Here is a 56,419-nt window from a genome sequence, read left to right as displayed (position 1 = left end):
CGTTCCTCGCGGGCGGCGATGCGGCCGACGAACAGCGCCGAGGCGGCGAAGCTGAGCGCGTCCACCAGCAGCGCGAAGGGCGCGGTGATCAACTGGATGAGGAAGCCGGCCATCGTCGGGCCGGCGATCTGGCTGGTGGCCCGTACGCCCTCCAGCTTGGCGTTGCCCTCGACGAGGTGGTCCGTTCCGACCAGGTGGGGCAGGTAGCTCTGATAGGCCACGTCGAAGAAGACCGTGAACACGCCGGTGGCCAGCGCGACCAGGCAGAGCTGGGCGAGGGTGAGACCGCCCAGGGCCCAGGCGACCGGCACCGACGCCAGCAGGGCGGCCCGAGCGATGTCACTCACGATCAGGACTCGGCGGCGGCGCATTCGGTCGACAAGCGCACCGGCCGGCAGCCCGACCAGGAGGAAGGCCAGAGTCTCGCAGGCGCTGAGCAGGCCGACCTCGAAGTTCGAGGCCCGCAGCACGATCACCGCCACCAGAGGCAACGCCAGCATGCTGACCTGAGTGCCGACCTGGCTGACCGCGTCGGCGACGAAGAGGTTCCGAAATCCCTGATCCCGCAGCAGGCTCATCGACAGCGATGATATCGATGCCGTTGACGGCGGGCCATATCGTGGTGGTATTCGAGGTGCGACAGGTTGGATGACGATGATCGCAATCATCTTTCAGGCGCTCAGCTTCGTCGGCGTTCTTATCGCTCTCTACTTCGCGGCCATGCAAACGCGAAAGCTGCAGAAGCAGGTGAGCATATCCAACCTGTACAGCCGGTACGAAGCACTTCATCACGCGAACGAGCGTTACGACGCCGGCCTTGCCATGCTGTTCCAGCGGCCGGACCTCAGGTCCTACGTCTTTCGCCGTAAGCCCGTTGACCTGGTCGGGGACGACCTCGATCGGGCTCTCATCGTGGCCGACCAGATGGCCGGGGCGGTCGATCACGCTTTACGCGTGGGCGACCGCTTTCCGGACGAGGGACGAGGCGATTGGTCCGCAGTCGCCGAGGAAATGGCGAGAACGCCGCTCTTTCAAGCAATTGTCAGCGAGAAGCCAACAGATTTCCCGGACCTGAGCAGATTCTTCCCGGATGCGCAGCCGGACGAAGAAACAAGCGACGCGACAGGCTAGACCGGAGCGGGCTTCATCGCGGCTGACGCGTACACGCTGGAGACCCGGAAGCCGCCCAGCCACGCTGTCAACCGGGCGGCCTCGGCGTTGAGCGCCTTGCGCTCGGCGGCCGAGATCTTCTCCAGCAGGCGCACCTCGACCACCCCGGCCGCGTCCTGCACCCAGCAGCCGACCACCCGGCCGTTGATCCAGGCGGTGGTGCCGGCGTTGCCGGTGCGGTCGAAGAGCGGGTCGCGGTGCGGGCCGAGGTAGAAGTCGCGGCCCTGCCAGCCCATCACCGTCGGGTCGAGCACCGGCAGCAGGGCCGCCCACGGGCCGGGGTCGGCGACCTCGTCGACATCGGACGGGAGCAGCCAGCCGGTGGCGCCGCTGTCCAGGGTGACCGGCACCGCGGCTAGGGCGGCGAGGGCCGCGCGGACGACTTTCTTGGTCGAGCCCAGCCACCACACCAGGTCGTCCTCGGTGCCGGGGCCGAACGAGTACAGCCAGCGGCGGACGATCTCGCGGTAGCCGGCCTCGGCGTCCACCCACGGCGGTACCTCGCCCAGCCAGTCGCTCATCCGGGTCCAGCGGGGGCGGGAGACGTGCCAGCCACCGGTGTTGGTGCCGCGCACGATGTCGGCGGTCAGGCCCAGGTGGGTGAGCACCCGGGAGGCGCCCCAGACCGAACCGGGTGACACCGCGACCTTGACGTCGAGCATCGGGACCGCGCGGCGGATCTCGGCCGCCGTGCGGCCGTCCGGCTTATCTGACAAATGCGACAAAACCTCAGCGCGGGTAAGGTCCAGAAAATCCGGTGCCAGGCCCGCGAGAGCACCGTCCTTCGCCATCCGGGCCCGCTCGGTGCCGGCCACCCGGGCCGACGCGCTGGGCCACGCGGCCGGCAGCAGGTCGCGCGGGAAGACGAACAGGGTGCGCCGCATGGCCAGCTGCTTCACCAGCGTGCGGTCGTCGTAGAGAGCCCGGTCGACATCCCCCGGCTTGACCCCGGAAACCCGGGCCCAGCAGGACAGATAGACCGTCGGCGGCTCGGTGGCGTGCAGGACGGTCATCGCCCGGGTGGCGTCCTCCGGCGACGAAACCCAATAGGCCGGAGCCAGCGCGTGCCGGATGGCCAGGCGGGCACGCCGTTCGTCGTCGGTCACCCTGCGCATCGCCCCATGCTGCCACAACCACTTGCTAAAGAAGTCTTTCTAAAGCATTCTCTAGGAATGCGAGACGAGGTCAGGCTGGGCGATGCGAGATCCCTCCGGGCGTACGCCCACCCCCTGCGCATGCGACTGATCGGCCTGTTGCGCGGTGAGGGGCCGATGACCGCCACCCAGGCCGCCGCCCGGCTCGGCAACACCGTGCCCAACTGCTCGTTCCACCTGCGACAACTGGCCAAGTACGGGCTGGCCGAGCGGGCACCCGGCGCCGACCAGCGGGAGCGTCCCTGGCAGGCCACCGCGCGCTATACCTCATGGGACGACGACTCCGACGACCCGGCCGTCCGGGCCGCGACCGACTCGCTCAACAGCGTGCTGCTTGGGCAGTACGTCGAGCGCGCCCAGGCCTACCTGGCCGCCCGCCCCGACGAGCCGGTCGAGTGGCGCACGGCCGGCGGCTTCAGTGACGCGCTGGTACACGTCACGGCGGACGAACTGCGGGAGCTCACCCAGCGGATCGACGACCTGCTCGCGCCGTACGCGGTGGCCCGCCGCGGCACCCGCCCGGTGCACCTGATACATCTGGCGCTCCCGCATGACTGACACCCTGCTGCGCCGCCCCACCTTCCGGCGGTACTGGGCCGCGCAGACCGTCTCGCTGTTCGGCGACCAGGTCACCCTGCTGGCCATGCCGCTGCTGGCCGTCCTCGCGGTCGGCGCCGGGCCGGCCGAGATGGGCTACCTGACCGCCGCCGCGCTGCTGCCCAACCTGCTCTTCTCGATGCCGGCCGGTGCCTGGGTCGACCGGCATTCCCGCAAACGCCGCCTGATGATCGGGGCCGACCTGGGCCGGGCCGCGCTGCTGCTGGCGATCCCGCTGCTGTGGTGGGCCGACCACCTGACCCTGACCGTCCTCTACGCGGTGGCGTTCGCGGCCGGCACGCTGTCGATGCTCTTCGAGGTGGCGCACAGCAGCCTCTTCGCCGACCTGGTCGAGCGCACCGACTACGTCACGGCGAACAGCCTGCTCAACGGCAGCCGGGCAATGTCCTACGTGGCCGGCCCGAGCGCCGGCGGCCTGCTCGTGCAGGTCTTCACCGCTCCGTTCGCGCTGCTGGCCGACGTGCTGACGTTCCTGGCCTCGGCAGTGTTCCTGCGCCGGGTGGACGTCGCCGAGCGGCCGGGCGAGCCCGAGGCCAAGCACGGGAACGGCATGCGGTTCGTGCTCACCCATCCGGTGCTGCGGGCGATCCTGCTCGGCACCACCACGCTCAACCTGTTCAACTACATCTTCGCGGCACTGTTCGTGCTCTACGTGACCACCGGCCTGCACATCAGGCCCGGCACGCTCGGCGTCATCATCGGCCTGGGCGCGGTCGGCGGCCTGCTCGGCGCCACCGTCGCCGGGCCGATCAGCCGGCGCATCGGCATCGGGCCCGCGCTGATCCTCGGCCTGGTCGTCTTCCCGGCACCGCTGATCCTGGTGCCGCTCGCGCACGGCCCGCAGCCGGTGGTGCTGGCGATGCTGGTCACCGCCGAGTTCGTCGCGGCGCTCGGCGTCATGCTTCTCGACATCACCGCCGGCTCGGTGCAGACCGCGGCCACGCCGCCGAACCGGCTGGCCGTCGTGGCCGGCTTCAACCGCACGATCAACTACGGCATCCGGCCCATCGGCGCGGTGCTGGGCGGCACGCTCGGTGCGTTTTTAGGCGTACGCCCGGCGCTCTGGATCGCCACCGTCGGCGCCCTGCTCGGGGTTCTCTGGGTGGTGTTCTCCCCGGTGCGGAAGCTGCGCGAGATCCAATAACGCGCACGCTGTCACATCGCGGTAACGCATCGCATCGATCCTCTGCGCCGGCGTCTTCGGCCTGCTGATCGCCAAGCCGTTCGCGAAGATCATCCACCTGTTCCCGCCGCTGGTGACCGGCACGGTGATCACCATCATCGGCCTGTCGCTGATCGACGCGGGCGCCGGCCTGATCGCCGGCAACAATCCCGACGACCCCGGTTACGGCAACCTGTCGCACATCGCGCTGGCCGGGGCGATCATCCTGCTCATCGTACTGATCAACCGGTTCGCCAAGGGTTTCCTGGTCTCCCTCGCCGTACTCATCGGGTTGATCTTCGGGGTGGTCGTTGCCGCCCTGATGGGCCTGGTCGATTTCGCCGGCGTGGGCGACGCGGGTTGGTTCGGCCTGGCCCGGCCGTTCTACTTCGGCGCGCCGAAGTTCCAGGCCGCCGCCATCATCTCGATGTGCGTGGTGATGCTGGTGATCTACGTCGAGTCAACCGCCGACATGATCGCCGTCGGCGGCCTGGTCGACCGCGAGCCCACCGAGAACGACATCGCCCGCGGCCTGGCCGCGGATGGCCTGTCCGGCATCCTGGCCGGCACGTTCAACTCGTTCCTGGACACCGCGTTCGCCCAGAACGTAGGCCTGGTGCAGGTGACCAAGGTCCGCAGCCGCTTCGTGGTCACCGCGGCCGGCATCATCCTGGTACTGCTGGGCCTGATTCCCAAGCTGGGCGCGATCATCGCGGCCATCCCCGGCCCGGTGATCGGCGGCGCGGCCCTGGTTATGTTCGCCACGGTGACCGCGGTTGGCATCCGCAGCCTGCGCAAGGTCGACTTCGACGGCAACCACAACCTGCTGATCGTCGCCATCTCCCTGGGCGCCGGCATGGTCCCGGTGGTGGCGCCGGCGTTCTACGACCGCATGCCCGACGAGCTGCAGATCATCCTGGGCAGCTCGATCACCACCACGGTGATAATCGTCTTCCTGCTGAACCTCCTCTTCAACGTCTGGACCCCACGCGACCCAGGCCAGGCCCCACCAGACCAGGCCGCGACCCCCGACGGCCTCCCCGCCACCTCCCCCTGACCCTTCCGCCGGCTTGGCTCGTTCGCGTGCGCTCCTTTTTCAGTACGCCGTCGGACCGGTCCCCTGGCACTCGGTTTCGCTGGGCGACACCCACCCTCCGCGCGCCCGCGCCGGGCGGGCCCGACCCAAGACGCCAGCCCATCGCGCCGCGCACCGCGGCACTTGCAGCAACCCGGCGCCCGGGCGGATGCGGCAAAGGGTGCGGAGTTCCCGTCAGCTGCAAACGCCAACTCCGCAAGATCGACCCCGACGGGGGTAACGCAGCGGCCCGCAGGGCCAAGGGTGTGAAGGTCCTGTCAGTTGCACACGCCAACTCCGCAAGATCGACCCCGACGGGGTTAGCGCAGCGGCCCGCAGGGCCAAGGGTGTGAAGGTCCTGTCAGCTGCGCACGCCAAACCCGCAAGATCGACCCCGGCGGGGTGACGCTCAGGCCCGCCGGGCCAAGGGCGGCGCTGGTTGTCCCGTACCGTTTCGGGCGTGATCGAGTCGTTTCAGACGAGCACTGAGCCTGCCGTTCTTGATGATCTTCGGGCTCGGGTGCGGGCTACCCGGTGGCCGGACGCGCCCGAGGACGCGGGCTGGTCGCAGGGTGTTGACGTGGACTACCTGCGGGAGCTGGCGGCCTACTGGGCCGACGGCTTCGACTGGGCGGCCCAGGAGGCGGCGCTCAACCGGCTGCCTCGCTACCGGACGACGCTCGGCGGGCTCGGCATTCACTTCGTGCACGCCCGCGGCAAAGGGCCGGCGCTTCCGCTGATCCTCAGTCACGGCTGGCCGGACTCGTTCTGGCGGTACACCAAGGTCATTTCGCTGCTGACCGACCCGGGGGCGCACGGCGGGGACCCGGCGGACGCCTTTGACGTGGTCGTGCCGGACATGCCGGGGTACGGCTACTCCGATCGGCCAACCGGCACCGCGCCGGACTCGATCGCGGTCGCCGGGCTGTGGGCCGGGCTGATGGCCGACCTCGGCTACCAGCGCTTCGCCGCGGCCGGTGGGGACATCGGCAGCGGGGTCAGCCGCTACCTCGCCCTCGACCACCCCGAGCGGGTCGTCGCCGTGCACCGGATGGACGCCGGACTGCCGGTCTACTTCGGCGACCGGGCCGACCTCACACCCGAGGAACGGGAGTTCCTCGACGTCGCCGCGCGGTGGGGGGCGGACGAGGGTGCCTACGCCGCCATGCACCGCACCAAGCCGCAGACCGCCGCCGTCGGCCTCAACGACTCGCCGGCCGGACTGCTCGCCTGGATCGTGGAGAAGATGCGCGCGTGGAGCGACCGCGACGCCTTCAGCCGCGACGAGATCCTCACCAACGTCACCATCTACTGGCTGACCGGCACGATCGGTTCGGCGATGCGGATGTACCGGGTGAACGGCGCCATTCCGCCCGCCCAGCACGCCCGCCGGGTCGAGGTGCCGTCCGGCTTCTCGCTGTTCCCCGCCGATCTGGTGCGGCCGCCCCGGGCCTGGCTCGACCGGATGGCCAACACCGTGCGGGTGACGGAACATCCCCGCGGCGGGCACTTCGCGCCCTTCGAACAACCCGGCGCGTACGCCGAGGAGCTGCGCGAATTCTTTCGCCCGTACCGTTATTAGCTTCCGCCGGCCACCGGCCGATGGTAGACACCCGGGGTGCCAACTCTGGAGTTCTCCGACCTGATCCGGTTGATCGACGAGCGGTCGGGGGCTTTCCGCGCCGCGCTCGCCGCCGCGCCCAGCCTCGACGCGCCGGTGCCGACCTGCCCCGGGTGGACGCTGTTCGATCTGGCGCGACACCTGGGCGAGGGCCAGCGCACCTGGGCCGCGATCGTCGCCGCCGGGCCGGCCTCGGCCAAAACCACTCCGGAGCGTGTCCCGGCCGCGCCCCCGGGCCGCCAAGCCCTGCTGGCCTGGTTGTTCGAGTCCACCCAGCAACTGCTGAGCGCGGTGCGGGCGGCCGGCCCGGATCGCGGCTGCTGGACCTGGTGGGCGGAGTCGCAGTCCCCGTCGACCAGCGGCGCCGTCGCCCGGCACCGGCTGCAGGAGGTCGCGGTGCACACCTACGACGCCCAGCTCGGCTCGGAGCCGCTGCCGACCGAGGTGGCGCTCGACGGCGTCGACGAGTTCCTGGCGACCTGCTGCGCGGGGCCGTACGCGTGGCCGCACAAGCCCGCCGTCGTCGACTACCACGCCACCGAGGGCCGCTCCTGGCGCCTGTGGCTCGCCGCCGACGGCGTGCGGGTGGCGAGCCCGGACGCCGGCCCGGCCGACGCTTCTCTCCGGGGCACGGCCAGTGACCTGGTTCTGGCCCTCTACCTGCGGATCCCGGTCGACTCCCTGGAGGTCTCGGGCGACGGCCAGATCTTCGACCAGCTCATCGACTGGGACCCGGAGGAGTAGCCCGCAGCAACTCCCATCCGAGCCGCAGCCACGGCTCGGTCCCCTGCCGGAGCACCTCGGCGCAGCTTTCCGCGGCGACCTGGGCGAGTTCGGCGTCCTGGGGGCTCATCCAGCCCTCGCGGCACGACTCCTCGTACTCGTCCCAGTCCTCGATCTCGACCCGCCCGTCCCGCTCGTGCAGCATCGGGTCCAGTTCCAGATCGATGTAGCGCCAGCCGTCGTCGGTGGCCTCGGGCGGCAGGCAGATGTCGATCTCGAGCCGCCGGTCGGCCGGATCGTCGACCCACCACGCCGCCCACGGACGGCCCGGCACCAGCCACACCAGCACGGGCACCGGCAGGGTGCCCGTGTCATGCGGCGCACCCCACGGCGACCCGACCGGCCCCGACAGCCAGACACCCTCCTCATCGGAGGAGACCGGCTGGAAATCGAACCAGTAGACGCCGCCGGGCCGCTTGATTTTCCACAGTCGGGTCACCCCAGCACCCTAGAACGCCCGCCCGGTGGGACCGCCGGGCGGGCGTCGGTCGATCAGAGGAACTCGGTTCCCTCGTCGGCCTTGCGGAGCAGCAGCGGGGGCGGGGTGAAGCGGTCGCCGTAGCGGGCGGCCAGTTCGCGGGCCCGGGACACGAAGGCCGGCAGGCCGCCCGGGTAACCGTTGATGTACTGCAGGACGCCGCCGGTCCAGCCGGGGTAACCGATGCCCAGGATCGAGCCGATGTTGGCCTCGGCCACCGAGGTGAGCACGCCCTCGTCCAGGCATTTCACGCTCTCGAGGGCCTCGCTGAACAGCAACCGTTCCTTGAGGTCCTCGAACGGCACCTGGACGTCCGGGCGGGCGAACGCCGCCAGGCCGGGCCAGAGGCGGGTGCGCTTTCCCTCGGCGTACTCGTAGAAGCCGGCGCCGGAGGAACGGCCCGGACGACCGAATTCGTCGATCATGCGGTCGACGACCGCATCCGCCGGATGCGGCACCCAGCTCTCGCCCGCGGCCGCGCGGGTCTCCTCGCGGATCTTGCGGGGCAGGGTCAGGGTCAGCTCGTCCATCAACGCCAGCACCGGCGCGGGATATCCGGCCTGGCTGCTGGCCTGTTCGATGCTGGCCGGTGGCACGCCCTCGCCGAGCATCGCGATGCCCTCGTTGGTGAACGTGCCGATCACCCGGCTGGTGAAGAAGCCGCGGCTGTCGTTGACCACGATCGGGGTCTTGCGCAGGCGCTGCACCACGTCGAGGGCCCGGCGCCGGGTCTCGTCGCTGGTCTTCTCGCCGGGGATCACCTCGACCAGCGGCATCTTGTCGACCGGCGAGAAGAAGTGCAGGCCGATGAAGTCGGCCTGCCGGTTCACCCCCTCGGCCAGCAGGGTGATCGGCAGCGTCGAGGTGTTGGAGCAGAGCAGCGCGTGCGGCGCCACCACGCCCTCGATCTCGGCGAAGACCTTGTGCTTGAGGCCGACGTCCTCGAAGACCGCCTCGATCACCAGATCGGCGCCGGCCAGATCGGCGATCTCCGCGGTCGGCGTGATCCGGTCGAGCAGATCGGCCTTCCCCCGGCCCTTGGCGACAAGCTTTTCGGCGTACGCCTTGCCGCGTTGCGCCCCCTCCAGGGTCACGTCGCGCAAGACAACATCAAGACCAGAGCGGGCGCAGACGTACGCGATGGCAGCCCCCATCATTCCGGCGCCCAGCACCGCAACCTTGGTGATCGGCGGGACCGCCCCCACGTCGCGTCGGTTGACCTCGTTGAGGTCGTAGAAGAAAGCCTTGATCATGTTCTTGACGGTCTGGCCGGTGGCCAGGTCGACGAAGTACCGGCTCTCGATGACGAACGCGGTGTCCACGTCGACCTGGGCGCCCTCGACGGCGGCGCAGAGGATGTTGCGCGGGGCCGGGTAGGGCGCGCCCTTGAGCTGCTTGCGCAGGTTGGCCGGGAAGGCCGGCAACTGCGCGGCGAGGGCGGGAGTGGACGGCGAGCCGCCGGGGATCTTGTAACCCGGCTTGTCCCACGGCTGGGCAGCGTCCGAATTGTCCAGAATCCAGGCGCGGGCCGCGTCGAGCAACGCGGATGGGGTCGCAACAACGGAGTCGATCAAGCCCAGTGAAAGGGCGGCGGCAACCTTATGGCGGGTGCCGAGCAGCACCTTGGTCAGTGCGGTCGCGAGCCCGAGCAGCCGTACCGTCCGGACCACTCCCCCGCCCGCCGGCAGCAGGCCGAGGGTGACCTCCGGCAGGCCGACCTCGAGGCGCGGGTTGTCCAGCGCGATCCGGTGGTGGCACGCCAGCGCGAGCTCCAGGCCGCCACCCAGAGCCGAGCCGTTGAGCGCCGCCACCACCGGCCGGCCCAGGGTCTCGAGGCGGCGAAGCTGCCCCTTGACCCGGTTGGCCTGGTCGAAGGCGGCCTGACCGTCAGCCGGACCGATGGCCCGGAGCGAGTCGAGGTCGCCGCCGGCGAACCAGGATTTCTTCGCCGACGTGATGATCACGCCGGTGATCTCGCCGCGTTCGGCTTCGAGGCGGGTGACGGTCGCTTCCATGCTGTCGACGTACGCCGCGTTCATGGTGTTGGCGCCGCGCGACGGGTCGTCCAGGGTGAGCGTGACGATGCCGTCGGCCGCCCGGTCGTAGTTGATCATGACAGCCTCTCGATAACCGTCGCGATGCCCATGCCGCCGCCGATGCAGAGGGTGGCCAGGCCGTAGCGGCCGCCCCGGCGTTCCAGCTCGTCGACCAGGGTGCCGAGGATCATGGCGCCGGTCGCGCCGAGCGGGTGGCCCATCGCGATCGCGCCGCCGTTGACGTTCACGATGTCGGGGTCGAGCTTCATGTCGTCGATGTAGTGCAGCACGACCGCCGCGAACGCCTCGTTGATCTCGACCAGGTCGAGGTCGTCGACGGTGAGACCGGCCTTGACCAGCGCCTTGCGCGAGGCCGGGGCCGGGCCGGTCAGCATGATGGTCGGGTCGGCCCCGCTGAGCGCGGTGGACACGATCCGGGCGCGCGGGGTGAGCCCGTTGCGCACCCCGGCGTCGGCCGAGCCGACCAGCACGAGCGCGGCACCGTCCACGATGCCGGACGAGTTGCCGGCGTGGTGGACGTGCTCGATGCGCTCGACCCAGTGGTATTTCTGCAGCGCCACCGCGTCGAAGCCGCCCTGGTCACCGATCTTGGCAAACGAGGCGGGCAGCGTGCCGAGGCTCTCGACCGTGCTGTCGGCCCGGATGTGCTCGTCGCGGTCGAGGATGACCAGGCCGTTGCGGTCGACCACCGGCACGACCGACCTGCCGAAGTAACCGTTGGCCCAGGCCGCGGCGGCCCGCTGCTGCGAGCGCACCGCCCAGGCGTCGACGTCCTCCCGGCTGAAGCCGTCCATCGTGGCGATCAGGTCGGCGCCGATGCCCTGCGGGACGAACCCGGTGGTCAGGTTGGTCTCCGGGTCGAGCGCCCAGGCGCCGCCGTCGGAACCCATCGGCACCCGCGACATCGACTCGACGCCGCCCGCGAGCACCAGGTCTTCCCAGCCGGAGCGGACCTTCTGGCCGGCGATGTTGACCGCTTCCAGGCCGGAACCACAGAAGCGATTCAGCTGTACGCCCGCCACCGTCTCGGGCAGGCCGGCGGCGAGGGCCGCGGTCTTGGCGATGTCGGCGCCCTGCTCGCCGATCGGGGAGACCACCCCGAGCACCAGGTCGTCGATCTCGGCCGGGTCGAGCCCGGGCTCACGCTTACGAAGTTCGTCGATCAGTCCCACGACCAGCGAGACCGGCTTGGTGCCGTACAGCGAGCCGGTTCGCTTGCCCCGTCCCCGGGGCGTACGCAGGGCGTCGTAGATGAACGCCTCGGTAGCCACAACCTGTCTCCCGTCGAGAAAAAGCGAATCGCCGTTAACTTTTTCGCGTGTTTCGCCTCAGTGTCAAGGAAATCAACAGATGCCACGGGTGAATCACACCTAACCGAGGGAGTACCCTGGGCCCGGTGCGCAGCCCCACCGTCGACGTGTCCGGCGGCCGGAAACGACCGAAGGACCGCAAGGCCCAGATCGCCCAGGTCGCGGCCGAGCTGTTCTGCGCGCGCGGTTACCACGGCGTCGGCCTGGAGGAGATCGCCGCGGCGGTCGGCATCAGCGCCCCGGCGGTCTACCGCCACTTCGAAAATAAGTACGCGATCCTGGTTTTCGCCACCCGCGGGCTTGTCGACTCCGCGCTGACCGCCACCTCCCGGCCGCCCGAGGAGGACGGCTGGGCGACCCTCGAGGACCAGCTCGAGGCTCTCGCCCGGCTGGCCACCACCCATCGGGACACCTCCGGCCTCTACCAGTGGGAGTGGCGCTACCTCACGCCTGAGCACCGCGCCGAGTTCGGCGATGACCTGACCACCCTGCTGCGGCGGCTGGCCACGCCGCTGTCGGCGGCCCGCCCGGCGCTGACCCCGGCCGACGCGGCGGCCCTGGCCCGGGCCGCGCTCAGCATCTTCGGCAGCCTCGGCACGCACCGGGCCGCGATCGCCAAGACCCGCGCCGAGCAGGCCCTGCGTCAGGCCGCCTACGCCGTACTGCACGACGAGCCGCCCACCCCGGCCGTGGCGCCGGCCCGCCGGGCGGCCGACCCCGGCCTGCGCTCCGGCTCGCGCCGGGAGATCGTGCTGGCCGAGTCGATCCAGCTCTTCCGGGAGCACGGCTACCACGCCGTCAACATCGAGGACATCGGCGCGGCCGCCGGCATCAACGCGTCGAGCGTCTACCGCTACTTCCCGGGCAAGGCCAACCTGCTCGCGGCCGCGTTCTACCGGGCGTCGGAGCGGGTCAGCGAGGCCACCGCCACGGCGCTGGCCGGCGCGACGAACGACGTCGAGGCGCTGCACCGCATGATCGAGTCCTACGTCGATCTGACCTTCGAGCGCAGCGACCTGGTCTCGGTCTACCTGGCGGAGAACAACAACCTGCCCGAGTCCGACCGGCACGAGCTGCGCAAGGTGCAGCGCCTGCACGTCGAGGAGTGGGTGCGGCTGCTCGGCGCGGTGCGGCCCGACCTGCCGACCCCCGAGGTGCGGGTGCTGGTGCACGCGGCGATCAACCTGGTCACCGACCTGAGTCGCTGGGTGCGCTTCGACCGGGGCACCGGGATGGACCGGCATCTGGTGCGGCTGATGACCACCGTGCTCGGCCTAAGTTAATTTCGCTTCGCAAGTTTTCCCTGGCAAATAGCGGAGAAAATCGCGTCATGAGCGCGCGACTGTTCCCAACAAGTTAATCGTCGTTTACGTTCTTCGCATGGATGACGGCCTGTTCGACGACGCCGCGGTCATCCGGCGGGTGGCCCGGGAGGGTCTACTGCTCGCCGGGGGCGGACGGGCGACGCTGCTTCAGGTCGCACACCCCGAGGTCGCCCAGGGGGTGTACGACCACAGCAACTTCGCCGAGCGCCCACTCGACCGCCTGCGCACCACGATGAGCTACGTCTACGGGGTGCTGTTCGGCACCCGCGAGGAGGCGCGCACGATCAGTCGCGCCGTCGTCGCCATGCACCGCAAGGTCACCGGTCCCGGCTACTACGCCGACGACCCCGACCTGCAGGTGTGGGTCAACGCCACGCTGTACGAGACCGCGGTGGTGCTCTACCAGCGGATAGTCCGGCCGCTGCCGCCGGCCGAGCTGGACGAGTGCTACCAGCAGTACAGCGTGCTGGCCACCTCGATCGGGTGCCCGGAGGAGGCCTGGCCGGCCGACCGGGCGACGTTCGAGCGGTACTGGACCCACATGATCAACACGCTGCGGGTCAGCCCGGAGGGCAAGGCCATCGGCGACGCCCTGATGTGGCCGAAGAACCTGCCGCTCGCGCTGCGGCCGGGCAAGCCGGTCAACCGGTTCCTCACCATCGGGCTGCTGCCCGCGCCGATCCGGGCCGGCTACCGCTACTCCTGGTCACCACTTCAGCAACGCCTGTTCGACGGAAGCCTCAGCGCCTCCGCCGTCGTGTACCCCCACCTGCCGCTCAAGCTGCGGGCCGGGTTGAAGGACTACTACCTCAAAGATCTCCGCAAGCGATTCGCCCGGCGCCGCAACCCGCTCGCGGCCGACGGCTGAAGGAGGACGACACATATGGCTCCCTCCGTCGCCCAGCGGTGTGCCGACACCGCGCGTGGGCTGACCATTCCCGTACTGCTGAACCGCAACGCCACCGAATTCGGGGACCGGCCCGCGCTGAGCGTCCTCGGCCGCGACGGCACCCTCACCTGGCGCGAACTGCGCGACCGGATCGCCGCCCTGTCCCGCGGCCTGGCCGAGCTGGGCCTGGGCTCCGGCGACCGGATGCTGATCATGATGTCCGGCCGGCCCGAGCACTGGCTGGTCGACCTGGCCGCGGTGCACCTGGGCGCGGTGCCGTCCACTGTGTACGCGACGCTCTCCACCGACCAGCTGCGCTACCTGGCCCGGCACAGCGAGGCGAAGATCGTTGTGGTTGAGGACGATTCCGCCCGTACGCGCTGGGAAGCAATCGTCGACGGCCTGGCCGCACCACCGCGGATCTTGGTGGTCGGGCCCTCGCTCGACGAGGTCGAGGCGCGCGGCCGGGCCGCGCACGAGGCCGACCCGGCGGCCTTCGAAAAGACCTGGCAGGAGGTACGCCCGGAGCAGGCGGTCACGCTGCTCTACACGTCCGGCACCACCGGCGACCCGAAGGGTGTGGTGCTCACCCACGGCAACGTGATCTACCAGTCGGTGGTGCTCGAAGCCACCGTGACCACGCCCGATCACACGCCGTCGCTGGCCTACCTGCCGCTCGCGCACATCGCCGAGCGGATGCTGGGCATCTACAACCCGATCTACCGGGCCGGGCACGTCACCATCTGCCCCGACCCGACCATGCTCGTCGCCGGTCTCGTCACCGTGCGGCCGGTGTCGTTCTTCGGGGTGCCGCGCATCTGGGAAAAAATGGTCGCCGGCATCCAGGCCCAGCTGGCCGCGGCCGAACCGCCGGTGCGGGCCGCCGTCGAGGCCGCCCGGGCCGCCGCCCTCGAGGTCTACAAGCTGCGTGGCGACGAGCAACCGGTGCCGACCGAGCTGCAGATCCGGCACGCCGCCCTGGACGCCCAGGTGCTGCGCCCGCTGCGGGCCAAACTCGGCCTCGACAACATGCTGTGGGCCGGCAGCGGCGCCGCCCCGATCCCGGTCGAGGTGCTGCTCTACCTGGCCAGCATCGGGGTGGACGTGCTCGAGGTCTGGGGCATGACCGAAACCACCGGAACAGCCACGATCAACACCCCCGACCATTTCCGTACGGGCACGGTCGGTCGCGTGAATCCGGGCATGGAGGTCAAGCTCGCGGAGGACGGCGAGATCCTGGTACGCGGACCGCTGGTCGCGGCCGGCTATCTGAGCCCCGGCGGTGGGGTGGAACCGATCGTCGACGCCGACGGCTGGCTCGCCACCGGCGACGTCGGCACCCTCGACGCCGACGAATACCTCACCATCACCGACCGCAAGAAAGAACTGATCATCAACTCCAGCGGGAAGAACATCTCCCCCGCCCAGATCGAGAACCTGCTGCGCGCCCACCCACTGATCGCGCAGGCCGTGGCGATCGGCGACCGCCGCCCGTACGTGACGGCGCTGATTGTTCTGGACGACGAGTCCGTACCCCTCTGGGCTGGTCGTCGTGGTCTGGTTTTTGAATCCGTCGGCGACCTCGCCGACCACCCCGACCTGCTCGCCGAGATCACCGCGGCGGTCGAGGCGGCCAACGAGAAACTCGCCCGGCCGGAACAGGTGAAGACCTTCCGGGTGCTGCCCACCGCCTGGACGCCGGAGACCGGCGAACTGACCCCGACCCTGAAGTTGCGCCGCCGCGTCGTGGCCGAACGGTACGCGGACACCATCAGCTCTCTCTATTCCTAGGGGCCTCCATGTCGCCAGTTGAAGGGCGCACGCACTGGGGCCGTTCCGCGGTCCTGTTCATCCCCGCTCTCCTTGCCCTCGGCGGCCTCACCGTGGCCATCGCCGAGGGTGCCCTGGCCGCCTCGTTCGGCGTCTCCGGCCAATCGTTCAAGGTCACGGCCGCGCACGTGGAAGGCACCGACGTGGCGGCCTACCTGGACACCGCGGCCAGCGTCGACGGCAAACAGCACCCGGTGATGCTGGCCGGCGTGGGCAAGGCCAGCATGCGTGACGTCTGCACCTCGGCCGTCGTCTCGGTTCCGGTGGTCGGCAAGATCTCGCTCAAGGTGCTCGGTGGCAAGACCGAGCCGATCACCGGCACCAACGTGGTCGCCGACGCGGACGCCCTGCTCGGCGGCAACGGCGTGGTGACCGATGTGGAGGCCGGCCGGGACGCCTCCACCCTCAACCGGGTGCCCGGCGTGTCCGGTCCGAAGGGCCGCTTCGGGGTGCAGGCCGGCTCACTGTCCACCGAGGACGTGCGCAGCACCGCCTGGTCGGCCAACGGGGGCACGATCAAGCTCTCCGGCGGCCTCGACGTCAGCGTCACCGCCGGCGTGCACGAATGTTTCTGAGCCCGCGTTCGACCGCGGCGGCCCGTCGTTCGGTCGCGGCGGCGCGGCTTTCCGCCGCCGCGACCCGGCTTTCCGCCGCCGCGACCCGGCTCTCCGCCGCCGCGACCCGGCTCTCCGCCGCCGCGACCCGGCTCTCCGCCGCCGTGGCCCGGCTGGATGAGCGGTTGCCCGCTCGCCGGCCGCGCCGGGCCTTCCGGCGCTGGCGCCGCTCCCGCCCGTTCTGGGGCGGCGCCCTGACGATCGCGGGCGGCGCGACCATCCTGTCGGTCCCGCTGGCCCCGCTGCCCATCATGATCCACGTCGGAACCGCCGCGATCTCCGGCTTCGCGATCGGTCTGATCCTGGTCGCGGCCGGCTTGTTCTTCTGGTTCATGCCGGCCCAGCGCGCTTTCGTCGCCATCGTGAGCACGGTGTGCGCCCTGGTCTCGGTCGTCACCAGCAACATGGGCGGGCTGGGCTTCGGCGCGCTGCTGGCGTTGCTGGGCTCGGCGATGGCTTTCGGCTGGCGCCCACACCGCCCGCCAACGCTGATAGTCGAACTCCCGGAACACGACGTCGACGACCTGCCCACCCGGGTAACCGAGCCGCTGCCGCCGCTCTCGCCGCTCTCGCCGCTCTCGCCGCTCTCGCCGCTCTCGCCGCTCTCGCCGAGCGAACGCGCCGCGCGCCACGCCGCATCGGATCCGGATCCGGGTAACCGCTCGCACTGGCCGGTGTGGTCGGACTGGTTTCGCCGAACCAACGCGTTCGTCCTGATCCCGATGCTGCTCGGCGCCCTGGCGTTACCCCACCAAACGTTCGCCGACCAAACGTTGGCGGCACGAACGTTAGCCGACCGAACGTTAGCCGACCGAACGTTAGCCGGACTAACGTTAGCCGATCAAACGTTGGCAGCACGAACGTTCGCCGACCGAACGTTCGTTGGACTAACGTTCGGCGGCCGAACGTTAGGTGACCCAACGTTGGCCGGCCTAACGGTGCCGGGCGAGGCGCCGGCGGCCGCGGCCACGTGCGTGCCGGTGCCCGGGGCGACTCGGCCCTGGTGGATTCCGGAATGGCTGTGGCTGATCTGCCCCAACCCGTCGGCGACGCCGTCCCCCACGGCCGGCGGAACGGTCACGCCCAGCCCGACGCCAGCCCCGCAGAACCCGGCCGACCCCCAACCGCCGCCTACCCCCACCGCCGGCCTGCCGACTATCTCCGACCCGCCGACCACCTCCGGCACCGCCGGGCCAACCGCGAGCGGCACGGCAACGCCCGGCGCAACCGGGTCGGCGACCCCCACTCCGGGCGTCTCCCCCAGCGCCGCCGGGCTCACCCCGCCGCCGGCCATGGCCGCGCCGGGCGACATCACCGACATCCGGTACGGGGCGAACGTGCCCACGGTCAGCGCGGACCGGCTGTTCGCGACCGGGTTCACGTTCAAGGGAACGGTCAACCTGCCCACCGCCACCGGCGGCACGATCAAGTCGCTGATCTTCCACGCCGACAACCTGAAGGCCGACAACTATCGGGTCATCACCACCGACCCGGGCCCGAAGCTCGACCTCGGCATCGACCTGGACATCGACGACGTCGACATCTACGCCACCCACCTGGGCGGCCTGATCACCGTGCCGTACCTGAACATCCCGCTGCTGCCCATCGAGATCACCGCCGACCTGATCCCCACCTGGCTACCCTTGCAGATCAGCCTGCCGCTCTTCTCCGGCGACAACGTCAAGGCCGGCCAGGTTTTCATCCGCGCCGGCACAGTCCGAGGCAGCAACCTCTCCGCCGACATCAGCGCCACCAGCTCAGCCCGATCGTGACCTGTCGGTGCCCTCGTCAAGGGCGTCAGTCGGCAGGCCGGGACTCGCTCCACGCCGGAACTGCGAGATCTTGGAACGGTAGGTCAACGGGCGGGTAGGCAATTCGACAAGTTCGCGCTGGGCTGCGCCACCTGGGCGTAGATATGTGCGGCATGTCGGGTTTTCCGGGCGGGCCCATTCACAGGGTGGACCTGACTCCCGGAATGCGGGACTCGAGCCACGATGCGTGCTGCCTGCCCGGAATTCGAAGGAGGCGCCGACCTTGGCGAGTTCCTGCTCGCTCCTAACCGGAGCTCGCCAAGGTCGGGATCGCCTGCGCCGAGATGCAGTCAGCCCGCTTGGCGGCGGGCCGCGGCACGTCCGGAGCGTCAGTGCAGCGGCGGATGCTCGCCCAGGTCCGTGCGACGTCGCACGGTCAGCAGCAGCGACTCGACGTCGGCGCGGGCCACCGCCGCCGGATCCCGGTCGCGGGGGAACGTCTCGGGCGGCCGGCGGATGGTCGCGCGGAGTTCGTCGTGGACGAGGCGGGCGCTGATCCCGGCGGTGGTCGTGTCGGACCGGTAGGAGATCTCCAGTTCCCGGACGCCCGAGGCCGCCCACCACGTCTGCCACTCTGGGCCGGCCAGTTGGGCGAGGAGATCGTCCCGGACGGCCACGTACTGCTCGGGCAGGCCTGGAGCATGCCAGCCGCCGAGGACCGTCAGGCGCGAGCCCTTCTCGGCATAGGTCAGCACGCGGATGCCAGGGATGGTCGTTCCGGCGTCAGCGTCGTACGCGACAGCCGGAAGACCGGTGGGGTCGCCGAAGGTGGCCGGATCGCCGAGGTCGACCCGAACCGGATCGGGACGGTCGTTGCCTTGCACGGTCGTCCCGGTGGGGCTGATTGCCAGGCCACTGCCGGGCTGGAACTCGACCACGGTTCGGCTGCGCCACCGCAGTTCGCAGTCGAACGCCCGGGTGAATCCGCCGACGGCGGCGAGCGGCGAGACCGCGACGACCGCGTTGTCGGAACGGCGGCGGACGTGCACGACGACGCGGCCGTAGCCGTCCGGGTAGATCGCGTAGGTCGGCTCGGCCACGTGCCGCCGGTCGGGGCTCGTTCTGGCCGGTCCGGTCCGGCGGAAGTGGAGGCCGGCCGCCAGGGCGTGCGCGCGGGCCGCGTCCAGTGCGGACTGATCCCAGCCGCGGTCCTGGCCCAGCCGGCTCGCCGCCGCGTGCAGCACCTCGAGGACCAGCTCGGCGCGGGACTGCGGGGTCAGGCCGGCGATCCCGGGCGGGAGCGAGACCACGCCCATCTCGAAGCCCTCGACCAGCTCGGGATGCACGGTGACCAGGACGTCGTCGCGGTCGCCGTCGTGCCAGGCGACGATGCGGAGTTCGCTGTGCCGAGTCTGGATCTTCGCGGGGCGCACCGCTTCGGTGTAAAGCTCGAACACCGCGTTGGCGCTGCGCGCGAACGCGTCTTCGTCGGGGTGCTCTCCCCACGGCCGGTCCGGGAAGCCCATCCCCGGATCGACCCAGATCTGCCGCAACGTCGACATGAATGGATCATGGCAGGCGGGGCGGTGGCGGCGCGCGGTTCCGGCCATCATGATCGCCATGCAGATGAACGTTCTGATCGATGGCGACTGGTATCACCCGGGGAGCTGGGCGGATACGGCCGCACTCATCGATCGGATCATGCAGGAGCAGGAGCACTGGTTTCCCGGGTTTGGCATCGGTGGGTCGGCGGCGCTGTCGGTCAGTGCGGAGCCGATGACCGGTGGCGACCGGCCGCGCAACTACCTGCAGGTCGGGGTGAACTCGTTCAGTGGGTACGGCGGGCTTATCTGGCTGGGTGGGGACGGGTGCTGGGTGTCCGACAACCCGGAACCGCCGGGGTTTGATCCGTTCGTGCTGTCGAATTCGGGTGGGCCGTTCGGCTTTCATCCGGAGAGCACGCTGCCGGTCGCGCGGATCCGGGCTGCGGTCGAGGAATTCTGCCGGGCGCGGACCGGCGAGCGGCCCGGCGGTGTGTCCTGGGTGCCCGGTGGGATGAACGGCGAGCGGCAGGACCGGAACGAGGAGCGGCATCACGGCACCGTCACCGAGCCGCTTCGGCGGGCGATCGTGCCTGATCAGGCCAAGCTGCGGGTGCTCGGGGCCAACCGGGTGCGCCGCATGCTGCCGATTCTCGAGGCGGCGGGCTGTTCGTTCGTGGCCGAGATGGCCGAGATCTGTGAGGTGCGCGGGCATGGGCTGCGTCGCTCGCTGGACGCGGCGACCCGGGTGCTGCGGCGGTTCGACGAGTACCAGCCGGAACCGGGCGAGGGGCCGGACGACGCCGGCTTTCTTTACGCCCGGATGACGGCGGTGGGCACCGCGCTGGCCGTCGCCTGGCCGCGGGAGGAACCGGAAGCGCAGTTCGACGTGATCGAGTACAGCACCTGCTCGTTCTGGTCGATGTGCCACACGGCGGTGCTGAAGTCCGGGGACTGGGCGGTGGCCACCGAGATGCGCGACGCCGAGGAGGCGGCCCGCCTCCGCGAGACCCACTACCCGGCGGACCAGGCGAGCTGGGACGCGACGGCCGCGGTCAGGTGCGCCGGCTGGGCATGAGCGGGGACAACAACACCAGAACCAGGCCCAGCAGGCCGGTCCCGCAAACCAGGCGCAGCGTTCCGGCCGCGCGGTCCGGGAAGAGACGAGCCGGGTACGCCAGGGCGACCACCCGTCCTAGGACCGAAGAGGTGGCGTCCGGGCCGGTCGCCCGGGAGTCCACCGAGGTCGGCAGGTTGTCGCCGAGCAGGAACAACTGGCCGGCTGGTACCCGTACCGAAAAAGGGTCGTCGCCAGACGGGGGAAGGCTCAGCGCAACCCCGCCGGTTTGCAGGTGTCCGGCCGCATCGCAGCAGGACACCACGTCGCCGGCCGTGGCGGCGACGCGTTTCACCAGGTCAACGCCGTTGCCGGCGATCAGCACGACGTCGCCGGAACGCGCGTCGCGGGACCAGGTGTCCACCACGATGCGGTCGGCCGGCTCGATCGCCGGCGTCATCGACGTGGTCGGAACCTGGTACACGCGGTAGCGGAGCAGGAACAGGCCGGCCCCGCCGACCAGCAGGATCAGGCCGGTCGCGAGGAAAACGCCGCGCAGCCGGTCACGCACTGCGACGCAGGTGCTCGGCCGGCAGGTCGGCCGGCGGCTCCGGGGCGCCCAGGTCGGCCGGCTGATAACCCTGCGGATAGCCGGGGTAGGTGCGGTTGTGCTTGGACACTCCCAGGACGCTGGTGCGCCGGGGCGGGAAGAAGCGGAGGGCGCCGGCCCGGGCTTTCAGCCCGGCGGCGCCGCATGCGCCGACCCAGCGCGGGGCCGGGTCGAAGCCGAAGGCGCGCAACATCGGTTCGTCGAGCATTCCGCGTACGCCGAGGCGTACGGCCGGGCGCAGGAACGACGGGAACCACGCGGCGAAGAGGCCGACCGTGTATTCGCCGACCTGGCGGTTGGTGTCCGTGTAGACGAAATGCTGGGCTTCGTAGTCCCGTTTGAAGTCGGCGAATTCCTCGAACGTCGCCGGCACCGACCGGATGCCCATCCGGCGGCCGACCTCGCGGTAGTAGTGAAACGCCGCGAGCTTCTCGTTGAGATGAAGCGGCCGCCAGCCGTAAAGGGCCAGCCACTCGATCGGGTCATAGACGAACGTGGACAGCACGTAGAGCATGTCGTCGTTACTGATCGCGTACCGGCCGTGGGCCCGGTTGACCACCTTGAGGGCTTCCCGGCCGCGCGGTGAGTCGTATCCATGGGCGGCGATCTCGGCCATCAGCAGGGCGGTGTCGTCGTACCGTTTCTGCGGCCGTTTCGCGAATTCGCCGGTGGCCGCCAGCAGTTTCGAGATGCTCGGCACGCAGTACGTGCGGAACAGCGCGAACTCCAGCGCCCGGGTGTAATCCCAGGGGAATTCCCGGCCGGCCGAGATCTGGTAGATCTCCAGGTGGTCGCGCTCCGGGTCGAGCCCGGCGATGCGCTGCAGCAGGTCGTAGCGGCGGGTCATCCGAGCATCTCCTTCACGGTGGCGATCAGGCGGACCGAGTCGTCGCCGATCGGGGTCACGTTGAGCACGGTCACGCCGGATTCCCGGAAGGCGGCGATGCGGTCCCGGACGTACGATTCCGGGCCGATCAGGCTGGTGCGTTCCAGCAGTTCGGCGGGGACCGCGGCGGCCGCCTCCGCCTTGCGGCCGGACAGGTACAACTCCTGGATCTTGTCGGCCTCGGCGGCATATCCATATCGGCTGACCAGGTCGTGATAGAAATTGCGGCCGCGAGCGCCCATCCCGCCGACGTAGAGCGCGATCAGCGGACGCCCGAGATCGCGCAGCTCGGTGACGTCATCGCCGATCGCGAGCATCCCGCCGGCCACGATCTCGAGCGGCGGCAGCTCGTCGCTTCGGGCCGAAAGAGCCGACCCCCAAACATCAAAGGCCTTCTCCGGTACGTACATGAAGGGCATCCACCCGTCGGCGACCTCGGCCGTCATCCGCACGTTGGCCTCACCGAGCGCGGCCACGTAAATCGGAATGCGGTCCCGGACCGGGTGGGTGAGCATCTTCAGTGGTTTGCCGAGACCGCCGGGCAGCGGCAACTGGTATTCGCCGTCGTGAATCAGCACCTCGCGCCGCCAGGCCGCCCGGCAGATCTCGATCGTCTCCCGGGTGCGGGTCACCGGCTTGTCGTAGCGGACGCCGTGCCAACCCTCGATGACCTGCGGCCCGGAGGCGCCGAGTCCCAGGATGGCCCGGCCGCCGGACATCGCGTCCAGGCCGGCCGCGGTCTGCGCGAGCAGCGCGGGGGTCCGCGAGTAGAGCGGCAGGATCGCCGACCCGATCTCGACCCGTGACGTGCGGGCCGCCAGATAGCCCATGATGGTCGGGGCGTCGAAGCCGTACGCCTCGGAGACCCAGACGATGTCGAGGCCCGCCTCCTCCCAGCCGGCCACCTGGTCGGCGGCCGAGCGCGGATCCCCCGCGTACATCAGTGATGTGCCCAGCCGCATCTCACGCACCTCCGGTTTGATTTGATATTTGATACTGTGCCGACTTATGCGACCCCAGCTCTCCGACGAAGTTGCCTCCGCGCTGCGCGCGCGGATCATGTCCGGCGAGCTGCGGCCCGGCGCCCGGGTCCGCCTCGAGGAGATCGCCGCGCAGCTCGGCGTGAGCATCACGCCGGTGCGCGAGGCGCTGCTGACGCTGCGCGGCGAGGACATGGTCGAACTTCAACCCCGCAAGGGGTACGTCGTATCGCCGCTGTCCAAGCAGGACGTGCACGACCTGTTCCAGCTGCAGGGTGACATCGCCGGGGAGCTGGCCGCCCGGGTCGCGGTGGCGATCACCGACGGGCAGCTCGACGAGCTGGTCGTCGCCGACAAGGCCCTGCAGCGAGCCAAGCCGGCCGAGGAGGTGGAGCGGCTCGAGTTCGGCTTCCACCGGACGATCAACCGGATCGCCGAGGCCCGGAAGCTGAGCTGGTTCCTGCACACGGCGACCCGGTACACACCGGTTCGCTTCTACTCGTCGGACGCCCGGTGGCGCGGCAGCATGAAGCAGGACCACGAGCTGTTGCTGGCCGCGTTCACCGCGCGTGACCCCGACGCCGCCCGTGCCGTGATGACCCGACACTTCACGGACGGCGCCGACCTGCTGATCAAGCACCTGGATGACCAGGCCATTTGGAGCTAGCACTGTTGGCAGCTCCCCTAGCGTGGCGCAGCCGGAAGATCCGGATTGCACGGTCAAGCACCGCCGGATCCCGGGTCAGGCTCATCACGTCCATCGGCGCCTTGAGGCGACGCCACGTGACCGACTGAGGCCGGCTGAACTCCCGTAGCCCGTCGGCGCCGTGGACCCGGCCGAAGCCGGAGTCGCCCACTCCGCCGAAGGGCAGCGCGGGCACGCCGGCGAAGCCCAGCACCGAGTTGATCGAGGCAGCGCCGGTGCGGAGCCGCCGAGCGATCTTCAGGGAGTTGCCGCGGTCGGACGAGAAGATCGACGCGGCCAGGCCGTAGCGGGACGCGTTGGCCAGGCTCACCGCCTCGTCCAGCGACGAGACCGGGTTGACCACGACGGTCGGGCCGAAGGTTTCCTCGGTCACCGCGGTGCTGTCCTCGGGGACCTCGGCGAGAACGACCGGGAAGACGTACGGCGGCTTGATCGATTCCGGGCCGCCGACCACCGCCCTGCCGCCCTTGGCGAGAGCGTCGTCGACGTGGTTGCGGACGATGTCGACCTGGGTGGCGACGGTCATCCGGCCGTAGGGGCCGTCCTCGCTCGGCTCGACGCTCTCGGCGATCGCGGCCAGCTTGGCCAGGAACTCCGGGTAGACGGCGCGTTCGACGTACACCCTCTCGACTCCGGCGCAGGTCTGGCCCGCGTTGCCGAACCCACCGAAGGCCGCCGCCTTGGCGGCGGCGTCGAGATCGGCGTCGGCCGCGACGATCATCGCGTCCTTGCCTCCGCCCTCGATCACCACCGGGGTGAGGGTCTCCGCGCAGGCGGCCATCACCCTGCGGCCGGTCGCCGCCGACCCGGTGAACGCGATCTTGTCGACGCCCGCCGCGACCAGCTGCGCGCCGACCGCGCCGTCGCCGGTGATCACCTGCAGGACCGGCTTCGCAGAGATAGCGGCCCACGCCGCGGCCAGCCACTCCCCCGTCCGTGGAGTGTGCTCGCTCGGCTTGAACACCACCGCGTTGCCGGCCGCGAGGGCGTAGGAGATCGAGCCGAGCGGCGTGTAGACCGGATAGTTCCACGGGCCGATCACGCCGATCACGCCGAGCGGCCGGTATTCGACAGCCGCGCCCTGGTCGGCGGCGAGCAGCCCCGACCGGACCCGGCGGCGTTTCAGGACCCGGGGCGCGTTGCGGGCGGCCCAGTCCAGGTGCTCGACAGCCAGCATGATTTCGAGCAGGGCATCGCCGACCGGCTTGCCGGTCTCTTCGTGTATGACGTCGCCCAGCTCGTCGGATCGGGCGGCGATGACTCGTTTCCAGTTCAACAGATGATCGCGTCGCTCGCGGAAGCTCAGCCCGGCCCACCAGCTGGCGGCTTCTCGAGCTCTGGAGACGGCTTCCATGGCACCTCCAAGATTTGATATTTGATATGTTACGGTCGCGTCAATCCCAAGTACAGCCCCGTGGAGGGATTGACGTGGATCTTGATTTGACCGACGAGCAGCGCGCTTTCGCGGCGGCCATCGACGACTTCTGCAAGCGCGAGACCGGCACCCGGGCCCAGCGCGACGCCCTCACCGAGAACGGCCTGCACAAGCACCACCAGGGCCTGTACCAGAAGATGGCCGACCTCGGCTGGCTGGAGGTGATCGAGAGCAGCGCGGTCGACATGTGCCTGTTCCTCGAGCACACCGCCTACGGGCTGGCCCCGATCGGCGGGTTCGCCACCTCGTCCATCGTGGCCGGCGCGATCAGCCGCTTCGGCTCCGCCGACCAGCAGAAGGCCATCGTCGGCGGTACCGCCACCGGCCGTACCTTCTCGATTGCCATGTCCGAGCCGGAGGCCGGATCGGACGTCGCGGCCCTCTCCTGCCGGGCGGTTCCCGGCCCGGACGGCGGCTACGTGATCAACGGGCAGAAGACCTGGTGCTCCAACGCCCACTTCGCCGACGCGATCCTGCTGGTCGCGCGCACCGGCGGCGTTCCCGGCGAGCACGCCGGGCTGACCATGTTCATGGTGCCGGCCGACACGCCCGGACTGCGGATCAGCGGCATCGACACGATGGGCGGCAAGGAGGTCAACGACCTCTACTTCACCGACTGCTTCGTGCCGTCGGATGCCGTCGTCGGAGTGGTCGGCGAGGGCTGGAAGCAGCTGATGGCCGGCCTCAACCTGGAACGGCTCATCCTGGCCGCGCTGATGCTGGGCACCGCCCGGCGCGCCTTCGACGACACGCTGGGCTATGTGAAGGAACGCAAGCAGTTCGGCCGCCCGATCGGCAGTTTCCAGGCCCTGCGGCACCGCATCGCCGACCTGGCCACCGAGATCGAGTGCTGCAAGCTGCTGGTCTACCGCACCGCCGAACTGGTCGACCGCGACCCGTCCCGGGTCCTGCCGCGGGAGAGCTCGATGGTGAAGCTGAAGACCACCGAGGTGGCCCGCGAGGTGGCCCTGGCCGGCATGCAGATGATGGGCGGCTACGGCTACGCGACGGAGTACGACATGGAACGCCACGTCCGGGCCGCCCTGGTGTCCACGGTCTACGGCGGCACCAGCGAGATCCAACGCGACATCATCGGCAAGACGTACGGCCTGTAACGCCTAGAATGACGGAGTGCCGTCGGGTTCTGGCCGGATTTTCCTCTCCTATCGACGGGAACACTCCGCGGGCGATGCCCGTGCGTTGTTCCAGCATTTGACCGACACCTTCGGCGCGGATCGCGTCTTTCTCGACATCTCGCTGCCGGGCGGCTCCGAGTGGCCGTCCCGGCTGCGCGATGAGGTCACGGCCGCACCGGTCGTCCTGGTCCTGATCGGCCCGGAGTGGTTGAAATCGACCGACGAATGGAGCCGGCGGCGGATCGACTCCGAAACGGACTGGGTTCGCCAGGAAATGCAACTCGCCCTGGACGAGCCCGGCAAGCTGGTGATTCCGGTACTTCTCGGTGGCGCCGACCTGCCACCGAAAGCCGCACTTCCGGACGCCGTTTCCGGCATTGCCGACCGGCAGTCCCGCACGCTGAGCCATGCCGGGTGGCGCTGGCAGGTCGACGCCGTCACGCACGACGTCGAGCGGCACACCGGTTGGCGCCGGCGCAACGGGGCGGCCGCCCGGCCGGACACGACGATCGAGGATTACACCCGGGGCCAGCGGCGGCGCGCCGAGACCGCCCTGTCCGCCGGCGCCGTGGTCATCCCGGACCTGTTGCCCTTCCACACCGAACCACCGGCGACCGACCGGCTGACTCCGGGCGTCGCGCAACAGGTGCGACGCGCGGTCAAGGACCGGGCGAGATACAACACCGAAAGCCTGCTGTACGGGGTGAAACCGCGCCGCATCGTCGTGCTGGGCGGGCCTGGGTGCGGCAAGACCACGCTGCTGAACATGATCACGCGGGCGCACGCCGGAACCAGCCTGGCGGAACCCGCGGCGGCTCTGACCCCGGTGCTCCTCCGGGTCCGGGACCTCGCGCTGCACGGTTCCAGCCTGACCGCCGAGGCGGTCGGCGACGTGCAGCGGTGGTTCGACCTGGAGCTCGACCGCGAGTTCTTCGACGAGATCTTCCGGTCCGGCCGGGGCCTGCTGCTCGTCGACGGCGTGGACGAGGCACCGAGTGTCAGCAAGCGCAAGGAGTTGCTGGCCAAGGTCGACCTGTTCGCCGACCGCTACCCGAACGCGACGATCGTGGTCAGCTCCCGAATCGTCGGTTACGACCCGCGCCCGCTGGCCGCGAGCTTCGAACACTTCGAACTGGCGCCGTTCTCCACCGACCAGGTCAAGCAGTTCCTGGCCGGCGCCATCGGCCCGGGCGAGAGCACCGAGCGGCTGGCCAAGCGCATCATGAAGGACTCCCGGATATCGGCACTCGCCGAGAGCCCGCTCCTGCTGTCGATCATCGCGCGCATCATCGTCGAACGCGGAACCATCGACCGGCTCCCGCGGGAGCGCCACGCGCTCTACGACATCGCCGTCGAGATGCTGCTCAACGACTGGGACAGCGACCGCGGCATCGTGCCCGCCGAACGACCGGGCCAGCTCGACCGCGGCGAGATCCGGCAGGCCCTGGAGACGGTCGCCTACCGCATCCACGCGGGACTCCTGCAGCCCGGCAGCACGTCGGTCGTCGAGTCGGCCACGCTGGAGTACGAACTGACGACGGCGCTGACCGCGACCATGGATCCCGGGCGGGCTCGCTGGGCGGCCCGCGATCTCCTGCGCTACGCGGTCGGCCGGGCCGGGCTGCTCGTCGAGTCCGGACCGGGTCAGTTCGCCTTCGGCCACCGGGCCCTGCAGGAACATCTCGCCGCGTGTGCGATCAACGCCCGGTCGGTCCTCGACCATCTGACCGAGCACGGCATCCACAGCGCGGAATGGCGCAACGTCAACCTACTGGCCGTCAGCATGCAACGCGGCGACCAGGCCCGGCGGACCGTGGCGCACATCCTCGACGCCGGCAGCCCCTACGAGGACTGGCTCCGCCGCGACCACCTTTTCGCGGGCGAGATCCTGGGTGAGAGCCCGTCGCTGCTGACCGGACTGGACGACGAACTGATCGGCCGCATCGTCGAGCCGGTCATCGACCTGTTCGTCCTGGACCGAAACGAGTTCGGGGACAATGTGCCGACGGCGGCCGCCCAGGTGTTTCGTAGCTGGCGGAGCACCCCGGTGATCGACGTCGCCCGCCGATACCTGGACCGCAGCGGCCGACATTCGTCGCTGGTCTGGCGGTTGCGCGCGGAGGCCCTCGTCGGCGATCGGGACTCAGCCCGGGATGCCCTCATCGACCTGGTTGTGTCCGGTGACGTGCCGACGGCCGACGAGGCGGCCAACGCCCTTCACGATTTCCATGACGATGCCGACCGCAGTCCTGGCCCGATCGCGAGGTTGGTCGACTCGATTCCTCACCGAATCACCCAGAAAGAGAATGAGAAGGACGGCGGTCCGTACTTCCGGCTGCCCTACACGATGGCGGAAACGGCCGCTGCCTTCGCGGGAGCCGGTGAGCCACGAGCACGGCTTCGCGCACTCTTCATCGAGTGGATTGACTACCCGGCAAGCTCCGAATGCCGACGCGGAGTCGCGGCGACAGGCCTCGGCTGGCTGGGCGATAACCTGCCCGAAGTCCGCACCAGGCTGGTCCGCATGCTTCTCGATCGCGACACCTCGGCGGATGCCCGGAGCTGGCCGGCCTACGCCCTGAACCGGCTCGGCGGCGGTGATCCCGAGGTGGTCGAAGCGATGCTGACCACTCTTGCGAATGAGGCGCCGATCCTGTGTGGCTGGGCCGAGGTCTACCTCGGCAGGTTCGCCACCCGCTTCCCCGCCGTCGTCGAGCGTTTGGCGAGCTTGGCCGAGGACAGATCCCGCGACACGCTGCCGTGGGTCCTCGCCGCTTCGGCCCGGTTGTCGGGCCTGAAACGGTCGGATATCGAGTATCTCGAGTTCATCTCGCTCTCGGATACGTCGCTCGCCCGGCGGGTCGGTGCGATCAATACGCTGGTTGAATGCACGCAGCCGGCGCCGGAGTGGCGACGCCACGCGGCCAGCCACCTGGCACGAGCCCTCGAATCGTTCATTTCCGACACTCTGACCGATGACGATGATGATGCGGTGACGGTGGCAACAAGCGCCCTGTTCGCTCTCGGCAGACTCCGGGTCAGCACCTCGGAGGCCTGGAACCTCTGTTGCCGGCTTCTCGGCCACCAATCCTCGATCGTGCGGTACGCGGCCACCAGGGGCATCGGCGGCCTACCCGGCGATACGTCGACGTGCTCCAAGATTGTGGCCACGCTGGAGTTGCCGGAGATCGCCGGTAAGGTTCGCGGTGGCCTGGTGGACGCGCTGTTCCGGGTACATGCGTCGGTCTCGGACGACACCCCGGGCGAGTGGTAAACACCGTGTCGGGGATGTCATGACGGTGGGTCCAGCAGCGATGATCAGGCCATGACGTCTGACTCGAAGATTCTGCTGTCCGAATCGGAGATGCCGCGGAACTGGTACAACCTGGTGCCGGATCTGCCCTCGCCACCACCGCCCGTTCTGCACCCCGGCACCCTGCAGCCGGTGGGGCCGGACGACCTCGCGCCGCTGTTCCCGATGGCCCTCATCGAGCAGGAGGTGACCACCGAGCGTTACGTGCCGATCCCCGAGGAGGTGCTCGACGTCTATCGCCTCTGGCGGCCGTCGCCGCTCTACCGGGCCCACCGCCTGGAGAAAGCGCTCGGCACCCCGGCGAAGATCTACTACAAGTACGAGGGTGTCTCGCCGGCCGGTTCGCACAAGCCGAACACCGCCGTGCCGCAGGCCTTCTACAACGCGGCGGCCGGCATCCGCCGGCTCACCACCGAGACCGGGGCCGGCCAGTGGGGTACGGCGTTGGCCTTCGCCGGCGCACAGTACGGGCTGGACGTGGAGATCTGGCAGGTGCGGGCCTCGTACGATCAGAAGCCGTACCGGAAGATCATGATTGAGACGTTCGGCGGCACGATCCACCCGTCGCCCTCGAATCTGACCGACGCCGGGCGCAAGATCCTCGCCGAGCACCCCGACTCCCCCGGCTCGCTCGGCATCGCGATCAGCGAGGCCGTCGAGGTGGCCGCGCAGCACGCCGACACCAACTACGCGCTGGGCAGCGTGCTCAACCACGTGCTGCTGCACCAGACCATCATCGGCGAGGAAGCCCTGCTCCAGCTGGCCAAGGTGGGCGCTACGCCGGACGTCATCGTCGGCTGCACCGGCGGTGGCTCCAACTTCGGCGGGCTGGCCTTCCCGTTCCTGCGGGAGAAACTGGCCGGCACGATGAACCCGACCATCCGGGCGGTCGAGCCGGCCTCGTGCCCGTCGCTGACCAAGGGCGTCTACGCGTACGACTTCGGCGACACCGCCGGCATGACGCCGCTGATGAAGATGCACACGCTCGGCCACGACTTCATCCCCGACCCGATCCACGCCGGCGGGCTGCGCTACCACGGCATGTCGCCGCTGATCTCGCACGTCTACGAGCTCGGCCTGATGGAGGCGGTCGCCAAGACGCAGAAGGAGTGCTTCGAGGCCGGCGTGACCTTCGCCCGCACCGAGGGCATCATCCCGGCCCCGGAGCCGACCCACGCCCTGGCCGCCTGCATCGAGGAGGCGCTGCGCTGCAAGGAGACCGGCGAGGAGAAGGTGATCCTCACCGCGCTGTGCGGCCACGGACACCTGGACCTGCCCGCGTACGGCCGGTTCCTGGCCGGCGACATGGAGGACCACGCGCTCAGCGAGGAAGCGGTCGCGACAGCGATCGCCGGCCTGCCCCGCGTCTAGATCTGAAGGAGCGAGCGGGCGGCCGCCCGCCGCAGCTTGCCGGAGGGAGTCTTCGGCAGGCTGCCGGGCGGCACCACCCGGACCTGCGCCGGGCGGGCGTCGATCTCGGACACCACCCGGGAGGTGACCTCCCTGACGATCCGGGCCGCGGCGGCCTCGTCGTCGGCCAGCTTCGACTCGGCGATCACCGCGAACGACTCGCGGGCCCGGTCCTCGCCGGCCATCAGCCGCACCGCGACCACGTTGCCCTCGCGGACGCCCTCGACGCCGGCGGCGGCCCGCTCGATGTCGGTCGGGTAGATGTTCCGGCCGCCCATGATGATCACGTCCTTGCGCCGGCCGCACACCACAAGTTGCCCGTCTTCCACCACATAGCCCTCGTCACCGATGTCGAGCCAGCCGTCCGCGTCGCGGGCACTCTCGTAACCGTCCGGGGTGACGTACCCATCGGTGACCGAATCGCCGCGAAGCTGAATCCGGCCCACCTGGCGTGCCCCCAGCGGTTTTCCGTCGTCGTCGACGACCTGCACCTCGACGGTCGGATAGGGCCGGCCGAGCTTCGGGATCTCCCGGTCCGCGCCGGGCACGGCCTGGCCGCGCTCCAATGCGGAAGCGTCCACCGAGTCGAGCAGCATCTCGTCCGACATTTCCGACATGGAGATGACCAGGGTGCTCTCGGCGGCGCCGTAACAGCAGTTCACCGCTTCAGGGCGCAGTCCGAACCGGGCGGCGGTCTCGACGAACGCCCGCATCGTCGCCGGGTCGATCGGCTCGGCGCCGTTGCCGGCCACCCGCAACCGCGAAAGGTCCAGCGCGCCGTCCGGCACCCGGGCGAGCTGCCGGTTGAGCACCGCCCACGCGAAGTTCGGCGCGGTGGTGATCGTGCCGCCGTAGCGGCTCATCATCTCGGCCCAGACCAGCGGGCGACTCAGGAAGTCGGCGGGCCGCAGGCTCACCAGTTCCATCCCGGTCATCATCGGCAACAGCAGACACCCGACCATGCCCATGTCGTGGAACATCGGCAGCCACGACACCATCACGCCGGTTTGGTCGCAGCCCAGGTGGTCGCGGGAGTTGGCAAGGTTCGCGTACAGGTTGCGGTGGGTGATCCGCACGGCCTTCGGCTCGGCGGTGGAACCGCTTGTCAACTGCAACAACGCCACGTCGTCTTCGCCGACGGAAACCGGTGGGTGGTCCGGCCCGGCGGTCAGCTCACCGGCTTGATAATTCTTGATGCCGTACGCCGTGAGCACCGGTGTCACCGCCTCGAACGGGGCACCGACCACCACCGCCCGTGCGTCGATCATGCGCAGCACCCGCAGGGTGTCCGCGCGCCACGCCTCCAGGTCGGTGCGCGGGGTGGGCTGGTGGAGCATCGTCATGCTGCCGCCGGCCAGCCAGATGCCCTGCGCCACCGGGGCGGTCTCGACCGGCAACCCGGCCAGCACAGCAACCGCCTGCCCCGGTTGCAAGCCACCCCGAACCAGCCCGCCGGCCACGCTGCGCGCCTTACGATGCAGCTCAGGCCAGGTGATGCGAGCCTTTGCCGCGGGTTCGCCGGTGACCATGCCGGTCGCCGCACTCTGCGCTGTCATGATCACTTCATCGATGAATCGGCTCACGCAGTCACCGTACGGCCGATAGTGGCGAAGGGCACCCTTTCGGAGTCGGAAATGGGCGTGCTAGCAGGTGGGCGCCGGTGACAGGATAAGAAGCTCTTTTTCGAAATCCTCCTTTCCAACTTCCAGACCGACCCTGGAGTTTCTTGTGACTGACACGGCAGCCGCGCAGCCTGCCAAGTTGGACGCCGCCGTTCTCAAGATCGCCGGTGTGGTGGTCCTGGGCGCGATCATGTCGATTCTCGACATCACAGTCGTGAGCGTCGCCCTGCCCACCTTCCAGACCGAGTTCGACGCCACCTACGCCCAGGTCGCCTGGACGCTGACCGGCTACACCCTGGCCCTGGCCACGGTGATCCCGCTGAGTGGCTGGGCCGCCGACCGGTTCGGCACCAAGCGGCTCTACATGCTCGCCCTGTTCCTGTTCACGGCCGGTTCGGTGCTCTGCGCCACGGCCGGCTCGATCGAACAGCTGGTCGCCTACCGGGTGTTGCAGGGCCTGGGCGGTGGCATGCTCATGCCACTCGGCATGACGATCATGACCCGCGCCGCCGGTCCCGAGCGGATCGGCCGGCTGATGGCCGTCCTCGGCATCCCGATGCTGCTCGGCCCGATCGGCGGCCCGATCCTGGGCGGCTGGCTGATCGAGGCGGCGAGCTGGCACTGGGTGTTCCTGATCAACCTGCCGATCGGCATCATCGGCCTGGTCTACGCGCAGTTCGCGCTGCCCAAGGACAACCCGAGGCCGTCCGAGTCGTTCGACTTCGTCGGCATGCTGATGCTCTCCCCCGGCCTCGCCCTGTTCCTGTTCGGCGTGTCCTCGCTGCCCGAGACCGGCACGATCACCGCCACCAAGGTGTGGGTGACGATGCTGATCGGCGCGGCGCTGGTGATCGGCTTCGTGTTCTACTCGTTCAAGCCGAAGCACCCGCTGCTCGATCTGCGGCTGTTCCGCAACAAGCGGCTGGCCGTCTCGACGATCTCGCTGTTCGTGTTCATCATCGCGTTCATGGGCGCCGGTCTGCTGTTCCCCAGCTACTTCCTGCAGGTGCGGGGCGAGTCCACGCTGCACGCCGGTCTGCTGATGGCTCCGCAGGGCATCGGCGCGATGATCACCATGCCGATCGCCGGCATGCTCGCCGACCGGATCCCGGTGGGCCGCACGGTGCCGTTCGCGATGGCGCTGATCGCCCTCGGGTTCTTCACCTTCACCCAGGTCGGGACCGATACGTCCTACCTGTTGCTGTGTGGTTCGCTGTTCGTGATGGGCCTCGGCATGGGCGGCACGATGATGCCGATCATGACCTCGGCGCTGCGCACGCTGACCAGCAGTGAGGTCGCTCGCGGCTCCACGCTGGTGAACATCCTGCAGCAGATCGGCGGCTCGATCGGCACCGCGATCATGTCGGTGATCCTGACCAGCCACCTGAACGGTTCCGCCGAGATCCCCGGCGTCACCAACCCGGGCACCGGCGAGCCGGTCACCGAGGCTCAGGCGGCGATCGCGGCCCAGCACGGCGCCCAGATGCAGCTCCCGCCGGACGTCCTGCAGCGCGGTCTGTCGTTCGTGGCCGACTCGTTCGCCAGCACCTTCTGGGTGGGCTTCATCCTGGTCCTGGCGACGTTCATCCCGATCGCCTTCCTGCCCCGCAAGAAGGCCCCGGCCTCGGAGACCCCGTCAGCCGACGAGGTCCCGGCCGCCGTGGTCATGCACTGACCGAAGCGCCGCGAGGAGACGGCCGACCTCAACTTCGTCGGTCGTCTCCCGCCCGCTCTGCCCGCCGAGGGCCGCGCTGCCCAGCGTGACCCCGACGGCGTCGGCGACGAACCCTTTGCCGGACGCGTGCACCGCCGCCACCCCGGCCCGCACCAGATCGCCCACGACCTCCGGCCGCACCCCGCCGCCCGCCATGATCTCGATCCGCCCGGCGGCCTGCGCCACCAGCCGGGCGAGCTGCGGCAGCGCATCGCCGGCCGCGGCCGCCCCACCCGAGGTCAGAATCCGCCGCACGCCCAGCTCCGCGAGGGTGTCGACGGCCGCGGCCGGATCGCCCAGCGTGTCGAACGCCCGGTGGAACGTCACCTCGGCCCCCTCAGCGGCGTCGATCACCCGCTTGAGCAGGTCAGTGTCCACACTGCCCGCGCGCACGCCGCCGACCACCACGCCGGCCGCTCCGGCCGCGACCGCGTGCCGGACGTCCCGCACGATCAGGTCCGTCTCGGCCGGGTCGTAGTCGAAGCCGCCCGGTCGCGGCCGTACCAGCACATGCGCCGGCGGAATCGCCGGCCCGGCGGCGGCCTCGATGAGGGCGAGCGACGGGGTGAGGCCGCCCAGCGGAAGTGCGGAACAGAGCTCGATGCGGTCGACGCCGAGGCGGGCCGCGACGGCCAGCCCGTGGGGGTCCTGGACCGCGAGTTCAAAGGCAACCATGGCCCGGCGAGTATCGCACGCTGTCGCTCCGTCGATAAACTGACGGGCTATGCCGGAAACCCGCCAGGAGGACAGCGGTGCGGGCTGGGTGCCGCACGGCTTTCAGCTCGAGCCTCACCTGCACACCGACGGTCAGCTGGTCTACGCGGCGTTCGGCGCCTTCGCCACCACCACCGACCGCGGCACCTGGGTGGCGCCCGCCAACCGGGTCACCTGGACGCCGCCGGGATTCCGGCACTCCCATCGTTTCTACGGCCGGACCGACGTACGCCTGGTGGTCATCCCGGCCGCCCTCTGCGCCGCGCTGCTGCCCTATCCGAGCGTGTTCGCGGTGAGCGCGCTGCTGCGTGAAGCGCTGCTGGCCCTGACCGACCGGGCCGAGGCCCGGCCGGGCGCCTACGACCGGCTGCGGGCGGTGGTGATCGACGAGCTCGCGGTGACTCCCGAGCAGTCGCTGCACCTGCCCGAGCCGCACGACGACCGGCTGCGGACCGTCACCGATCTCCTGCACGCCGAGCCGGGCCGGAACGCCACCCTGACCGAGCTCGGCCGGGCCGCCGGGGCCAGCGAGCGCACCCTCAGCCGGATGTTCCACACCGAGCTGGGGATGAGCTTCCATCGCTGGCGCACCATCCTGCGCATCCACCACGCCCTGGTCCACCTGGCCGAGGGCCGGTCGGTCACCGACACCGCGATGGCCTGCGGCTGGTCCAACCCGTCGAGCTTCATCGAGGCGTTCACCGCGGTGGTCGGGCAGACCCCCGGGCGCTACCAGGCCGATCTGGTTGCCTCGGGCAACTAAAACTCCTATGGTTGCCCCGGGCAACCAATGGAGGTCGGGATGACAGTGGCCGATGACGCGGTACGGGAGCGGGCCGGGACGGCGCCGATGTCGCACGCGCAGATCCTGCAGGCCATGTCCGGCCTGTACATGGGGATGTTCGTGGCGATCCTGTCGTCGACGGTGGTCACCAACGCGCTGCCGACGATCGTCGCCGACCTGCACGCCAACCAGAGCGTCTACACCTGGGTGATCATCGCGACGCTGCTGACCACGACCGTGTCCAGCCCGGTCTGGGGCAAGCTCGCCGACCTGCTCAGCAAGAAGCTGCTCATCCAGGCCAGCCTGGTCATCTTCACGGCCGGCTCGGTGCTCTCCGGGCTCGCCGCCGACTCCGGGCTGCTCATCGCGGCCCGGGCCGTGCAGGGCGTAGGCGCCGGCGGGATGCTCGCGCTGACCCAGGTGGTGCTGGCCACGATCATCTCGCCCCGGCAGCGCGGAAAGTACTCCGGTTATCTCGGCGCGGTGCTGGCCGTGGCCACCTCGGCGGGGCCACTGATCGGTGGGGTCATCGTCGACACGAGCTGGCTCGGCTGGCGGTGGTGCTTCTTCGTAGGCGTACCCTTCGCGATCTTGGCCATGGTCTTCTTGCAGAAGACCCTGCACCTGCCGGTCGGCGGCCGGAAGGTGCGGATCGACTGGGCCGGCACCACACTGATCACCGCGGCGGCCTCGCTGCTGCTGGTCTGGGTCACCTTCGCCGGCGACAAGTACGCGTGGGTGTCCTGGCCGACCGCGGCGATGCTCGGCGGCTCGATCGTGCTCACCGTGGTGTTCGTGCTGGTCGAGCGGCGGGCCGCCGAGCCGATCCTGCCGCTGTGGCTGTTCCGCAACCGCACCGTCGTGCTGGCCATCGCGGCCAGCCTGGTCATCGGCGTCGCTCTCTACGCCGGGACGACGTTCCTGAGCCAGTACTTCCAGCTGTCCCGCGACAAATCGCCCACGCTGGCCGGCATCATGGCGCTGCCGCAGATCCTCGGCCTGGCGCTGGCCTCGACGATCGTCGGCCGGATCATCACCGCCACCGGCCGGTGGAAGCCGTTCCTGGTGGGCGGCTCGGTGCTGATCACCGCCGGTCTCGGGCTGCTCGGCCTGACCCGGGCCGACACGCCGTACTGGCAGCTGGCGATCGGCATGGCGCTGATCGGCATCGGCCTGGGCACCACGCTGCAGAACCTGGTCCTGGCCGTGCAGAACCAGGTGCAGCTCTCCGAGCTCGGCGCGGCCAGCACCTCGGTGTCGTTCTTCCGGTCGCTGGGCGGCACGATCGGCGTCTCCGCGCTCGGGGCGGTGCTGGCCGGCCAGGTCACCCGGTACATCGGCGGCGGCTCGGGACACGGGTCCGGGGTGCCGCGGCTGGCCGACCTGCCGCCGGCCGCGCGGGCGGTCGTGCAGAACGCGTACGGCCACGCCACCGGTAACCTCTTCCTGTACACCGCCCCGTTCGCGCTGCTGGCGCTGCTCTGCATCCTGTTCATCCGGGAGGTTCCGTTGCGCACCACCAGCGCCCTCGAGACGGCGAATGACTGAGCCCTACGCCGCGCTGGAGCGCGAGTTCGCCGTCTTCGTCCGGCGGGCCCGGGCCACCTCCGAGCGCCTGAGCCGGGGCGTGCACCCCGACCTCGACGCCAGCGCGTACGGCCTGCTCGCCCACCTGCGGGACCACGGCCCCCGGCGGCCGAGCGACGTGGCCGAGCACGTCGGGGTCGGCAAGGCCACCATCACCCGCCAGCTGCAGTCGCTCGAGGCGCTGAGCCTGATCGAACGCCTGCCGGACCCGGCCGACGGCCGGGCCCACCTGGTCACGCTGACCGCGGACGGCCGGCGCCGGATGATCCAGGTGCGCGAGGGCCGCAACGAGCGCCTGCGCCGGCACCTCGACTCCTGGCCCGAGGAGGACGTTCGCACCCTGGCCACTCTGCTGGCCCGATTCAACGACATCGCCGCCGAATAGCGCCTGACGCTCAGCCGGGCACGCCGCAGGCCGAAGGGAGTTTTGGGGTCGGTTACGGCGAAAGGGTTGGTGTCGTGGAGGTCAATCCCAAAACCGTGCAGGTGACAGCGCGGCGCAACGCGGTCGCGGGCCGGCTCGCCGACTTCCGGGTCGGCACCAAGATCTATGTTTCGGTGCTTGTCGTCGCGGTGGCGGCGCTCGCCATCGGGGTTTTCGGCATCACCCGGATGAGCAGCCTCAACAGCGACATCCAGGAGATGAAGGCCCGGCACGTCGACGCGCTGGTGCAGCTCAGCACGATGCGGGGTGCGTCCGCCGACAGTTTCCGGGGCATGTTCCTCTACGCCCAGCTGACCACCAACCGGGACACCTACATCACTCAGACCAAGACCGCCGAAACGGCGTTCACCGCCGCGCTCGACGCGTACCGCGAGCTCGCGGCCGGTTCGGCGAAGAGCACGGAGGCGGCGAACTCCCTCGCGACGACCTTCGCGTACTACCAGAACCTGCGGAACGTCCTCGTCTTCAAGGAGGCGCTGCCCAGCGGGTTCACCCTTCCGGCGACGGACCAGATCGGCCCGGTCTGGAACAGCACCCAGACCGGTCTGACCGAGGCGATCGTCACGCTGCAGAACACCGAGGAGTCCGAGGCGGCCGCGATGACCGCGAAGGCCGAGGATTCCTACCACGCCGCCCGCACCGAGCTCATCGTCATCATGGTGGTGGCCCTGGTGGTGGCGCTCGGCCTGGCTGCGTTCGTCTGCCGGCTGATCCTGCGGCAGCTCGGCAGCGTCTCGACCTCGCTGGCCGCGGTCGCCCAGGGCGACCTCGCGGTGGCCGCCGACGTGCAGGCCCGCGACGAACTCGGCGCCATGGCGGTGGCGGTCAACACCGCCCGGGACGGCCTGCGCGACGTGGTCAGCCACCTCACCGCCAGCTCCCGGGCCCTCGGCGAGAGCACCGCCCAACTCACCGGCAGCACCGAACGCATCGGCGTCTCCGCCCGCGAGGCCGCCACCCAGGCCGACGCGGTCGCGGTCGCGGCCGGTGCGGTCTCGGCCAACGTGCACACCGTGTCGGCCGGCAGCCACGAGATGGGCGCGTCGATCCGGGAGATCGCGGAGAGCGCCAACGAGGCGGCCCGGGTCGCGGCCGAGGCGGTCGGGGTGGCCGAGCAGACCAACGCCACGGTGTCGAAGCTCGGCGTCTCCAGCATCGAGATCGGCAACGTGGTCAAGGCGATCACCTCGATCGCCGAGCAGACCAACCTGCTCGCCCTGAACGCCACCATCGAGGCGGCCCGGGCCGGCGAGTCCGGCAAGGGCTTCGCCGTGGTGGCCAGCGAGGTCAAGGACCTGGCCCAGGAGACCGCGCGGGCCACCGAGGACATTTCCAAGCGGGTCGAGGCGATCCAGGCCGACACCGAGAGCGCGGTGGTGGCGATCGGCGAGATCTCCTCGATCATCGCCCGGATCAACGACTACCAGCTGACCATCGCCTCGGCGGTCGAGGAGCAGACCGCCACCACCGGCGAGATGAGCCGCAGTGTCGCCGACGCCGCCCAGGGCAGCACCGACATCGCCGGCACCATCTCCGGCGTCGCGAACGCCACTCAGGCCACCACCTCCGCGCTCGCCGAGACCACCAGCACGGTGCACGAGCTGGCCGGCATCAGCGGCGAGCTGCAGCAGGTGATCGGCCGCTTCCGGCTCTGAGCCTCAGAGTCCGGCGATCTCGGCGAGCCGGGCCGGGGTCAGCGCGCCCGCGTAGAACCGGCCGTCCTCGGTGATCAGCACGCTGACCAGGGAGCCGGCGAACACCCGCCGCTGCCCGTCCGGGTCGGGCAGCCGGGTGGTGAGCACCGACGTCCAGCCCGAGCCGAGCAGCGACGGGGTGACCGGCAGCGCCGTGTGTGCGTTGCCCTCGGTCGTCGTGGTGCCGGGCGGCGGCTTGAACACGAACTGCTCGGCGTCCGGCACCACGAAGCTGATCTGCTGGAACGCGAGCCGGGCGGCCGGGGTCGTGGCGTTCCGCGCGTACACCTCGATGCGCAGCGGGATGTGGTGCTCGGCGTCGATGGCCAGGCTGACCCGGCCGATCAGCGACGCCGGGTCCCGGGGGCTCAGCACCAGCTCGTAGGCGTCCCGGCCGGCCACCTCGGTGACCCCGGTCGTGCTGGCCACGGTGGCCGGGTCGGCCGCGGCCACCGCCGCCAGCTGCGCGGCCGGCAGGGTCAGGTGACTGGACATCCGGTCGGAACTGTTCCACAGCCAGGCGTCGGCGCCTTTGCGGATCAGGTCGGTCTCGCCGTACGTGTTCAGCAGCGCCAGCCGCTGCCGGTCCGGGCCCGCGTACCAGACCCGGATGGTGCTGGTGCCGAACACCAGGCCGGCCAGGTCGGCGGCCCCACCGGCGCTCCGGGTGAGGCTCGCGACGGCCGGCAGCCCCAGGTCGGTGCTCTGCACGATGGTTCCGGACAGCCCGTCCACGTCGGCGTTCCGCAGGTCCACAAGCAGTTGGGCCGCGCTGCGCGGCGGCAGGGCCAGGTCGGCGGTCGCCACGATCGCACCGGCCGCCGCGCCGGCCCCGAGAACGGCGACCGCCGCGGCCGACGGCACCGCCCAGCCCCACGCCCGCCTGGATCCGAACACGCCCGAATCCTCGCCCGCCGCCGCTGTGACCGGGCTGAGAAAAGGTGCGGTTAACCGCACCCGGATCGGCCGGTCTGCCCGGCTGTTTCGCCGGCCGCCGGAAACCAGGGTGGAGACATGGATTCCGTCATCTCCCTGGCCTCGGTTTCACGGCGCTATCCGCGCGGCGTCATCGCGCTGCGCGACGCCTCCCTCGACGTTCCTCCCGGCCAGTTCGTGGCCGTCATGGGCGCCACCGGCTCCGGCAAGAGCACACTGCTGCACTGCGCGGCCGGCCTCGACCGGCCCTCCGGCGGGCGGGTGCGGCTGGCCGGGCACGACATCACCCGGATGAAGGAGGCCCGCCGCACCCGCCTGCGGCGCGACCACGCGGGCTTCGTCTTCCAGGCCTACAACCTGCTCTCCGAGCTGACCGTGCGGCAGAACGTCGAGCTTCCGGTACGGCTCGGCGGGCCGCGCAACCGCACCGTCGACGAGGTGCTCGCCCAGGTCGGGCTGGCCGGTTTCGGCAAGCGGCCGGTGGGTGAGCTGTCCGGCGGTCAGCGGCAGCGGGTCGCGATCGCCCGCGCCCTGGTCACCGCCCCGGCGGCGGTCTTCGCCGACGAGCCGACCGGCGCCCTCGACCCGACCACCGGCGCCCGGATCCTCGCGCTGCTGCGGGCCGCCGCCGACCGGGACGGCGCCGCCGTCCTGATGGTGACGCACGACCCGGTCGCCGCCGCCTGGGCCGACCGCCTGGTCCTGCTGCGGGACGGCGTGGTCGCGCACGACGGCCCGGTCCCGGACGCGACCGAGATAGCCGATCGGCTGCGTGGCGTCACGGCTGTGTCAGCATGATCGTCCGGCAGGCGTTGAAGCGGAACCCGTGGGCCTTCCTCGGGCCGGCCACCACCGAAACCCTGGCCGCCGCGCTGGTCACGCTCGGCCTGTGCGGGGTGGCGTCGCTCGACGGCGCGCCGCTGACCGCGGCCCAGCGGGCGGCGATGGCCGCCGACGGGACGGCCGACATCGGGGTCCTCTTCCTGGTGGTCTCGATCTATCTGTCCATCCTGGTGGTCGGGGTGACGATCGGGACCGCGATCGCCGACCAGGGCCGCGATCTCGCCCTGTTCCGCACGGTCGGCGCCACGCCGTGGCGGGTGCGGCGGGCGATCGCCGTGCAGGCCGCCATCGTCGCGATCCCGGCCACGGTGGCCGGCGTTCCGCTGGGCCTGCTGCTCGGCCGGGCCTGGGTGCACGGCCTGGTCGGCCACGGCCTGGTGCCGGCCGAGGTGACCTTCCGGATCCACGGCGGCACCGTGCCGATCGCGTTCGCGGTCACCATCGGCACCTCGCTGCTCGGGGCGCTGATCGCCGCGATCCGGCCGTCCCGGCTACGCCCGGCGATGGCCCTGACCGAGGCGGCCATGCCCGGAAAAAGACCAGGCCGCATCCGTACGCCCATGGGCCTGCTTCTGGTTTTCGGTGGCATCGCGCTGGCGATCCTGATCAGCGACGCCGACGCGCAGACCGCCGACAACACGGGCCTGTTCGTGATGCTGGCGATGTGCTTCGGCGTCGGCATGCTGGGCCCGGTGCTGCTGCGGCTCGCGTCCCCGCTGGGCCGGCTGTTCGGCGCGGCCGGCCGGATCGCCGCCGACAATGTGGTCGCCCGCCGCCGCTCGCTGTCCGGGGCGCTGGTCCCGCTGACCCTGGCCATCGGGTTCGCCGTGTTCACCATCGTCATCGGAGCCACCACCGAACACGTCACCGGCGTCGCCCAGTCGGCCGCCGACCGGTGGCTCACCTACGCCGGAACCGGCACCTACTGCGCGTTCGCCGCGATCGCCGCGGTCAACACGCTGATCACCGTGATCCGGGCCCGGCGCCGCGACCTGGCCGTCATGCGGCTGGTCGGCGGAACCCAGGGGCACACGCTGCGGGTGGTGATCTGCGAGGCTCTGGTGGTGACCGCCACCGCGCTCGTGGCCGGGGCCGTGGTGGCCGCGACCGTACTGCTTCCCTTGCTGCACACCGCCCTGGGCACCTGGCGCCCGTGGGTGCCGGCCCCGTTCCTGGTCGGCAGCATCCTGGGAACGGCCGCGCTGGTGCTGGCCGGGCTGGCCCTGCCGGCCGCCGTCATGCTGCGGCAGCCGCCGATCGAGGTCGTCGGGTGATCCTGCTCCGGGTCTGGGCGAGCGCCCGCTGGTGGCGCGAGCTGGCGTTCGTCCTGTCCGGAGCGGTGCTGCGGCTGCCCACCCTGGCGCTGGCCCTGCTGGGCATCGCGGCCTGCGGGCTGTCGGTGGTCATCTTCGGCTTGGCCCTGCTGGCCGGCCTGCTGGCCCTGGCCCGGCGCACCCCCGCCTACTTCCGGGCGCCCGCTCGCAAACTCCTAGGCCGGGACTGGCCCGACGCCCAACCGACAAGCCGCAACCCACTGACCGACAGCACCGCGTGGCGCGCCCTCGCGTACTGCTTCGCTGGTTCTCTGTTGATCTACGCCGGCGGCTATTTCACCGTGTTCCTGCTGGGCAGCGGCTCGGCCGCGCTCGCCTATCCGGCGTGGTGGTTCGTCGAGGCCGGCGACCACAGCTGGGCGGGCACCTGGCTGGTCGCCGGCGAAGGCCTGTTGCTGCTGCTGGCCGCGCCGTGGTTCGTCCGGCTGGTGGTGTTCGCCGACGGTTTGCTGGTGCGCGGCCTGCTGCAGCCGAGCAAGGCGGCGCGGCGCATCGCCCAGTTGGAGGCGGGCCGCGCGGCCCTGCAGGCCGATGCGGCGGCGCTGCTGCGCCGCGTAGAACGCGACCTGCACGACGGCACCCAGGCGCGATTGGTCACCCTGGGCGTCCAACTGGCCCGCATAGAGCACAAAACCGACGAGCCGGGTGTACGCGCATTGGCCGCCGACTCCCGCCACACCGTAACCGAGGCGCTGGCCGAGCTACGCGACATCGTCCGGGGGATGCACCCGCCCGCGCTGGACGACGGTCTGGAGATCGCCCTGTCCTCGTTGGCCGCCCGCAGCGCCGTGCCGGCCGAGGTGCGGGTGATTCTGGCCGGCCGCCCACCCGACGCCACCGCCTCAGCGGTCTATTTCACCGTCGCCGAGCTACTGACCAACGTGGCCCGCCACGCGCACGCCACCAGGGTGTCAATCACCCTGACCGACACCCCCACCCGACTGACCTTGACCGTCCGCGACAACGGCCAGGGAGGCGCAGCCGTCGCCGACTCGCCCGGCCCGGCCGGCAGCGGGCTGGCTGGGCTGGCTCGTCGGGCTTCGGCCCTTGACGGCGAATTCCGGGTCGACTCGCCTGCCGGTGGGCCGACCATCGTGACCATGACCCTGCCCCGGGAGTACTGAGATGCGCGTCGTCATCGCCGAGGACAACCCGCTGCTGCGGGACGGCATCGTGCTGCTGCTCGGCGAGCACGACATCGAGGTGGTGGCCGCCGTCAGCGACGGCGACGCGCTGCTGGAGGCCGTCGCCCGGGTGCAACCCGAGGCCGCCGTCGTGGATGTGCGGATGCCACCCACGCACACCGACGAGGGTTTGCGCGCGGCGTTGGCTATTCGGTCGGCGTACCCCCAGGTCGGGGTTTTGGTCTTCTCGCAGTGGGTGGAAACCAGCTATGCCCGCCGCCTGCTGTCGGAGAACGCCGGCAAGGTGGGCTATCTGCTGAAGGACCGCATCGTCAGCACCGACGAGTTCGTGGACGCGCTGCGCCGGGTGGCAGCCGGCGGCACCGCTCTGGACCCGGAGTTGGTGCGGCACCTGCTGGCCGCCCCGGCGGTGGATGCCGGCCTGGCCCGGCTGAGCGCCCGAGAGCGCGAGATCCTGGGATTGCTGGCCGAGGGCCGCTCCAACGTGGCGATAGCCGAGTCCTTGCACTTGGTGGAGCGCAGCGTGGAGAAACACGTGACGTCCATCTTCACCAAGCTGGACCTGCCCCACGACCGCTCCGACCATCGCCGGGTCCTGGCGGTCCTGCGCTACCTACGAGCCTGACCTGGGCGTCTGCGCCACGGCGCCCCGGGAGATGGTCAGGTCGGACATCAACTGCGCCGCGCGGGCAAGACCGGTCACGGTGTACCCATCGCGTTCCTTGACTCGGACGACTGTCCAGCCTTGGATGTCACGGTAGTAGCGGACCAGGCCGGGTTCGGTAGTTCCGCGGCGGACCCAATGTCGGCCGCAGCGCGCGGCGTGGTCGAGGACCCACCACGCGAGTTGGCAGCCGATGCGCTGGCCCGCGTAGTCGGGATGAGTGACGGTCGTGGCCATGAAGAGCCCCGCCCATTTCGCCGGCACCGCCGCTCGCTGCTTTCGCGACCTGAACATGTCCAAGCACGCCCTTCAGCACGAACCTGCCGCTCTCGAGCTACCAACCGACAGCCACCGCACCCACGCCCTGCACACCGCGTTGCTCGCAACCATCCATGTCGACCGACGTCACCTCGACCAGGCATGCCACTACGGCGACGAGGCCATGGTCCACGCCGGTGCCGTCCGCTCCGGTCGCGTCCGCCAACGCCTCACCGAACTCACGAAGCGGCTCCACCCTCACCGCGATGTTCCCGTCGTAGCCGCGTTTCTCGACCGTCACCGCGACGTGCTGGTTGCTGCGTGAATTGCTCGCTATCGGCTACCGTCACGCCGATGACCTGGACCGAACCCGAGGTGTTCTACCAGCGGCTGGCGGCCTTCCATGCGACCGCCGCCGCTCTGATCACCGAGTCGGGCACCGGCCGCATCCTGCTGGTCAAGCCCACCTACAAGGACAGCTGGGCATGGCCCGGCGGTTACCTCGACGCCGGCGAATACCCGCAAGATGGCTGTGCCCGCGAACTCGCCGAGGAACTCGGCATCACGATCGCCGTAGGCCGCCTTCTCCTGCTCGACTTCGCGCCCCCAGCGGGCAAGCGCCAACGAGCCTTGTTCAGCATGACCTTCGACTGCGGCGACCTGCCCGCCGACGCCACCGTCCAGCTCCAGCCGGACGAGTTGCAAGCATGGAAGTTCTTCACCGCCGAGGAAGCAGCCGAACGTTTGCCGGCCACCGAACGACACCGGGCCGCCGCAGCGCTGCACGCACGCCGCCACCGCACCACCCACTACCTGGCTGCGGGCCGGGGCTCCCGGTAGGTCTGCCGGACCTGGGCTACCGGGCGGAAGCGGTCATCCAAGGTGATCAGCAAGCTCAGCAGCAGGGTGAAGAAGAGGGCGTTGCCCAGCTGAAGTTCACCGCGCAGCATTTCCACGACGAGGACCAGCCCAGCGTTGGTAACCAGGCGGAGCCCGAACGCGGCGAGCGCCGACTCACGGCTGCCGGTGCGGCGTGCCACGGCGAGCGTGATCGCGGTGTTGACCAGTACAAACACCCCAATGCCGAGGAACATCTGCAGGTGGGTGGACCGTACACCGGGCAGCACCTCGCCGTAGATGACGCAGAGCAGGCCGATCAGCACCACCTTCTCGGCGGTAGCCCCGGACAGCATGCGCCAGTGGGTGCTGACCCAGCGGTCCCGTTCGGCGGCCGTGTCGATCTCGGTCGGCAGAGGGTCGGCGGCCAGGCGCCGGGGCCAGGCCGGAGCGGGCAGACGCGGCCACAACCAGTACCGGAGGAACACGAGCAGAGCCACCCCCAGCAGGGCGAGGACCGGAATCAGTACGGGGTGGGCGCGCAGGGTGTCGGTCACGTCCAGCTGGGCTACGTGGATCCACCACTCCTGCGGCAGCTTCACGAAAACCCAGATGCAGGCCGCGGTGATCACCCACCGCTTGGCGGTCACGCCGGCCGGGTTCCAACGGAGGCGGACGATCTCGTACGCGATGAAGAAGTACTCGAAGGTGTTCGGGAAGATCAGCAGCAGTGGGCGCCAAGCGATCAGCTCGAAGAGCACCACCCCGGCCAGGCGGTAGAAGAACAGGAAGCGGGCCACCTCCAGGGCCGGTCGGCTGGTCCAGTTCCGCAGCACCGACAGGTACGCGACGGACAGGTAGAACATGTCCATCGCCTTGTCGTAGCTCTGGTAACCGGGCGGATCGTGCCCGAACCACTGGAACACCGACTGGTCGATGCCGTCCAGCACCAGCGCCACGACGATCGCGGGCAGCGGGAAGAGCGGAATGAGCAGCGGCACCACAAACCGCGCACCCACCACCGCGACAAAGATGAGGGTCGTCTCCGTCCCCATGCGCCGGATCGTCGCACGGCCCTCCAGGCCGGAGAGTCATCTGCCGCGGATGACCAGCACGGTCTTTCCCCGCAGCAGACCCGCCTCAGCCTCCCGATGAACAAGGGCAAGGTCGGCCAGAGGCCGAGTCAAAACATCCAGCTGTACGACGCCCGCGTCAACAAGCGCAACCAGCCCACCCAGATCCCCAGCGTCGTCCCGAGTCACAAAATGCACGCCAGGCACCGGCACCCGCTCGGTAATCGACACCAGCACCCCACCCGGCCGCAGCAGCGAAACCACTCCCCCAGCGGCAACCGGCGCAAGGTGAAGAATGGCATCAACCGGCGCACCTACCTGATCAACGACCTCGGACAGGTCAGCCCCCGGCCGCCGGGCGGGCGCGATGACGTGTGCGCCGGCGTGCCGGGCCAGCTGCACCGCGATCTGGCCGACCGCGCCGGTTGCGCCGTTGATCAGCACTCGCCGGCCGGCGGTGATCTTCGCGTGTTCGAACACGGCCTGCCAGGCGGTCACTCCGGCGATCGGAAGGACTGCCGCGTGCGCTAGCGGAACCGCGGTCGGTGCCGCGACCAGGCTGCGCGCCGGCACCGCGACGTATTCGGCGGCAGCCCCGAAGGCCCGGCCGATCACCCGCTCGCCGGTCTCGACCACGGTGCCGGCCACCTCTCCGCCGAGGGTGACCGGCAGGTCGATCGGGAACACGTCGCGCAGCAGCCCGCGGCGCAGCCCGAGGTCGGACGGGTTGAACGAGGTCGCTTCGACCCGGACCAGCACCTCGCCGGGCCCGGGCACGGGACGCGGCACGTCCTCCTCCCGGATCTCGGAGGCATCCCCGTACCGATGAATTCGCATTGCTCTCATCAGCCGAACCTATGGCCGCCGGCGAAGACGAACAATGCGCGGCAGTCCCTGTTCCATACGCGATCGTCTCGCTACGGTGAGCGGGTGGACGTGCTCAGCGACGTGATCACGGTGATGCGGACCGGGCGGCCGAGGGCGGCGCGGATCGCCTGGCCGTCGCCGTGGGCGCAGGAGTTCGCCGCGGTGCCGGGGTCGGCCGGTTTCCAGATCATCCTCGATGGACCGTGCTGGCTGCTGCGGCCCGGCGCCGATCCGTTGCCGCTGGCCGCCGGTGACGTGGTGTTCCGGCCGCACGGTGACGGGCACACCCTCGCCGATGACCCCGCGACCGTGCCGGTGACCCCGGCCTGTGACCCGAAGGACCCGCGAGTGCCGGAGCGCTTCCTGAAAGCCGACGCCCCGGCCACCGTCACGCTCTGCGGTGCCTACGAGCTGGACGCGACCCGGGCCCACCCGCTGCTGCTGGCCCTGCCCGACCTGATCCATCTGCGCCTCGACCGGGAGCTGCACGGCACCGCCACGCTGCTGGCCGGCGAACTGGAGCGACCCCGGCTCGGCACCGACGCGATCGTGCCCGCGCTGCTCGACACGCTGCTGCTGCACATCCTGCGCACCTGGCTCGACGAGTCCGACGACGGCTGGGCGGCGGCGTTCAACGACGCGGCCACCGCCGCCGCGCTCGAGGCGATGCACCGCGACCCGGCCCGGCCGTGGACGGTGGCGACGCTGGCCGCGCGGGCCGGGCTGTCCCGGGCACCGTTCGCCCGCCGGTTCGCCGAGCGCACCGGCCAGCCGCCACTGACCTATCTGACCTGGTGGCGCATGGTCACCGCGGCCCGCCTGCTGCGCGAGTCGGACGCGCCGCTGAGCGTGGTCGCGACCCAGGTCGGCTACTCGTCGGAGTTCGCCTTCGCCACCGCGTTCAAGCGCCGGCACGGCGTCGCCCCCGGCCGCTACCGGGCCGGCTCCAGGGTGATCCAGTAACGGCGGGCCGGTCCGTACGGTGTGTTCCGGACGGTTTCCAGGACGCCGCCGCCGCGTTCGATGGTGCGGGCCGATGCCGTGTTCTCCTCGGCGCACATCAGCGACACCCGGCGCAGGCCGGCCACCCGGGCCAGGTCGAGAATCCCGCCGAGGGCCCAGGACGCCAGGCCGCGGCGCCGGGCCGAGGGGCGCACCCCGAAACCGACGTGCCCCATCGGCGGAGTGGCACCGTCGAACTCGTAGCGCAGGGCGATGCCGCCGAGCACCCGCTCCTCCTCGACGATCCACCGGTAGACGTGCCCGATGTCGTGCTCCCGCTCCGGGTCCTCGTCGAATGCCATGCGAGCCACCCAGTCGGCGAACCCGGCCACCGAGCCGACGTCGTCGGACGGCCGCAACCCGAACCCGTCCTCGTGCCGCCCGGGCCCCCACTCGCGGTGCGCGTCGAGCCAGGCGGCGCGCAACTGGACGGTGGGTGCGATCAGTTCGGGCGGCATCCGCCGACGGTACCCGTCAGGCTGCGACCGGAACCCTGGCCCAGCCCAGGTGGGTGCGCAGTTCCTCGGGGGTGGACAGCTCGCCGGCGCCCAGCTCCGCGACGGCGATCCGGTGGCCGACGACCGGGTCGGGGTCGTAGCCGTATACCTCGGGCCACTGCCGGTGCAGGCGCGGCTCGCCGCCGAAGGTGAGGTCGGCGTCCTCGAGGACCATCGGGTCGCCGTACACGGCGGCCTGGCAGCCGGCCAGCAGGCCGTACCAGATCGCGCTGCACAGCCGGTTGGACACCACCCGCTTGTGCCGTTTCAGCTCGGCCAGCTGGCGCACCAGGAACTCCCGGTCGGTGTCGCGCCACCAGAAGCCGCGGTAGCCGTGGCAGATGACCCGGAAGCCGGCGTTCTCGTACAGCTTGCGGATTGATCTGATCTTGTATTCGTTCCAGTAGAGACAGGCCGTCATCGGGCCGGTCTCGTGCGCCTTGAGCTCGTCGATGAGGCGCCGGTGGTCGCCCATCACCTGCTGCCCCTCCCAGCCGTGGAAGGGGTAGAAGATGGTGCCCTCGCGCTTGGTCTCGTCGACCGGCTCGGTGTCCATCGCCAGCAGGTAGGCGAACGGGGAGCCGACCACCACGGCATCGCGGCGGCCCTGCGACCAGGCCCGGCGGCGGGTCTGCTCGGACCAGACAAGCAGCGGGCTGCCGTCCACGAACGGCACCCCGGGGGCCATGCCGTCGCCGATGTTCCACCCATGCTGAAGGTAGCCCTGGATGCGTGGTGGGTGCATCGGGTCCTCGAGCCCGGCGTACCGAGCGAGGATGTGGGCGTGTCCGTAGTAGTAGTTCGCGTGGTGCATCGGCGGAAGCATAACATCGCCCACATGCACCGGGAGCTGGGAAAACAGCACCTTGACGGGCGATGAACAGGCGGTTGACTCGATGATCGAAGTCCGGCGGCGGGGTGCCTACCGGCAGTCCGTGCTGATCCTCGGCACGGCCCAGCTGGGCATGGCGTACGGCATCGCGAACCGCACCGGCGCGCCGGACGACGACTCCGCCGCCGGCATTCTCGGCGCGGCCCGCGACCTGGGCATCACCCACCTCGACACGGCCCGCGCCTACGGCGACAGCGAGCGGCGGATCGGCGCGGTCGCCCCGGCCGGGCTCTCGATCATCACCAAGATCGGCCCCGGGGTTCCGGTCCGGGAGAGTGTCGCGGCCAGCCGGGCCGCGCTGGGCCGCACCGAGCCGCTGACCATCCTGTTCCACCGCGCCGCCGACGCCCTGGAGGCTTGGGACGACCTGCGCGCGCTGCTGAAGCACGGCGAGGCCGACCGGATCGGGGTGTCGGTGCAGAACCCCGGCGAGCTGAACCGGGTGCTCGACCTGCCCGATCTCGGTTACGTTCAGTTGCCGTGCAATATCCTCGACCGCCGCTGGTCGCTGACCGACCGGCCCGACCTCGTGGTGACCGTGCGCAGCGCGTACCTCCAGGGTCTGCTTGTCGCCGGCACCACCGTGACCTGGCCGCAGCTTTCCGATCCGGAACGCGACGCGCTGGTCGCGACGCTCGACCGGCTGGCCGCCGAACTCGGCCGGACCGGCCGCGCCGACCTCTGCCTGGCCTACCTGCTGTCGTTGCCCTGGGTGACCTCGCTGGTGGTCGGCGCCGAGACCAAAGATCAACTGCAGGACAACGCCGATCTCGTACGCCGTAAAGCACTGACCGAGAGTGAGCGCGACGCCGTGCTCGCCGCCCTCCCGGAGGTCCCCGAGGCCCTCCTCGACCCGAGCCGGTGGACCCGATGAACACGACGCTTGATGACCTCTTCGGCCTGCGCGGGCGGGTGGCCGTGGTGACCGGGGCGACCGGCCGGCTGGGCCGCGTCATGGCCGCCACCCTGGCCGGCGCCGGCGCGACCACCTGGCTGATCGGGCGGGACGAGGGACGCCTCAAGTCGCTGGCTCACGAGATCGGGCCGCAATGTCATTTCCAGCGGTGCGACGTCACCTCGGACGAGGACGTGGCCGAGCTCGGCGAGGCGCTCCGCAGTGAGTGCGGGCGGGTCGACGTGCTGGTGCACAACGCGCACGTGGGCCGGGGCGGATCGCTGCGCTCGGCCCGGCCCGCCGACTATCTGCAGGCGGCCGACCTGGCCCTCGGCGCGTTCCAGCGGCTGCTCGACGCGACCCGTGACCTGCTGGTGGCCGCGGCCGCCGACGGGTCGCCCTCGGTGATCACGGTGGCCTCGATGTACGGCCTGGTCAGCCCGAAACCGCAGCTCTACGACACGCCGGAGGCTGGGAACCCGCCCTACTACGGCGCGGTCAAGGCCGGGCTGGTGCAGCTCACCCGCTATGCGGCGGTCGAGCTCGGACCGTCCGGGGTGCGGGTCAACTGCGTGACGCCGGGCCCGTTCCCGGGCGGCGGCGACCCGGCTCTGCTCGACCGGCTGGGGGCGCAGACGCCGCTCGGGCGGGTCGGCGACCCGGCCGAGATCGCCACCTCGGTGCTCTACCTGGCGTCACCGCAGAGCAGTTACGTCACCGGGTCGAACCTGGTCGTCGACGGCGGGTGGACCGCTTGGTGACCTGTCACCCGTACGAGTGACAGGAAATTAATGATTTTGAATTGTGCGCCTTCTGCTTCTGATCGTGCCTGACCGGCGCGCATTCTCCGTGCCCGCAGTGTGGTCACGCTCGGTGCGCACGGTCGGCGGATCGACAGGGCTCCACCAGGTCACGGCCGGATCCGGCCGCCGGCCGCGCTCACCATCCGCGCAACACCCGTCACCCGCCGGTGCACACCGTAACCGCTGAGGGAGGGTCGAAGAATGGATCCTTACGGTGTGCAACTTGCACGTCCGCGACGTGCAAAATCGGTACGCACCTGCGCTCTTGTTCCTTGCCGCCGGTCAAACGAAGGTCGACTGTGGTCGGTCCGTCCCCGGTCCGACTCCGTGTCACATCGAGGCGAGGTTGATGAGCGCAGCAACCGTTACGACTGTCCCCCCTGATCCTATCGGCGCCGCCACGCCGGTCGAGTTTGCGATGCGCCTGCGCGCATTGATGACGGCACGTCGCCGTTCCCTCGACAGCGTGGCCCGGCGCAGCCGTGACGCCGGCACCCCCATCTCCCGGGCCACCGTCTACAACCTGATCACCGCCGCCGGCTCACCCCGGCGGGAAACCCTGGTCAGCTTTCTGCGCGGCTGCGGGGTGCCACCCCGCGAGCAGATCCGCTGGCTGACCACGTTCGACCTGGTCTACCGGCCCCGCTGAGCGCGGTCTGCCCTGCCGGCCACGTCGGGCGAGGCATGACCGGCAGAACAGACCGCTCTTCCCCACCGGTAAGCGACGATCGGCGGCGTCTCGCGCAGGAACGGCGAGGCGCCGCGGTCAGCGCCGGACGCGTTCGTAGAACTCCAGGTGGCGGCGGGCCGCAGCCGGCCACGTGTGTGCAAAAGCCAGCTGCCGGCCGCGCTCGCGGCGGGCCGGATCGGGCTCCTTGATCGCGTCCAACAGCGCGTCGGCCAGCGAGGACGGGTCGTGGCCGTAACCGACGGCCGGGCCGAACACCTCGCGCAGCACCGGCAGGTCCCGCACCACCACCGGCACCCCGGCCGCGAGGGCTTCCATCGCGGCCAGGCCGAAACCCTCCTTCGTCGACGGGAACGCGAACGCGGCCGCCCCGGCGACCAGGCCGGGAAGCTCGTCGTGCGGCACCGGGCCGAGCACCTCGGGCACGACGCCCAGCTCGGCCGCGCGAGCTTCCCAGGCGGCGCGGTAGTCGCGGTAGTCGAACAGGGTCTCGCCGCCGGCGACGACCAACCGCAAACCCGAAAGAGAGGAACGCATCCGGGCGTACGCCGTCAGCAGGTCCAGCGATCCCTTGCGAGGCTCGATCCCGCCGACCGACAGCAGATATTGCCCGTGCTTTCGAGCCGGCACCGCCGCGGCGAACCGGGCCGCGTCCACCCCGTTCGGGATCACGGCCGGGCGCAGGCCCCAGCCGGCGGTCACCTCGGCCGCCACCGCCGCCGAGACGCAGACGTGCGCGTAAGGCCGCACGATGGCCCGCTCGTGACAGGCGGCCAGCTCGGGCGTCGTGAACTGGTCGAGATGGTGGATCGTCCGCACACAGTGGTCGACCGCGTTGGCGCTGATGCAGTCCTGGGCGTGCACTACGTCGTACTCACCGGGGGTGAATGCCGCGCGCAGAACCGCGATGGATCGCACGATGCGCGCGCCCATCGCCTCGCCCGGAATTTCGGGGAATTCAATGATTTTGAGCCGCACCCGCGGGTCGATCGGGCGAAAGAGCTCGCCGCGGCCCAGCGTCCACACCGTGACGTCGGCGCCGAGCTCGGCCAACGCCTCGGCCAGCGCGAACGTGTGCACCACCCCGCCGCGCGGCCGGGTCGAGTAGGTGAGCAGCGCGATCCTCACCGCTCGCTCCGGTAGGTCGCCGGCCGCAGCTCGCTGAGGTGGTTGAGCACCCGGCGGGCCGCCGCGATCTCGGCCGCCACGTCCAGCTCGGCCACCGCGAGGCCGGCCTTCGCCCAGGTGCGGGCCAGGATGTTGCCGCCCGGTCCGACCACCTTGGCCTGGCCGAGGAAGCGCATGCCGCCGACCGCGCCGGTCTGGTTGGAGCTGACCACGACGATCTGGTTCTCTGCGGCGCGGGCACAGTCGTAGAGGTCGAACAGCCGGGACTGCCGGTCCTGGTTGAGTTTCGGGGCCTGGTTGGTGATGCTGGCCGGCCAGGCCGAGAGACAGGCGACGATCTGCGCGCCGTCCAATGCCAGGGTGCGGGCCGACTCGGGGAACGTCTTGTCGTAGTCGATGAGCATGCCGACCCGGCCGACCGGGGTGTCGAACGCGGCGAACGAGTCGCCGGGCGCGTAGACCGTGCTCTCGGCGGCCGGCAGGTGCACCTTGCGGTGCCGGCCGAGCACGCCGTCGCCGGTGAGCGCGACGGCCGCGTTGTAGCGCAGGTCGCCGTCGGCCTCGCAGTACCCGACGCAGACCACCATCTCCCGGGCCAGCGCGGCGACCTGGTCCAGCAGCGGGTCGTCCGGTTTGAAGGCGGGCGGCAGCGCGGCCGGGTCGGGGTGGCGCAGGTCGGCGAGGTAGCCGCCGATCGCCGCGTCGGGCAGCACCAGCAGACCGGCCCCGGCGGCCCGGGCGTCGGCGATGAGCTTGCCGATCCGCCCGAGGTCATAGTCGAGGTCGCGCCCGAAGTGCGCCGCCGCCGCCGCGATCCGCGTGAGCGTCACGTGAGGGCCGGTTGCCGATAGGTCTCCGGACGCCGGTCGCGCAGGTGGCCCATCGAGCGCCGGGCCGCCTCCAGCGCGCCGGTCACGTCCACTTCGGCCACCGCCATGCCCGCGGCGGTGCCGGTGGTGGCCAGCACGTCCCCACCCGGATCGACGATCTTCGCACTGCACACGAACCGCATCGCGCCGAAGGTACCGGACTGGTTGGCCGACACCCACACCACCTGGTTCTCCAGCGCGCGGGCCCGGTCGAACAGGTCGAACCGGCGGGTCCATCGATCGTCGGCGAGGTCGGCCGGTGCGTTGGTGCGACTGCCCGGCCAGGCCGACACCACCACGATGATCTCGGCGCCGTCCAGCGCGAGCGCCCGCGCCGACTCCGGAAACGCCTTGTCGTAACAGATCAGCAGCCCGATCCGGCCGACCGGGGTGTCGAACGCGGCGAACGAGTCCCCCGAGTCGTAGCTGGCGTTCTCCCGCAACGGCTGATGCACCTTGCGGTGATTGCCGAGCACCCGCCCGTCGTACACACAGACCACGCTGTTGTACCGGCGATCCCCGTCGGCCTCGCAATATCCCGCGCAGACCACCATGTCGCCGGCCAGTCCGGCGAGGCGAGCGATCTCCGGGCCGTCCACCCGCAGCGCGGGCGGCTCATCCGCCCCACCCTCCAGATGGGCAAGATAACCCCCAAGACATGCCTCCGGCAGAGCAAGCAGCCGTACGCCGTGAGCACGCGCCTCGCCGATCAACTCCGCGACACGCTCGAAGTCGCCTTCCAGGTCCCGATCGAACGGTGCGGCCACGGCCGCCAGCCGGACGACGCTCATGATGCCCTCCCCAGTCCAGTCACGTCGGCCTCCAGAGCACCGGTGATCTCCCCGTCCGGCCAGCGAAGACGCACGCCGCGCCCGGGGACGAGTTCGCCGCAGTCGGCGGTGACCGCGGGCCCGGCGTCGCCGTCACCGAGTGGTCCGGCGGTGAGCATGGCGAAGCCGGGAAAGCAGGTGAGCCAGTCGCCGGCACTGGCCGCGGCCGGTCGCGGCACCCGGGCCACGTCGAGCAGGGCCCCGCACCCGCTGGCCTCGGCGAGCATGCCGAGCGTCCCGGCGACGCCGGCCATCGACACGTCCTTGGCCGCGGCCGGCCGGGCCCGGCCCACGAACGACTGCATCCGCTGCAGCTCCGCCGGGGTACGCCCGCTGGTGGAGTCCCACTGCCGCCCGCCGTATCCGGGCCGCCACCCACCACCGAGGTCGGCGGTGAGCCGCACCCGCTGACCGGGCCGCCCGCCGCCGCCCGGCACCGGCCGGTCGGTGCGCCCGAGCGCGGTAGCGGACAACGCGGCCGGAACACCGAGCTGGGTGTGCCCGCCAAGGATAGGAATGCCATAGGCGGCGGAAGCCCGGCGCAGCCCACCGAGAATCCGGGCCGCGTGCGCGGCATCGCGCGCGCCGACCGCGTTGAGCAGCCCGACCGGCGCGGCCCCCATGGCCGCGAGGTCGTTGACGTTGACGAGCACCGCGCACCAGCCGGCCCAGTCCGGATCCCGCTCCACCATGGACGGCAGAATCGCGTCGCAGGCGGCGATCAGGTCGGACCCCGGCACCGGCGCCCCGTCGTCCCCCACAAAGCCCTTGCCGCCCGGCGCCATCCCGTCAAGCAGCTCCCCGAGCGGATTCTTGGTGGCGGCCGCGAGGGCGGCAAGACGCCGCATCGGCCATCGCATCAGCGTGTGCGGCCGCCCGGCAACGGCGACGTGCCGAACCGGCTGCCACCCGAGGCGCCGGAACATGGGTTCGTTGCGGCGCTGCACGGTGGCGTCAAATCGCAGTGCCCCGGCACTCTCGGCATAGGCGCAGGCGGCCCGGACAAGCGCCGGCCCGATCCCGAGCGTGCCCCGGGCTGCCGGGTCGACGACGAGCCGCCCACCTTGCCACCACCCGATGTCCGGCCCGTCCGCAGCCGGCCCCACCCGAACCCCACCAAGGAGTTCCCCCCGAGCCGACCGGGCCACAAGCACAACGGTCCGCGGGTCCTCGTCCCGCTCATCCCGATCGTGCAGCTCAAACAGCCCTTGCTCATCAACGAAAACCCGCCGCCGAAGCGCGTGGTACCCGCCGAGTTCCTCAGCCGGCTCCACCATGAATTGCGGCCCCACCAGAGCCGGCACAAGATCAGTCACGGCACCCCTCCCGCCACAAGCCACCGACCCCACCCACACCCAAAAACCAGCTCCCACCCACACCCCGCACA

The 56,419-nt window shown here is 70.5% G+C and carries 53 protein-coding genes (1 of these 53 cut by a window edge); 31 read left to right on the top strand and 22 right to left on the bottom strand.

Going from position 1 to position 56,419, the window contains the following annotated elements; all coding sequences use genetic code 11:
- Positions 1–578: the 5' portion of an MFS transporter gene (locus Ate02nite_RS21855; RefSeq protein ID WP_239147580.1), read on the bottom strand. It extends 661 nt beyond the left edge of the window; 578 of the gene's 1,239 nt are visible here — the first part of the coding sequence; the start codon lies at positions 576–578; the stop codon falls past the left edge of the window.
- 70 nt (positions 579–648) lie between these two features.
- On the opposite strand from Ate02nite_RS21855, the gene Ate02nite_RS21850 reads away from it, so the two are divergent.
- A complete protein-coding gene (locus Ate02nite_RS21850; RefSeq protein ID WP_203808429.1) occupies positions 649–1,131 on the top strand; it encodes a hypothetical protein in 483 nt (160 codons plus the stop codon).
- Here Ate02nite_RS21850 and Ate02nite_RS21845 read toward each other — a convergent pair.
- Positions 1,128–2,285, bottom strand: a complete 1,158-nt coding sequence (locus Ate02nite_RS21845; protein WP_203808427.1) for a winged helix DNA-binding domain-containing protein — start codon at positions 2,283–2,285, stop codon at positions 1,128–1,130. The genes Ate02nite_RS21850 and Ate02nite_RS21845 overlap by 4 nt on opposite strands.
- 57 nt (positions 2,286–2,342) lie before the next feature.
- On the opposite strand from Ate02nite_RS21845, the gene Ate02nite_RS21840 reads away from it, so the two are divergent.
- The 5 genes from Ate02nite_RS21840 to Ate02nite_RS21820 all read left to right on the top strand — a co-directional run bounded on the left by Ate02nite_RS21840 (position 2,343) and on the right by Ate02nite_RS21820 (position 7,544).
- Entirely contained in the window at positions 2,343–2,882 is a 540-nt protein-coding gene (locus tag Ate02nite_RS21840) for a winged helix-turn-helix domain-containing protein (RefSeq protein ID WP_203808425.1), read from the top strand.
- Positions 2,875–4,086 (top strand): MFS transporter, encoded by a 1,212-nt coding sequence (locus Ate02nite_RS21835; protein WP_203808423.1) that lies wholly within the window; start codon positions 2,875–2,877, stop codon positions 4,084–4,086. The genes Ate02nite_RS21840 and Ate02nite_RS21835 overlap by 8 nt, the downstream gene beginning before the upstream one ends.
- Before the next feature lie 28 nt (positions 4,087–4,114).
- Entirely contained in the window at positions 4,115–5,161 is a 1,047-nt protein-coding gene (locus tag Ate02nite_RS21830) for a nucleobase:cation symporter-2 family protein (protein WP_203808693.1), read from the top strand.
- Positions 5,162–5,639: 478 nt separating this feature from the next.
- The gene (locus Ate02nite_RS21825) at positions 5,640–6,761 is read left to right on the top strand and encodes an epoxide hydrolase family protein (RefSeq protein WP_239147579.1); all 1,122 of its coding nucleotides are present in this window, start codon (positions 5,640–5,642) and stop codon (positions 6,759–6,761) included.
- Positions 6,762–6,797: 36 nt separating this feature from the next.
- Positions 6,798–7,544, top strand: a complete 747-nt coding sequence (locus tag Ate02nite_RS21820; protein ID WP_307873287.1) for a maleylpyruvate isomerase N-terminal domain-containing protein — start codon at positions 6,798–6,800, stop codon at positions 7,542–7,544.
- On the opposite strand, the gene Ate02nite_RS21815 is transcribed toward Ate02nite_RS21820, so the two are convergent.
- The 3 genes from Ate02nite_RS21815 to Ate02nite_RS21805 are packed head-to-tail and all read right to left on the bottom strand — an operon-like array spanning position 7,519 to position 11,389.
- Complete coding sequence (locus Ate02nite_RS21815) at positions 7,519–8,022, bottom strand: ribonuclease FAU-1 family protein (protein ID WP_203808419.1); 504 nt, start codon at positions 8,020–8,022, stop codon at positions 7,519–7,521. The two genes, Ate02nite_RS21820 and Ate02nite_RS21815, sit on opposite strands and share 26 nt — an antisense overlap.
- Before the next feature lie 53 nt (positions 8,023–8,075).
- The gene (locus Ate02nite_RS21810) at positions 8,076–10,175 is read right to left on the bottom strand and encodes a 3-hydroxyacyl-CoA dehydrogenase NAD-binding domain-containing protein (protein WP_203808417.1); all 2,100 of its coding nucleotides are present in this window, start codon (positions 10,173–10,175) and stop codon (positions 8,076–8,078) included.
- A complete protein-coding gene (locus Ate02nite_RS21805) occupies positions 10,172–11,389 on the bottom strand; it encodes an acetyl-CoA C-acetyltransferase (protein ID WP_203808415.1) in 1,218 nt (405 codons plus the stop codon). The genes Ate02nite_RS21810 and Ate02nite_RS21805 overlap by 4 nt, the downstream gene beginning before the upstream one ends.
- Before the next feature lie 125 nt (positions 11,390–11,514).
- Here Ate02nite_RS21805 and Ate02nite_RS21800 point away from each other — a divergent pair, with 125 nt between their 5' ends.
- From Ate02nite_RS21800 to Ate02nite_RS21780, 5 genes are all read left to right on the top strand, one after another.
- A complete protein-coding gene (locus Ate02nite_RS21800; protein WP_239147578.1) occupies positions 11,515–12,711 on the top strand; it encodes a TetR/AcrR family transcriptional regulator in 1,197 nt (398 codons plus the stop codon).
- 97 nt (positions 12,712–12,808) lie between these two features.
- Positions 12,809–13,621 (top strand): oxygenase MpaB family protein, encoded by an 813-nt coding sequence (locus tag Ate02nite_RS21795; protein ID WP_203808413.1) that lies wholly within the window; start codon positions 12,809–12,811, stop codon positions 13,619–13,621.
- Positions 13,622–13,636: 15 nt separating this feature from the next.
- Positions 13,637–15,433, top strand: coding sequence for an AMP-dependent synthetase/ligase (locus tag Ate02nite_RS21790; protein WP_203808411.1), 1,797 nt, complete (start codon positions 13,637–13,639; stop codon positions 15,431–15,433).
- Between the two features lie 8 nt (positions 15,434–15,441).
- Positions 15,442–16,047 carry a DUF6230 family protein gene (locus tag Ate02nite_RS21785; protein WP_203808410.1) on the top strand — a complete coding sequence of 202 codons (606 nt, stop codon included), beginning with the start codon at positions 15,442–15,444 and terminating at the stop codon, positions 16,045–16,047.
- A complete protein-coding gene (locus tag Ate02nite_RS21780) occupies positions 16,038–17,858 on the top strand; it encodes a DUF6114 domain-containing protein (protein WP_203808408.1) in 1,821 nt (606 codons plus the stop codon). Before Ate02nite_RS21785 ends, Ate02nite_RS21780 begins: the two co-directional genes overlap by 10 nt.
- A gap of 368 nt (positions 17,859–18,226) precedes the next feature.
- On the opposite strand, the gene Ate02nite_RS21775 is transcribed toward Ate02nite_RS21780, so the two are convergent.
- Entirely contained in the window at positions 18,227–19,399 is a 1,173-nt protein-coding gene (locus tag Ate02nite_RS21775; RefSeq protein WP_203808406.1) for a hypothetical protein, read from the bottom strand.
- A 58-nt stretch (positions 19,400–19,457) separates the two neighbouring features.
- On the opposite strand from Ate02nite_RS21775, the gene Ate02nite_RS21770 reads away from it, so the two are divergent.
- The gene (locus Ate02nite_RS21770) at positions 19,458–20,456 is read left to right on the top strand and encodes an Imm1 family immunity protein (RefSeq protein WP_203808404.1); all 999 of its coding nucleotides are present in this window, start codon (positions 19,458–19,460) and stop codon (positions 20,454–20,456) included.
- Here the strand turns inward: Ate02nite_RS21770 and lepB are convergent.
- The 3 genes from lepB to Ate02nite_RS21755 are packed head-to-tail and all read right to left on the bottom strand — an operon-like array spanning position 20,434 to position 22,893.
- A complete protein-coding gene (gene lepB / locus Ate02nite_RS21765) occupies positions 20,434–21,006 on the bottom strand; it encodes a signal peptidase I (RefSeq protein ID WP_203808402.1) in 573 nt (190 codons plus the stop codon). The genes Ate02nite_RS21770 and lepB overlap by 23 nt on opposite strands.
- Positions 20,999–21,892: an oxygenase MpaB family protein gene (locus Ate02nite_RS21760; protein ID WP_203808401.1), complete on the bottom strand. Its 894-nt coding sequence runs from the start codon at positions 21,890–21,892 to the stop codon at positions 20,999–21,001. Before Ate02nite_RS21760 ends, lepB begins: the two co-directional genes overlap by 8 nt.
- On the bottom strand, positions 21,889–22,893 hold the full coding sequence (locus Ate02nite_RS21755; RefSeq protein WP_203808399.1) for an LLM class F420-dependent oxidoreductase: 1,005 nt from the start codon (positions 22,891–22,893) through the stop codon (positions 21,889–21,891). The genes Ate02nite_RS21760 and Ate02nite_RS21755 overlap by 4 nt, the downstream gene beginning before the upstream one ends.
- 46 nt (positions 22,894–22,939) lie before the next feature.
- Here Ate02nite_RS21755 and Ate02nite_RS21750 point away from each other — a divergent pair, with 46 nt between their 5' ends.
- Positions 22,940–23,578 carry a GntR family transcriptional regulator gene (locus Ate02nite_RS21750; protein ID WP_203808397.1) on the top strand — a complete coding sequence of 213 codons (639 nt, stop codon included), beginning with the start codon at positions 22,940–22,942 and terminating at the stop codon, positions 23,576–23,578.
- Here the strand turns inward: Ate02nite_RS21750 and Ate02nite_RS21745 are convergent.
- Positions 23,544–24,971, bottom strand: a complete 1,428-nt coding sequence (locus tag Ate02nite_RS21745) for an aldehyde dehydrogenase family protein (RefSeq protein ID WP_203808395.1) — start codon at positions 24,969–24,971, stop codon at positions 23,544–23,546. The genes Ate02nite_RS21750 and Ate02nite_RS21745 overlap by 35 nt on opposite strands.
- 74 nt (positions 24,972–25,045) lie before the next feature.
- On the opposite strand from Ate02nite_RS21745, the gene Ate02nite_RS21740 reads away from it, so the two are divergent.
- The 3 genes from Ate02nite_RS21740 to Ate02nite_RS21730 are packed head-to-tail and all read left to right on the top strand — an operon-like array spanning position 25,046 to position 30,872.
- Positions 25,046–26,167: an acyl-CoA dehydrogenase family protein gene (locus Ate02nite_RS21740; protein ID WP_239147577.1), complete on the top strand. Its 1,122-nt coding sequence runs from the start codon at positions 25,046–25,048 to the stop codon at positions 26,165–26,167.
- Between the two features lie 16 nt (positions 26,168–26,183).
- Positions 26,184–29,462, top strand: a complete 3,279-nt coding sequence (locus Ate02nite_RS21735) for a TIR domain-containing protein (protein WP_203808390.1) — start codon at positions 26,184–26,186, stop codon at positions 29,460–29,462.
- Between the two features lie 51 nt (positions 29,463–29,513).
- Positions 29,514–30,872 carry a TrpB-like pyridoxal phosphate-dependent enzyme gene (locus tag Ate02nite_RS21730; RefSeq protein WP_203808388.1) on the top strand — a complete coding sequence of 453 codons (1,359 nt, stop codon included), beginning with the start codon at positions 29,514–29,516 and terminating at the stop codon, positions 30,870–30,872.
- Here Ate02nite_RS21730 and Ate02nite_RS21725 read toward each other — a convergent pair.
- Positions 30,869–32,494 carry a fatty acyl-AMP ligase gene (locus Ate02nite_RS21725; protein ID WP_203808386.1) on the bottom strand — a complete coding sequence of 542 codons (1,626 nt, stop codon included), beginning with the start codon at positions 32,492–32,494 and terminating at the stop codon, positions 30,869–30,871. The genes Ate02nite_RS21730 and Ate02nite_RS21725 overlap by 4 nt on opposite strands.
- A gap of 145 nt (positions 32,495–32,639) precedes the next feature.
- Between Ate02nite_RS21725 and Ate02nite_RS21720 the strand changes: the two genes are divergently transcribed.
- Entirely contained in the window at positions 32,640–34,208 is a 1,569-nt protein-coding gene (locus tag Ate02nite_RS21720; RefSeq protein WP_203808384.1) for a DHA2 family efflux MFS transporter permease subunit, read from the top strand.
- On the opposite strand, the gene Ate02nite_RS21715 is transcribed toward Ate02nite_RS21720, so the two are convergent.
- Positions 34,170–34,922 carry a copper homeostasis protein CutC gene (locus tag Ate02nite_RS21715; protein ID WP_203808382.1) on the bottom strand — a complete coding sequence of 251 codons (753 nt, stop codon included), beginning with the start codon at positions 34,920–34,922 and terminating at the stop codon, positions 34,170–34,172. The genes Ate02nite_RS21720 and Ate02nite_RS21715 overlap by 39 nt on opposite strands.
- A 49-nt stretch (positions 34,923–34,971) precedes the next feature.
- Here Ate02nite_RS21715 and Ate02nite_RS21710 point away from each other — a divergent pair, with 49 nt between their 5' ends.
- The 4 genes from Ate02nite_RS21710 to Ate02nite_RS21695 all read left to right on the top strand — a co-directional run bounded on the left by Ate02nite_RS21710 (position 34,972) and on the right by Ate02nite_RS21695 (position 39,432).
- Complete coding sequence (locus tag Ate02nite_RS21710) at positions 34,972–35,724, top strand: helix-turn-helix domain-containing protein (protein ID WP_203808380.1); 753 nt, start codon at positions 34,972–34,974, stop codon at positions 35,722–35,724.
- A 39-nt stretch (positions 35,725–35,763) separates the two neighbouring features.
- Positions 35,764–37,293, top strand: coding sequence for an MDR family MFS transporter (locus Ate02nite_RS21705; protein WP_203808378.1), 1,530 nt, complete (start codon positions 35,764–35,766; stop codon positions 37,291–37,293).
- On the top strand, positions 37,286–37,717 hold the full coding sequence (locus Ate02nite_RS21700) for a MarR family winged helix-turn-helix transcriptional regulator (RefSeq protein WP_203808376.1): 432 nt from the start codon (positions 37,286–37,288) through the stop codon (positions 37,715–37,717). Before Ate02nite_RS21705 ends, Ate02nite_RS21700 begins: the two co-directional genes overlap by 8 nt.
- 74 nt (positions 37,718–37,791) lie before the next feature.
- Positions 37,792–39,432 carry a methyl-accepting chemotaxis protein gene (locus Ate02nite_RS21695; RefSeq protein WP_203808374.1) on the top strand — a complete coding sequence of 547 codons (1,641 nt, stop codon included), beginning with the start codon at positions 37,792–37,794 and terminating at the stop codon, positions 39,430–39,432.
- 3 nt (positions 39,433–39,435) lie between these two features.
- On the opposite strand, the gene Ate02nite_RS21690 is transcribed toward Ate02nite_RS21695, so the two are convergent.
- Positions 39,436–40,368 (bottom strand): LolA family protein, encoded by a 933-nt coding sequence (locus Ate02nite_RS21690; RefSeq protein ID WP_203808372.1) that lies wholly within the window; start codon positions 40,366–40,368, stop codon positions 39,436–39,438.
- A gap of 117 nt (positions 40,369–40,485) precedes the next feature.
- Here Ate02nite_RS21690 and Ate02nite_RS21685 point away from each other — a divergent pair, with 117 nt between their 5' ends.
- Genes Ate02nite_RS21685 through Ate02nite_RS21670 form a run of 4 tightly spaced genes read left to right on the top strand, consistent with a single transcriptional unit; the run spans position 40,486 to position 44,354 of the window.
- Positions 40,486–41,205, top strand: coding sequence for an ABC transporter ATP-binding protein (locus tag Ate02nite_RS21685; RefSeq protein WP_203808370.1), 720 nt, complete (start codon positions 40,486–40,488; stop codon positions 41,203–41,205).
- Positions 41,202–42,524, top strand: a complete 1,323-nt coding sequence (locus tag Ate02nite_RS21680) for an FtsX-like permease family protein (RefSeq protein WP_203808368.1) — start codon at positions 41,202–41,204, stop codon at positions 42,522–42,524. The genes Ate02nite_RS21685 and Ate02nite_RS21680 overlap by 4 nt, the downstream gene beginning before the upstream one ends.
- Entirely contained in the window at positions 42,521–43,708 is a 1,188-nt protein-coding gene (locus Ate02nite_RS21675) for a sensor histidine kinase (RefSeq protein WP_203808366.1), read from the top strand. The genes Ate02nite_RS21680 and Ate02nite_RS21675 overlap by 4 nt, the downstream gene beginning before the upstream one ends.
- A 1-nt stretch (position 43,709) precedes the next feature.
- The gene (locus tag Ate02nite_RS21670; protein ID WP_203808364.1) at positions 43,710–44,354 is read left to right on the top strand and encodes a response regulator transcription factor; all 645 of its coding nucleotides are present in this window, start codon (positions 43,710–43,712) and stop codon (positions 44,352–44,354) included.
- Here Ate02nite_RS21670 and Ate02nite_RS21665 read toward each other — a convergent pair.
- Positions 44,343–44,630: a hypothetical protein gene (locus Ate02nite_RS21665; RefSeq protein ID WP_203808363.1), complete on the bottom strand. Its 288-nt coding sequence runs from the start codon at positions 44,628–44,630 to the stop codon at positions 44,343–44,345. The two genes, Ate02nite_RS21670 and Ate02nite_RS21665, sit on opposite strands and share 12 nt — an antisense overlap.
- Between Ate02nite_RS21665 and Ate02nite_RS21660 the strand changes: the two genes are divergently transcribed.
- Both Ate02nite_RS21660 and Ate02nite_RS21655 read left to right on the top strand, forming a co-directional pair.
- On the top strand, positions 44,629–44,976 hold the full coding sequence (locus tag Ate02nite_RS21660) for an NsdA family TPR-like regulatory protein (protein WP_203808361.1): 348 nt from the start codon (positions 44,629–44,631) through the stop codon (positions 44,974–44,976). The two genes, Ate02nite_RS21665 and Ate02nite_RS21660, sit on opposite strands and share 2 nt — an antisense overlap.
- 29 nt (positions 44,977–45,005) lie before the next feature.
- Positions 45,006–45,491 (top strand): NUDIX domain-containing protein, encoded by a 486-nt coding sequence (locus Ate02nite_RS21655; protein WP_203808359.1) that lies wholly within the window; start codon positions 45,006–45,008, stop codon positions 45,489–45,491.
- Here the strand turns inward: Ate02nite_RS21655 and Ate02nite_RS21650 are convergent.
- Positions 45,461–46,543, bottom strand: coding sequence for a hypothetical protein (locus Ate02nite_RS21650; protein ID WP_203808357.1), 1,083 nt, complete (start codon positions 46,541–46,543; stop codon positions 45,461–45,463). The genes Ate02nite_RS21655 and Ate02nite_RS21650 overlap by 31 nt on opposite strands.
- Positions 46,544–46,579: 36 nt before the next feature.
- On the bottom strand, positions 46,580–47,407 hold the full coding sequence (locus Ate02nite_RS21645; RefSeq protein WP_203808355.1) for an NADP-dependent oxidoreductase: 828 nt from the start codon (positions 47,405–47,407) through the stop codon (positions 46,580–46,582).
- Positions 47,408–47,491: 84 nt separating this feature from the next.
- Here Ate02nite_RS21645 and Ate02nite_RS21640 point away from each other — a divergent pair, with 84 nt between their 5' ends.
- The gene (locus tag Ate02nite_RS21640) at positions 47,492–48,391 is read left to right on the top strand and encodes an AraC family transcriptional regulator (protein ID WP_203808353.1); all 900 of its coding nucleotides are present in this window, start codon (positions 47,492–47,494) and stop codon (positions 48,389–48,391) included.
- Here the strand turns inward: Ate02nite_RS21640 and Ate02nite_RS21635 are convergent.
- Together Ate02nite_RS21635 and Ate02nite_RS21630 are read right to left on the bottom strand one after the other, a co-directional pair.
- A complete protein-coding gene (locus Ate02nite_RS21635) occupies positions 48,361–48,888 on the bottom strand; it encodes a GNAT family N-acetyltransferase (protein WP_203808351.1) in 528 nt (175 codons plus the stop codon). The two genes, Ate02nite_RS21640 and Ate02nite_RS21635, sit on opposite strands and share 31 nt — an antisense overlap.
- A gap of 16 nt (positions 48,889–48,904) precedes the next feature.
- Positions 48,905–49,741 (bottom strand): hypothetical protein, encoded by an 837-nt coding sequence (locus Ate02nite_RS21630; protein WP_203808349.1) that lies wholly within the window; start codon positions 49,739–49,741, stop codon positions 48,905–48,907.
- A gap of 82 nt (positions 49,742–49,823) precedes the next feature.
- On the opposite strand from Ate02nite_RS21630, the gene Ate02nite_RS21625 reads away from it, so the two are divergent.
- From Ate02nite_RS21625 to Ate02nite_RS50000, 3 genes are all read left to right on the top strand, one after another.
- On the top strand, positions 49,824–50,693 hold the full coding sequence (locus Ate02nite_RS21625) for an aldo/keto reductase (protein ID WP_203808347.1): 870 nt from the start codon (positions 49,824–49,826) through the stop codon (positions 50,691–50,693).
- Positions 50,690–51,475, top strand: a complete 786-nt coding sequence (locus Ate02nite_RS21620) for an SDR family NAD(P)-dependent oxidoreductase (RefSeq protein WP_203808345.1) — start codon at positions 50,690–50,692, stop codon at positions 51,473–51,475. Before Ate02nite_RS21625 ends, Ate02nite_RS21620 begins: the two co-directional genes overlap by 4 nt.
- A 508-nt stretch (positions 51,476–51,983) precedes the next feature.
- Entirely contained in the window at positions 51,984–52,166 is a 183-nt protein-coding gene (locus tag Ate02nite_RS50000) for a hypothetical protein (RefSeq protein WP_239147576.1), read from the top strand.
- 117 nt (positions 52,167–52,283) lie between these two features.
- Here the strand turns inward: Ate02nite_RS50000 and Ate02nite_RS21610 are convergent, their stop codons facing one another.
- From Ate02nite_RS21610 to Ate02nite_RS21595, 4 genes are read right to left on the bottom strand one after another with little or no spacing between them, the layout of a single operon-like run.
- A complete protein-coding gene (locus Ate02nite_RS21610; protein ID WP_203808341.1) occupies positions 52,284–53,333 on the bottom strand; it encodes an MSMEG_0565 family glycosyltransferase in 1,050 nt (349 codons plus the stop codon).
- Complete coding sequence (locus Ate02nite_RS21605) at positions 53,330–54,163, bottom strand: carbon-nitrogen hydrolase family protein (RefSeq protein ID WP_239147575.1); 834 nt, start codon at positions 54,161–54,163, stop codon at positions 53,330–53,332. The genes Ate02nite_RS21610 and Ate02nite_RS21605 overlap by 4 nt, the downstream gene beginning before the upstream one ends.
- Positions 54,160–54,993, bottom strand: a complete 834-nt coding sequence (locus tag Ate02nite_RS21600; protein ID WP_239147574.1) for a carbon-nitrogen hydrolase family protein — start codon at positions 54,991–54,993, stop codon at positions 54,160–54,162. Before Ate02nite_RS21600 ends, Ate02nite_RS21605 begins: the two co-directional genes overlap by 4 nt.
- Complete coding sequence (locus Ate02nite_RS21595) at positions 54,990–56,309, bottom strand: MSMEG_0567/sll0787 family protein (protein ID WP_203808683.1); 1,320 nt, start codon at positions 56,307–56,309, stop codon at positions 54,990–54,992. Before Ate02nite_RS21595 ends, Ate02nite_RS21600 begins: the two co-directional genes overlap by 4 nt.
- Positions 56,310–56,419: the final 110 nt, after the last annotated feature.

The organism is Paractinoplanes tereljensis (genome assembly GCF_016862435.1).
In the GTDB taxonomy this organism is placed as follows: domain Bacteria; phylum Actinomycetota; class Actinomycetes; order Mycobacteriales; family Micromonosporaceae; genus Actinoplanes; species Actinoplanes tereljensis.
This window is presented reverse-complemented; position numbering and strand designations above follow the sequence as displayed.

Coding starts and splice junctions, on each gene's coding strand:
- Ate02nite_RS21850 (WP_203808429.1), top strand. CDS start 649: ATGACGATGATCGCAATCATCTTTCAGGCGCTCAGCTTCGTCGGCGTT.
- Ate02nite_RS21845 (WP_203808427.1), bottom strand. CDS start 2,285: ATGCGCAGGGTGACCGACGACGAACGGCGTGCCCGCCTGGCCATCCGG.
- Ate02nite_RS21840 (WP_203808425.1), top strand. CDS start 2,343: ATGCGAGACGAGGTCAGGCTGGGCGATGCGAGATCCCTCCGGGCGTAC.
- Ate02nite_RS21835 (WP_203808423.1), top strand. CDS start 2,875: ATGACTGACACCCTGCTGCGCCGCCCCACCTTCCGGCGGTACTGGGCC.
- Ate02nite_RS21810 (WP_203808417.1), bottom strand. CDS start 10,175: ATGATCAACTACGACCGGGCGGCCGACGGCATCGTCACGCTCACCCTG.
- Ate02nite_RS21795 (WP_203808413.1), top strand. CDS start 12,809: ATGGATGACGGCCTGTTCGACGACGCCGCGGTCATCCGGCGGGTGGCC.
- Ate02nite_RS21790 (WP_203808411.1), top strand. CDS start 13,637: ATGGCTCCCTCCGTCGCCCAGCGGTGTGCCGACACCGCGCGTGGGCTG.
- Ate02nite_RS21785 (WP_203808410.1), top strand. CDS start 15,442: ATGTCGCCAGTTGAAGGGCGCACGCACTGGGGCCGTTCCGCGGTCCTG.
- Ate02nite_RS21780 (WP_203808408.1), top strand. CDS start 16,038: ATGTTTCTGAGCCCGCGTTCGACCGCGGCGGCCCGTCGTTCGGTCGCG.
- Ate02nite_RS21775 (WP_203808406.1), bottom strand. CDS start 19,399: ATGTCGACGTTGCGGCAGATCTGGGTCGATCCGGGGATGGGCTTCCCG.
- Ate02nite_RS21770 (WP_203808404.1), top strand. CDS start 19,458: ATGCAGATGAACGTTCTGATCGATGGCGACTGGTATCACCCGGGGAGC.
- Ate02nite_RS21760 (WP_203808401.1), bottom strand. CDS start 21,892: ATGACCCGCCGCTACGACCTGCTGCAGCGCATCGCCGGGCTCGACCCG.
- Ate02nite_RS21755 (WP_203808399.1), bottom strand. CDS start 22,893: ATGCGGCTGGGCACATCACTGATGTACGCGGGGGATCCGCGCTCGGCC.
- Ate02nite_RS21750 (WP_203808397.1), top strand. CDS start 22,940: ATGCGACCCCAGCTCTCCGACGAAGTTGCCTCCGCGCTGCGCGCGCGG.
- Ate02nite_RS21745 (WP_203808395.1), bottom strand. CDS start 24,971: ATGGAAGCCGTCTCCAGAGCTCGAGAAGCCGCCAGCTGGTGGGCCGGG.
- Ate02nite_RS21730 (WP_203808388.1), top strand. CDS start 29,514: ATGACGTCTGACTCGAAGATTCTGCTGTCCGAATCGGAGATGCCGCGG.
- Ate02nite_RS21715 (WP_203808382.1), bottom strand. CDS start 34,922: ATGGTTGCCTTTGAACTCGCGGTCCAGGACCCCCACGGGCTGGCCGTC.
- Ate02nite_RS21710 (WP_203808380.1), top strand. CDS start 34,972: ATGCCGGAAACCCGCCAGGAGGACAGCGGTGCGGGCTGGGTGCCGCAC.
- Ate02nite_RS21705 (WP_203808378.1), top strand. CDS start 35,764: ATGACAGTGGCCGATGACGCGGTACGGGAGCGGGCCGGGACGGCGCCG.
- Ate02nite_RS21700 (WP_203808376.1), top strand. CDS start 37,286: ATGACTGAGCCCTACGCCGCGCTGGAGCGCGAGTTCGCCGTCTTCGTC.
- Ate02nite_RS21685 (WP_203808370.1), top strand. CDS start 40,486: ATGGATTCCGTCATCTCCCTGGCCTCGGTTTCACGGCGCTATCCGCGC.
- Ate02nite_RS21680 (WP_203808368.1), top strand. CDS start 41,202: ATGATCGTCCGGCAGGCGTTGAAGCGGAACCCGTGGGCCTTCCTCGGG.
- Ate02nite_RS21670 (WP_203808364.1), top strand. CDS start 43,710: ATGCGCGTCGTCATCGCCGAGGACAACCCGCTGCTGCGGGACGGCATC.
- Ate02nite_RS21660 (WP_203808361.1), top strand. CDS start 44,629: ATGAAGAGCCCCGCCCATTTCGCCGGCACCGCCGCTCGCTGCTTTCGC.
- Ate02nite_RS21665 (WP_203808363.1), bottom strand. CDS start 44,630: ATGGCCACGACCGTCACTCATCCCGACTACGCGGGCCAGCGCATCGGC.
- Ate02nite_RS21655 (WP_203808359.1), top strand. CDS start 45,006: ATGACCTGGACCGAACCCGAGGTGTTCTACCAGCGGCTGGCGGCCTTC.
- Ate02nite_RS21650 (WP_203808357.1), bottom strand. CDS start 46,543: ATGGGGACGGAGACGACCCTCATCTTTGTCGCGGTGGTGGGTGCGCGG.
- Ate02nite_RS21645 (WP_203808355.1), bottom strand. CDS start 47,407: ATGAGAGCAATGCGAATTCATCGGTACGGGGATGCCTCCGAGATCCGG.
- Ate02nite_RS21635 (WP_203808351.1), bottom strand. CDS start 48,888: ATGCCGCCCGAACTGATCGCACCCACCGTCCAGTTGCGCGCCGCCTGG.
- Ate02nite_RS21630 (WP_203808349.1), bottom strand. CDS start 49,741: ATGCACCACGCGAACTACTACTACGGACACGCCCACATCCTCGCTCGG.
- Ate02nite_RS21625 (WP_203808347.1), top strand. CDS start 49,824: ATGATCGAAGTCCGGCGGCGGGGTGCCTACCGGCAGTCCGTGCTGATC.
- Ate02nite_RS21620 (WP_203808345.1), top strand. CDS start 50,690: ATGAACACGACGCTTGATGACCTCTTCGGCCTGCGCGGGCGGGTGGCC.
- Ate02nite_RS21600 (WP_239147574.1), bottom strand. CDS start 54,993: ATGAGCGTCGTCCGGCTGGCGGCCGTGGCCGCACCGTTCGATCGGGAC.
- Ate02nite_RS21595 (WP_203808683.1), bottom strand. CDS start 56,309: ATGGTGGAGCCGGCTGAGGAACTCGGCGGGTACCACGCGCTTCGGCGG.